General features: G+C 35.1%; 46 protein-coding genes and 1 pseudogene (1 of these 47 running past the window's edge). 16 read left to right on the top strand and 31 right to left on the bottom strand.

All coding sequences use genetic code 11. The features are described 5' to 3' along the window. From Aru01_RS05240 to Aru01_RS05220, 5 genes are all read left to right on the top strand, one after another. Window positions 1-45, top strand: the 3' portion of a protein-coding gene (locus tag Aru01_RS05240) for an AMP-binding protein (protein ID WP_016656241.1). It extends 4,257 nt beyond the left edge of the window; only the last 45 of its 4,302 coding nucleotides appear in the window; its start codon lies off the left edge, out of view; it ends in the stop codon at window positions 43-45. A 277-nt stretch (window positions 46-322) separates the two neighbouring features. Continuing rightward, window positions 323-1,129 (top strand): helix-turn-helix transcriptional regulator, encoded by an 807-nt coding sequence (locus Aru01_RS05235; RefSeq protein ID WP_016656242.1) that lies wholly within the window; start codon window positions 323-325, stop codon window positions 1,127-1,129. Window positions 1,130-1,219: 90 nt separating this feature from the next. Further along, a complete protein-coding gene (gene elbB / locus Aru01_RS05230) occupies window positions 1,220-1,882 on the top strand; it encodes an isoprenoid biosynthesis glyoxalase ElbB (RefSeq protein WP_016656243.1) in 663 nt (220 codons plus the stop codon). A gap of 236 nt (window positions 1,883-2,118) precedes the next feature. Then, a complete protein-coding gene (locus Aru01_RS05225; RefSeq protein WP_051145781.1) occupies window positions 2,119-2,685 on the top strand; it encodes a 4'-phosphopantetheinyl transferase family protein in 567 nt (188 codons plus the stop codon). Between the two features lie 31 nt (window positions 2,686-2,716). Further along, window positions 2,717-3,343, top strand: a complete 627-nt coding sequence (locus tag Aru01_RS05220; RefSeq protein ID WP_016656245.1) for a nitroreductase family protein — start codon at window positions 2,717-2,719, stop codon at window positions 3,341-3,343. A 190-nt stretch (window positions 3,344-3,533) separates the two neighbouring features. Here the strand turns inward: Aru01_RS05220 and Aru01_RS05215 are convergent, their stop codons facing one another. The 6 genes from Aru01_RS05215 to Aru01_RS05190 all read right to left on the bottom strand — a co-directional run bounded on the left by Aru01_RS05215 (window position 3,534) and on the right by Aru01_RS05190 (window position 13,858). Then, window positions 3,534-4,232, bottom strand: coding sequence for a DUF1826 domain-containing protein (locus tag Aru01_RS05215; RefSeq protein ID WP_016656246.1), 699 nt, complete (start codon window positions 4,230-4,232; stop codon window positions 3,534-3,536). Between the two features lie 88 nt (window positions 4,233-4,320). After that, a complete protein-coding gene (locus Aru01_RS05210; protein ID WP_016656247.1) occupies window positions 4,321-5,427 on the bottom strand; it encodes a YheT family hydrolase in 1,107 nt (368 codons plus the stop codon). A gap of 370 nt (window positions 5,428-5,797) precedes the next feature. Beyond that, on the bottom strand, window positions 5,798-7,327 hold the full coding sequence (locus Aru01_RS05205; protein ID WP_016656248.1) for a DHA2 family efflux MFS transporter permease subunit: 1,530 nt from the start codon (window positions 7,325-7,327) through the stop codon (window positions 5,798-5,800). 4 nt (window positions 7,328-7,331) lie between these two features. Next, entirely contained in the window at window positions 7,332-8,471 is a 1,140-nt protein-coding gene (locus tag Aru01_RS05200; protein WP_016656249.1) for an HlyD family secretion protein, read from the bottom strand. Window positions 8,472-8,485: 14 nt separating this feature from the next. Further along, window positions 8,486-9,964, bottom strand: coding sequence for an efflux transporter outer membrane subunit (locus Aru01_RS05195; protein ID WP_016656250.1), 1,479 nt, complete (start codon window positions 9,962-9,964; stop codon window positions 8,486-8,488). 414 nt (window positions 9,965-10,378) lie between these two features. Beyond that, complete coding sequence (locus Aru01_RS05190) at window positions 10,379-13,858, bottom strand: indolepyruvate ferredoxin oxidoreductase family protein (RefSeq protein WP_016656251.1); 3,480 nt, start codon at window positions 13,856-13,858, stop codon at window positions 10,379-10,381. 201 nt (window positions 13,859-14,059) lie between these two features. Here Aru01_RS05190 and Aru01_RS05185 point away from each other — a divergent pair, with 201 nt between their 5' ends. Further along, entirely contained in the window at window positions 14,060-15,022 is a 963-nt protein-coding gene (locus Aru01_RS05185) for a LysR family transcriptional regulator (protein ID WP_040331282.1), read from the top strand. A 49-nt stretch (window positions 15,023-15,071) separates the two neighbouring features. Here the strand turns inward: Aru01_RS05185 and Aru01_RS05180 are convergent, their stop codons facing one another. Continuing rightward, window positions 15,072-15,692 carry a TetR/AcrR family transcriptional regulator gene (locus Aru01_RS05180; RefSeq protein ID WP_016656253.1) on the bottom strand — a complete coding sequence of 207 codons (621 nt, stop codon included), beginning with the start codon at window positions 15,690-15,692 and terminating at the stop codon, window positions 15,072-15,074. A 257-nt stretch (window positions 15,693-15,949) separates the two neighbouring features. Between Aru01_RS05180 and Aru01_RS05175 the strand changes: the two genes are divergently transcribed. Both Aru01_RS05175 and Aru01_RS05170 read left to right on the top strand, forming a co-directional pair. Next, window positions 15,950-16,966, top strand: a complete 1,017-nt coding sequence (locus tag Aru01_RS05175) for an MBL fold metallo-hydrolase (protein WP_016656254.1) — start codon at window positions 15,950-15,952, stop codon at window positions 16,964-16,966. Window positions 16,967-16,983: 17 nt separating this feature from the next. Next, window positions 16,984-17,355, top strand: coding sequence for a hypothetical protein (locus tag Aru01_RS05170; protein WP_016656255.1), 372 nt, complete (start codon window positions 16,984-16,986; stop codon window positions 17,353-17,355). A gap of 453 nt (window positions 17,356-17,808) precedes the next feature. On the opposite strand, the gene Aru01_RS05165 is transcribed toward Aru01_RS05170, so the two are convergent. Next, complete coding sequence (locus Aru01_RS05165; protein WP_016656256.1) at window positions 17,809-18,045, bottom strand: VF530 family protein; 237 nt, start codon at window positions 18,043-18,045, stop codon at window positions 17,809-17,811. Window positions 18,046-18,577: 532 nt separating this feature from the next. On the opposite strand from Aru01_RS05165, the gene Aru01_RS05160 reads away from it, so the two are divergent. The 5 genes and pseudogenes from Aru01_RS05160 (at window position 18,578) to Aru01_RS05135 (ending at window position 31,705) form a co-directional block, all read left to right on the top strand. Beyond that, on the top strand, window positions 18,578-20,794 hold the full coding sequence (locus Aru01_RS05160; protein WP_016656257.1) for an McrB family protein: 2,217 nt from the start codon (window positions 18,578-18,580) through the stop codon (window positions 20,792-20,794). Window positions 20,795-20,796: 2 nt separating this feature from the next. After that, the gene (locus Aru01_RS05155; protein ID WP_228128739.1) at window positions 20,797-23,412 is read left to right on the top strand and encodes a DUF2357 domain-containing protein; all 2,616 of its coding nucleotides are present in this window, start codon (window positions 20,797-20,799) and stop codon (window positions 23,410-23,412) included. Window positions 23,413-23,907: 495 nt separating this feature from the next. Continuing rightward, window positions 23,908-28,848: an AAA domain-containing protein gene (locus Aru01_RS05150; protein WP_016656259.1), complete on the top strand. Its 4,941-nt coding sequence runs from the start codon at window positions 23,908-23,910 to the stop codon at window positions 28,846-28,848. Then, the gene (locus tag Aru01_RS05145; protein WP_016656260.1) at window positions 28,849-30,303 is read left to right on the top strand and encodes a hypothetical protein; all 1,455 of its coding nucleotides are present in this window, start codon (window positions 28,849-28,851) and stop codon (window positions 30,301-30,303) included. 259 nt (window positions 30,304-30,562) lie between these two features. Continuing rightward, window positions 30,563-31,705, top strand: a pseudogene (locus Aru01_RS05135) (IS3 family transposase). Between the two features lie 36 nt (window positions 31,706-31,741). Here Aru01_RS05135 and Aru01_RS05130 read toward each other — a convergent pair. Genes Aru01_RS05130 through Aru01_RS05110 form a run of 5 tightly spaced genes read right to left on the bottom strand, consistent with a single transcriptional unit; the run spans window position 31,742 to window position 36,875 of the window. Continuing rightward, complete coding sequence (locus tag Aru01_RS05130) at window positions 31,742-33,355, bottom strand: SAVED domain-containing protein (protein WP_016656263.1); 1,614 nt, start codon at window positions 33,353-33,355, stop codon at window positions 31,742-31,744. A gap of 2 nt (window positions 33,356-33,357) precedes the next feature. Beyond that, window positions 33,358-33,858 (bottom strand): Mov34/MPN/PAD-1 family protein, encoded by a 501-nt coding sequence (locus tag Aru01_RS05125; protein ID WP_016656264.1) that lies wholly within the window; start codon window positions 33,856-33,858, stop codon window positions 33,358-33,360. Further along, a complete protein-coding gene (locus Aru01_RS05120; protein WP_016656265.1) occupies window positions 33,843-35,501 on the bottom strand; it encodes a ThiF family adenylyltransferase in 1,659 nt (552 codons plus the stop codon). The genes Aru01_RS05125 and Aru01_RS05120 overlap by 16 nt, the downstream gene beginning before the upstream one ends. Before the next feature lie 9 nt (window positions 35,502-35,510). Next, entirely contained in the window at window positions 35,511-36,524 is a 1,014-nt protein-coding gene (locus Aru01_RS05115; protein ID WP_016656266.1) for a nucleotidyltransferase domain-containing protein, read from the bottom strand. Between the two features lie 42 nt (window positions 36,525-36,566). Further along, entirely contained in the window at window positions 36,567-36,875 is a 309-nt protein-coding gene (locus tag Aru01_RS05110; protein ID WP_040331207.1) for a hypothetical protein, read from the bottom strand. Between the two features lie 107 nt (window positions 36,876-36,982). Here Aru01_RS05110 and Aru01_RS05105 point away from each other — a divergent pair, with 107 nt between their 5' ends. Beyond that, window positions 36,983-38,233, top strand: a complete 1,251-nt coding sequence (locus tag Aru01_RS05105) for a hypothetical protein (protein WP_016656267.1) — start codon at window positions 36,983-36,985, stop codon at window positions 38,231-38,233. A 132-nt stretch (window positions 38,234-38,365) separates the two neighbouring features. Here Aru01_RS05105 and Aru01_RS05100 read toward each other — a convergent pair whose 3' ends face one another. Further along, complete coding sequence (locus tag Aru01_RS05100; protein WP_040331208.1) at window positions 38,366-39,136, bottom strand: hypothetical protein; 771 nt, start codon at window positions 39,134-39,136, stop codon at window positions 38,366-38,368. Between the two features lie 281 nt (window positions 39,137-39,417). Here Aru01_RS05100 and relB point away from each other — a divergent pair, with 281 nt between their 5' ends. Next, window positions 39,418-39,603, top strand: a complete 186-nt coding sequence (relB, locus tag Aru01_RS05095; RefSeq protein WP_016656269.1) for a type II toxin-antitoxin system RelB family antitoxin — start codon at window positions 39,418-39,420, stop codon at window positions 39,601-39,603. A gap of 354 nt (window positions 39,604-39,957) precedes the next feature. Here the strand turns inward: relB and Aru01_RS05090 are convergent, their stop codons facing one another. From Aru01_RS05090 to Aru01_RS05050, 9 genes are all read right to left on the bottom strand, one after another. After that, window positions 39,958-40,395: a hypothetical protein gene (locus Aru01_RS05090; RefSeq protein WP_016656270.1), complete on the bottom strand. Its 438-nt coding sequence runs from the start codon at window positions 40,393-40,395 to the stop codon at window positions 39,958-39,960. Between the two features lies 1 nt (window position 40,396). Next, window positions 40,397-42,721: a hypothetical protein gene (locus Aru01_RS05085; protein WP_016656271.1), complete on the bottom strand. Its 2,325-nt coding sequence runs from the start codon at window positions 42,719-42,721 to the stop codon at window positions 40,397-40,399. Continuing rightward, on the bottom strand, window positions 42,711-44,306 hold the full coding sequence (locus tag Aru01_RS05080; RefSeq protein WP_016656272.1) for a site-specific integrase: 1,596 nt from the start codon (window positions 44,304-44,306) through the stop codon (window positions 42,711-42,713). The genes Aru01_RS05085 and Aru01_RS05080 overlap by 11 nt, the downstream gene beginning before the upstream one ends. Continuing rightward, window positions 44,299-45,648, bottom strand: coding sequence for a site-specific integrase (locus tag Aru01_RS05075; protein WP_016656273.1), 1,350 nt, complete (start codon window positions 45,646-45,648; stop codon window positions 44,299-44,301). The genes Aru01_RS05080 and Aru01_RS05075 overlap by 8 nt, the downstream gene beginning before the upstream one ends. A 204-nt stretch (window positions 45,649-45,852) precedes the next feature. Continuing rightward, entirely contained in the window at window positions 45,853-46,524 is a 672-nt protein-coding gene (locus Aru01_RS05070) for an outer membrane protein (RefSeq protein WP_016656274.1), read from the bottom strand. Window positions 46,525-46,799: 275 nt separating this feature from the next. Further along, on the bottom strand, window positions 46,800-47,543 hold the full coding sequence (gene ntrR / locus Aru01_RS05065; RefSeq protein ID WP_016656275.1) for an ADPR responsive transcriptional repressor NtrR: 744 nt from the start codon (window positions 47,541-47,543) through the stop codon (window positions 46,800-46,802). Window positions 47,544-47,604: 61 nt separating this feature from the next. Next, window positions 47,605-49,098 carry a nicotinate phosphoribosyltransferase gene (locus Aru01_RS05060; protein WP_016656276.1) on the bottom strand — a complete coding sequence of 498 codons (1,494 nt, stop codon included), beginning with the start codon at window positions 49,096-49,098 and terminating at the stop codon, window positions 47,605-47,607. Between the two features lie 11 nt (window positions 49,099-49,109). Then, window positions 49,110-49,994, bottom strand: a complete 885-nt coding sequence (locus Aru01_RS05055) for a phosphoribosyltransferase family protein (RefSeq protein WP_016656277.1) — start codon at window positions 49,992-49,994, stop codon at window positions 49,110-49,112. 463 nt (window positions 49,995-50,457) lie between these two features. Beyond that, complete coding sequence (locus tag Aru01_RS05050; RefSeq protein ID WP_016656278.1) at window positions 50,458-51,153, bottom strand: histidine phosphatase family protein; 696 nt, start codon at window positions 51,151-51,153, stop codon at window positions 50,458-50,460. Between the two features lie 300 nt (window positions 51,154-51,453). Here Aru01_RS05050 and Aru01_RS05045 point away from each other — a divergent pair, with 300 nt between their 5' ends. Further along, window positions 51,454-52,104, top strand: a complete 651-nt coding sequence (locus tag Aru01_RS05045; protein ID WP_016656279.1) for a DUF805 domain-containing protein — start codon at window positions 51,454-51,456, stop codon at window positions 52,102-52,104. 76 nt (window positions 52,105-52,180) lie between these two features. On the opposite strand, the gene Aru01_RS05040 is transcribed toward Aru01_RS05045, so the two are convergent. The 8 genes from Aru01_RS05040 to Aru01_RS05005 form a co-directional block, all read right to left on the bottom strand. Continuing rightward, window positions 52,181-52,291 (bottom strand): hypothetical protein, encoded by a 111-nt coding sequence (locus tag Aru01_RS05040; protein ID WP_016656280.1) that lies wholly within the window; start codon window positions 52,289-52,291, stop codon window positions 52,181-52,183. An 11-nt stretch (window positions 52,292-52,302) separates the two neighbouring features. After that, window positions 52,303-53,307 carry a cytochrome d ubiquinol oxidase subunit II gene (gene cydB, locus Aru01_RS05035; protein WP_016656281.1) on the bottom strand — a complete coding sequence of 335 codons (1,005 nt, stop codon included), beginning with the start codon at window positions 53,305-53,307 and terminating at the stop codon, window positions 52,303-52,305. After that, window positions 53,304-54,767 carry a cytochrome ubiquinol oxidase subunit I gene (locus tag Aru01_RS05030; protein WP_016656282.1) on the bottom strand — a complete coding sequence of 488 codons (1,464 nt, stop codon included), beginning with the start codon at window positions 54,765-54,767 and terminating at the stop codon, window positions 53,304-53,306. The genes cydB and Aru01_RS05030 overlap by 4 nt, the downstream gene beginning before the upstream one ends. A 137-nt stretch (window positions 54,768-54,904) precedes the next feature. Continuing rightward, window positions 54,905-55,381, bottom strand: a complete 477-nt coding sequence (locus tag Aru01_RS05025) for a DUF2946 family protein (protein WP_016656283.1) — start codon at window positions 55,379-55,381, stop codon at window positions 54,905-54,907. A 304-nt stretch (window positions 55,382-55,685) separates the two neighbouring features. Beyond that, entirely contained in the window at window positions 55,686-56,177 is a 492-nt protein-coding gene (locus tag Aru01_RS05020; protein ID WP_016656284.1) for a hypothetical protein, read from the bottom strand. Between the two features lie 142 nt (window positions 56,178-56,319). After that, entirely contained in the window at window positions 56,320-56,790 is a 471-nt protein-coding gene (locus tag Aru01_RS05015) for a hypothetical protein (RefSeq protein ID WP_228128740.1), read from the bottom strand. A gap of 41 nt (window positions 56,791-56,831) precedes the next feature. Further along, window positions 56,832-57,338, bottom strand: a complete 507-nt coding sequence (locus Aru01_RS05010) for a lysozyme (RefSeq protein ID WP_016656286.1) — start codon at window positions 57,336-57,338, stop codon at window positions 56,832-56,834. Beyond that, entirely contained in the window at window positions 57,325-57,603 is a 279-nt protein-coding gene (locus Aru01_RS05005) for a phage holin family protein (protein WP_016656287.1), read from the bottom strand. Before Aru01_RS05005 ends, Aru01_RS05010 begins: the two co-directional genes overlap by 14 nt. Window positions 57,604-57,671: the final 68 nt, after the last annotated feature.

Genomic DNA, 57,671 nt, shown 5'->3' with positions numbered 1-57,671 from the left:
AAAGCGTATAATATCGGAGATAATTTTCAGCGTAATCGTATGTGAAGCACGTTTTTATTTAACTGTTTCGCGCTTAAAATAAGTCAGCATAGTTTAAAAGGCTCCTTGCTAAAATAGTGAGGGGTCTTGAGTATCAAATATAATTAAAATTGATCCCGCACAATATTTAAATCAATAGTGTTAAGTTAATTTTTATTCGATTGGATTAAAATAACAATCAGGACAACGGATAATCCCTGCTAGAGTGCTAATTAAATTTAAAAAAGAAGGCGAGTATGCTATAAAACATTCATATACTCTATACTCTTTAGCGGGGGGGATTATGAACGAAATCATTGCGGTAGCAAAGAAAAATATTAACGAGCAATTAAATTTACCATTTTCAATTTACTCTTCGCACAAAGAGCAAATGATTAATAATGTACCAGTGCTAAAACCTTTATTAATCTTTATTCTTAATGGGAAGAAACAGCTTGGAAAATCAAATGCAGTAGAATGTAACTCTGGAACTTTCGTTTTCCTTTCAAATAGCAGTAGAGTCGATATGAGAAATATACCTTCTCAAGAGGAATATTTTGCAGTATTGATTGATTTTGATCATGAGGATTTCTCTGAACTTCCCCAAAATACAGCACCTCATATCGAATATATCAAAGGCGAAATCTGTCCAGTGATTGAAAAGGCGCTATTACAATACATCGAATTTTCATCCGTTGCGCCGTCGAATGTTATTAAACACCGAAAAAGAGAAATATTAGAAATTTTGTATCACTCTGGGTATGTAGACGTTTGCAATATTGATAGTCCACCCAGCCTCAGTGAAAAAGTACATTCAATGATCTCGAGTGATTTATCTTTTGAATGGTCCGTTGACCACATTGCCTCAAACTTATTTATGAGTGCTTCGACGTTAAGACGAAAATTAAAAAATGAAGGCAATAATATTCAAGATATCCGAAATAGATCACGATTAAGCCACGGTCTACACTTATTACAAACTTCCCAGTTTAATATTGGCAATATCGCAGAGCTTTGTGGTTATCAATCACAATCACGATTTACAGAGCAATTCAAACTTCTATTTGGAATGACACCACGGGAGATCCGTAGATCAAAAATGATCGATTAAGGATAATTAATGACAATTTAGGGTGCAAAATTTTTTCTTAATAACTATATGATTATTAAGGATACATTATTTACAACCTAAGGAAAAAACATGAACAAAGTAGCCGTTATTTTATCAGGCTGTGGTTATTTAGATGGTGCAGAAATTCGTGAGTCTGTTCTAACACTTTTGGCATTAGATACAGCAGGCATTGAGTACGCTATATTTGCACCTGATAGAAATCAATTTCATGTTGTAAATCATAAAACTGGTGCAGTAAATGACATAGAAAGTCGTAATGTACTTCATGAAGCAAGTAGAATTGCGCGTGGTAAAATTTCAGCGCTAGAGCAACTTCAGCCGAGCCAGTTTGATGGTTTGGTTATACCTGGCGGTTTTGGTGTAGCTAAAAATCTTTCAACATTTGCATTCAATGGCGCTAGTGCTGATATCGATCCTAAAGTTATTTCTATTTTAAAAGAATTCAAATCAAACCAAAAACCTATTGGTGCTATCTGTATTTCACCATCTTTACTTGCACTCACTTTTGGTGAACTTCAGCCAAAATTGACGATTGGCACACATGCTGCTACTGCAGCAGAAATAGAAAAAACCGGTTCAACTCATCAATGCTGTGAAGTTAAAGATTGTGTTGTAGATGCTGAAAACCTACTGGTTACTACACCAGCGTATATGGCTGACGATGCACAGTTAAGTGAAGTTTTCCAAGGAATTAGTAAACTAGTTAAAGCAATGGTCGACCTTAAAAAATAATGATTTAACGTCTTAGCAAGGGCAGTCGTTTTTGCTCTTGCTGAGCGCTATACAGATTTTGAGGTCATAATGTGCTAAATGATTTGATAAACTCTTTTCTTCGCGTACCACTTCCCAACAACTTCATAGAGAAACATCAACTTTTATATGATCCAGCTACTCATTTGCATCTGATATGCTGTGAGTATAACCAACAAAACTTCGACCTCGATCTCTATGCCAAAATGTCCATAGAGATGCCGTTGTTTTTAAAAAATCTGCCTAAAAAAAGACAGAGTGAATATCTAGCGGGTCGTTATGCAGCGAAAATGGCCTTAAGCCTACTTCGGAAAAAAGAGTGCTTAGAGCAAGTCACTACAGGGCCACATAAAGAACCGGTCTTTCCAAAAGATACCAATGGAGCGCTAACACATAGTCATCGTATTGCCGTGTGCGCTGTAATGCCATCAAACTCGAAAAGTTTCTTAGGTGTAGATATAGAGCCAATCATTACATCTAAAGATCTATGTGTGCTACAACATCGAGTCTATGCTTTAGAAGAGTTAAAACTACTTGTTAACTTAGGGTTGAGTCCAGAACTTGCTGCAACAGTGCTATTTTCAGCCAAGGAAAGTATCTACAAATCTTTATCTAGCTTACTAAATGGTGGTATTTGCTTTGACTTATTTGAATTAAAAATTGCCAAAAAAAATGGTGCATCATTGATCTTATATTTTAATGTGCTCGATGAGCATTTTGCTTCCTACATCATGGTTTCTGCAAAAAATTATAAAAATCACGTGTTAACACTGGCATTAAACTAAAACCAAATATTGAATATCGCTTAGGGATAATATGCAAATTATAGCGAATAATGAGGTCGAAAAGACCATCTTAGAACGCCACTCTGTTCGAGCTTTTTCTTCCAAGCCTATATCAGATAAACTCATCAGAGATATGGTTAATAAAGCCGCAAGAGCGCCTTCGGGTACAAATACGCAGCCGTGGAAAGTTTATGTGGTACAAGGTCAGGTTAAACAACAAATCACCGATAAAGTGATTGAAGCTGCACATCAGCTCTACCTTGGATTGAAGTCTAAATCAGATTTTAAAGCGCCTTATTCTTATTACCCAGCAACATGGTTCGAACCCTATTTGAGTAGACGTCGAGAAAATGGGGCCAAAATGTATCAAATCTTAGATATAGCTAAAGGTAATCGATCTGCAATGCATTTACAGCAGTTAAGAAATTTTAAATTTTTTGATGCGCCTGTGGGTCTGTTTTTTACAACACATCAAGATTTAACAGACGGGGCTAAAATGGCCGTCGCTATGCTGATGCAAAATATTATGCTCATCGCCAAGGCACAGGGATTAGACACTTGCCCTCAAGCCTCATGCAATACTTATCATGAAATCATCATGCCCATATTAAACGCAAAACAAGACGAACGATTTCTATGTGGCATGTCACTTGGATAAGCGCTTAAAGATCAGCCGATTAATCAATTTTATACAGACCGAGAAGATGCTGAGCAGTTTATGGTGTTTTTAAAATAATTGACTGAAATGGTAGGGACTTAGATAGGTCATCAATATCTGTTTAGAGATGGCTCACCAAACAGCTCATCTCTTGATACGTATAAAATTACAGGTGGTATAGCGAGTCGATTTAACAAATCAAAAGCAATCTGTATTCACCCGGTTTTTCATTAGGTGCTCGATGTACACAGCCCAAGACCTGCTGTGTAGGGTGATCTACTGCGAGCCGCCAAAGCTGACCTACGCCTAGATTGATCGGCTGTGCATCTGCTTTAGGTTGATAATGTAGATCAAAGAAATTATCGACTAGAAATGTTTCGAATTCAGCTTCTGAACCCTGATGTAGTTTTTTAAGTTTTTCTCTGATTTCCGGGATCAAAACTTTTTGCTCAACCTGATCGTTGGGCAAGATCTCACTTGCAGCACCATGATAGGTACATAAAAAAGTATCCGTTTCGATTGGTGAACGATCAACATGATATGAATACACATCTGTCGAGATAAAATCGAGCTCTTCATCGCGATGGTAATTTTTCAGTAAATTAAGGCAAGGCAGTGCACCCAAATCAGTTAATCGCTGAATATCATTTAAGATGATTTGCCTTGCTTGATGACCATGCTCAGAAAGTTGTAGCGCCAAGAGATCTTCTATGAGTACTTCTGTCACATTGTCCTTTAACTCAAGCTGAGTCACAATCTCTTTAAAATCACCGACCAAAGATCTAGACCAACAAATAGCGTTGATCTCTCCTTGAAATTTTGTATTGATCAGTTCTGAAAATGTAGCAACTCGCTGAACTTGATGATGATCGGATTGTGCGCTGCTCATAGTTAAATTAAATCGATGTAAAACTTGCCCAATAATATACACTCAACATTATAAAATGAAGAATGCTTGATAACACAGCTATGGTTTTTCATAGATGCGTATGTTTTTTGGCCTCAAGTAAGAAAAAATCAGCTGCGAGTTTTGATGCCCATGAACGGGTTTCTAATAAACCTTGATAAAATCCGCAATGACTTCCTTTTTTTGTCGTCACTACAGCGATATTCGACATGTTTTTCACAGTATCTTTGTATGGTTCAAAGTTTTGAATATTACATACGGGATCATCTTCTGAATTTAGAACCAGTAAAGGGGTTGTAATATTTTCTAGCACATAAATCGGATTGGTCGCATTGGAGTATGTTTCATAATCTTGATAACCCGCCAATTCAAAATAGGTCTGCTCAAAATCGAACAATGATTTACTTTCCAAAACTTTGGAAAGAGATTTTGTGTTTTTCCACGTTGTTTGATACGGCTGAATAAATTTATTAATAATTTTTTTGGTCATCACTTTGCTATAAAAGGGATGTACAGAACTAAATCCTAACTCAGTATTGTATCCAGGACATAAAGCAAATGCTGCTTTTAACGGGGTTTTATCTCCATCTTCTCCTAAATAGCGTACCAGTAATCCAGTCCCTGCAGATGATCCCATTCCATATAAGGTTGAAGAGGGATATTTGTCTTGAATAAATTTTATTTGTTCACGAAGGTCATCCGTTGAACCGAATAAATTGATTTTTGGTACAGGCATAGGTAAGCCCGCATGACCACGTCGTAAACATAATGCAATACGCCACCCAGTATAGCGGTGTAAGTCTTGCACCAATTCGCTCATACTCTCAGGGGTACCTGTAATCGTATGTAAGATCAGTATGGTCGGGGTATCTGGGGCAAGTTCTGCGCCTAACCATGCAATTGCAGTAATGCCACCATCTTGCATGGTTAAATGCTCAAGATGATCATAATCTAAAGATATACTGCGTTTTTTGATCACATCAAAATAAAGCAAATGCATATGTCTGTTGGATAACCACGGCGTAGGACGATATTTTTGATGAAGTTGGCTCAGATTTTCTATGGTCGGACTTAGTTCGCCTTTTTCATTAAAATATAGTTTAGGTTTCTCTATACCCGTGACTTGATCAAATCTCGTTAAGACGTGTTGACTGACTTTATTCAACAAACTTTTCATTAACGTTTCCTTTATGACCTATATGCATAATTTTTATAAATCAAATCATAAATCCTATGAAATTTCAAAAAATAATGTTGACTCAGAACTTACAGAAATCACTTTACTCCTGGTGTTTTTTCACTAAAAAAATTTCTAAGAATATTTGTGATACAACTCAATGTGTTATGTATTTACTCTATCCATGGGTAGAGGAACAACATCGTGCTCACATTTAAAAGGAGGAGATCTAAAGTATTTTTCTTTGTATCTGATGTATTTAAACAGCATTATTTACTGGCCAAAATAAAAGGCTTATACAGAACTGCATAAGCCTTTTATTGCTGATTTCTACAGATGAATTACAGGATGCTTGTCGACTTCATTTTCATCACTTTGCAGAATGTGAGCTTTTTGCAAACCAAATCAGTGCGATGGAGAGTGCAAATGCAATACTTGACCAAAGGAAAAAATCATTTAAAGCCAACATATCTGCTTGAACAATGGTTTCCCTCCAAATAACGGTCCATGATTGTTGAGAATCAAGGCTCTGATTATTTAAATGCGTTAACCCTTGTTGAACCACAGGATGATCATCATGTAAAGAATCAACCAGTACGTTTTGGTAATAACGAGAACGTTGATCCCAATAAGTTTGCGCAAGTGAGGCAATTAGACTCCCTGACATCATACGAATAGAGGTTTGTAAGCCAGAGGCAGCAGCGATCTTCTCAGGTGGAATACCATTTAAGGACAATGAGACCAGAGGCGTTAAGAATAAGCCAATGCCAATACCTTGGGCGAGACAGATCAGTGCGATAGTTTCCATATCGACTTGTGTGGTCATTGATGTTCGCCACCAAGCAACAAGTGACCAAGCGATAAAGGCCAAACTTGCAAAGATACGGGCATCGTTACGCTGTACCCATCGACCCAGTAAGGGAGCCAATAGAATCCCAAAGATCCCCATCGGCGCCGTGGCCATACCCGCCCATGTTGCAGTGTAGTTCAAATCAATTTGAAGCCATAATGGCAAAAGCACTAACGCTGCAAAATAGAAACCAAAGCCAATTGCAACTGCGATCGTCCCAATCGTGAAATTTCGATATTTAAATAGACTTAAATCAATAATCGGATGTTTATCTCCAGATTCCCAAATCACAAAGAAAATAAAGCTTAAAATACAGATAATGGTTGAAGTCACAATAAATGGGGAAGAGAACCAATCTAAAATTCGCCCACGATCAAGTGTTAATTGCAAAGTTCCAATTGCAAGTGCCAATAAAATCAATCCACGTAAATCAATCGGAAGTTTGGTGGTGGTGGTTTCACGTCCTTTGAGCACAAAGCCTGTGATTAAAACAACTAAGATCCCTATAGGTAAGTTAACGTAGAAGATCCATGGCCAGCTATAAGCATCGGTCAGCCATCCGCCCAGTATTGGCCCTGCCACAGGGCCAGCCATATTGGTCATTGCCCACATCGACAAAGCCAGTGTGCGCTTATTTTCAGGGAAGATCGCCACCAATAGTGCTTGGCTCAAGGGGACAATAGGTCCCGAAACCATCCCTTGTAAAATTCGAAAGGCGATTAAGCTCTCAAAACTTTGTGCCAGTCCACATAAGGCTGAAGCAATGGTAAAAGCCACCACAGACATAATAAAAAGCCGTACTTGTCCAAAACGACGAGATAGCCACCCCGTTAAGGGGATACAAATTGAGTTGGCAATCGCAAAAAATGTAATCGCCCATTCGCCAATTTCAGGGCTAACTCCAAGGTTTCCTGAAATACTCGGAATAGAAACGTTTGCAATGGTGATATCCGTAACCGCCATAAAAGAGGCTAAGCTAATGGCAATAGTTGCAATAATTAGAGTAAAGCCAGATAACGGTTGAAGTGGACGTTTTGATAGAGAAGACATTGCACTACTCCTGACGGATGAGAGAATCACCCTTATTCATTTGCGTAACAAGCTTCGAGCCATCGGTTTTTTTCTGTTCAGGAGTATCATTTTTTACATTTTTAACGCAGCTAGACGTATCAACAGTGACTTCAGCAGATAAACCTATGCGTAATGGGTTCTGTTTCAGTTCCTTGGCATCGAGATAAATTCGAACAGGAACACGTTGAACCACTTTAATCCAGTTTCCAGTCGCATTCTGAGAGGGCAATACCGAAAAGGCAGAACCACTACCCGCCATAATATCTTGTACAGTTCCACGATATTTAACTTTACGCCCATAACTGTCGACCGTAATTTCAGCTGGTTGACCAGGGCAAATGCCTTTTAATTGGGTTTCTTTAAAGTTGGCATCAATCCACATTTGATCAAGTGGTATCACAGACATCAACTTTTCACCTACATGAATCTGTTGGCCTGGCTGAACTGTCCTTTGTGCCACCATGCCTGCAACAGGAGAATAGATTGCAGTTCGTTTTAAATTTAACTGTGCTTGTGAAACTCTTTCTTTTGCAACCAGCACACTCGGGTGGGTATCTACCGTACTGCCCGAGGTTTGTACTGTAATTTCTGCTTGATTGGCAATCGCTTGCTCAACTCGACTCTGAGCCAATTTCACGGCATCTTGCGCATGTCGTAATTCTTCTTTTGTTATCAGGTTTTGCTGTGCTAAACCCTGCCGAGCGTTTAGATCAGATAATGCTGCAGCATGCTGTATTTTTTCAGTTTTAATAACTGTATTGCTCTGTTGTTGTTTACTATATAACGCGGCAACTTCACGGCGAACTTGGGCTAAATCGGCCTGTGCCGCTGCAAGCTCAATTTCTGTGTCACTTTGATCAAGTGCAACCAATTCATCGCCAGCACGAACACGGTCGGTATTATCGACTTTAATTTTTACTACTGAGCCCGCGATCCTAGAGTTAATATCGATAATATGGCCATTAACGTAGGCATTATCTGTACTTTGTGTATGATCGTCCGTGAACAGATAATAAGCCCCTGTGCCAGCACCAAGCAACACGATTAGACTTGATACAATGACTAATCTTTTTTTGCGCGTTGCTTGAGGTGAATCTATTTCAGTCTTCTGAACGTCTGTCATGTCTTTGCCCTTTTTTACTTTGTTGAAAATGCCCAATAACCCCCAAGTGAGTGGGTAAGTTCAATTTGAGTCATCGTCATTTGTTGGTTAATCTGAATCAGGTCAACTGCTTTCTCTAACTGATTTAATTCAGCCAGCAATTCATCTTGTTGAGTGCTGAGACCTTTCTTTAGCAACTCACGCTGGATATTCCTGAGTTCTGAACTTGCATTTGCAGACTGCACACTCAACACTCGTTGCTGAGTGGCCGTATTTAATTGTTGTAGATGGTCGGTGGTTTGTTGAATTGCGATGAGGAGGTTTTGGTTGTACTGTGCAATTGCTTCATCATAATCAGCGACTTTGCTTTTTAATTCAGCTCTTAAACGATTTTGCTCAAAGATCGGCAGATTGATTGCAGGCCCAATCGCAGCTGTTCGACTACCGGCTCTGAATAAATAATCCAAGCCTAAGCTTTGCAAACCCACTACAGCAGTTAAATCAATATCAGGATAAAAACTAGCACGAGCAACTTCCGTCATAGATAACATTGCTTCTAGATTTTTCCGTTTCAATTGGATATCAGGACGTTGGCCAATCCAATTGAGCGGTAAAGGCGTAATGACTTTTAACTCTGGTTTAAGCCGTAGTTGAGGAGCAGACCAATTGTCAGCATATGAGGGGGGCTGTCCCAATAGCGTTGCAATCGTATGTCGGTACAAATGCACTTTGCGTTGTAGTTCAGGTAATGCCTTTTGTTGCGTTAATAAGTTTAATTGCGCTTGAATAACCATGCTGTTGGTGGCTAAACCCGCATTTCTTTTTTGTTTAGTTAATTCAACTAAGCGTTTCAAAATAGAAATGTGACGCCGTTGATTATTGACTAATTCATTGGTCATGTACCACTGCAGGTAATTACTGGCAATTGCAGTATGTAAACTGAGCTGTGCATCTTGTATTGCAAATTCAGCAGCATCGATATTTGATGCATTTGCCTGATTGAGGGCTTTCCATTTTCCCCAAAAATCTAAATGCCAACTTAAAGAGAGTAGAAGGTTGCCGGATGATCCCGTTTTGCCCGCATATGTATCAGGATAAGTCGAATGGTCTGGATAGCGATCTGCTGTTGCAGCCGCTGAAACACCACCTTGTACCTGTCGATTGGTTTGACTTAAATCTAATAATGCTAAGGCTCGATCAAATCTAGCTTGTGCAATCTCAAGACTCGGTGGGTTACCATCGATCAATTGCATTAATCTATTGAGCTGTGGATCTTGCCAAGTCGTCCACCAAGCCATGTGGTCATTCGAATGCTGAGTCTGCCTTGCAGTAAAATCTGTACCAACATTCATTTGATCCAAATTCAACACACGTTGTTTAGCAACGATATGATTACCAGTTGCACAACCAGAGAGTAGAACAACCATGAATGAATAGATGGAAATGGATAAAGCGTTTTGAGGGCGTGTAAACAACTGTTTACGGTGGAAGATATAGCGTGTGAAATTAACCATAAATTTAATGTCCCGATGAGAACTGGACAGAATTATGGTGAAAACCTACACTTGCATATATAGAGAAAGTGGTAATGAATACTTTCAAAAAATGCAATCCACAAACTCCATGTAAACGATTACTGTTGATCTATGGCGTTTGATCTATTGATCGATGTAAGAAAAAGCGATCCGATGATAGAAGGAGAGGTTCTAGTTCTGATCATCTTCGTGTCACTCAGTATTATTCACGGATAAGTTACCGTAAGTGGTATTACGACAAACATCCTTTTTTAATCGCTCAAAAATTAAAATCATGGCTATGCACGCTTCAGATGCGTGCAAGCTTATGATGAAATGAGAAAGATTAGGCCGCCGTGACATATCCATACAACTGAAGTTTGACCCTGTCACAGCGGTTATTGAAAGTTTAGTTTACGGATGCTGTTTTTCTAGGTTCAATGCAAGTTGATCCCAACGTTGAGTCGTCGTTTCCATCGCTTGCATTTTAACATGGCCAAAACCTCGTACCTCGGCGGGTAATTGGGCGATTTGCTGAGCGACAGAAAGATCATAACTTTCAGGTGCAGAACTTATGGCTTTGACAAAGGCGATATAACGATCACGCCAAGCACGTTCTTTTTGACGCTCAAGCTGTAAGGCAAATGGATCAAGAAATGTCTCTCGCAACCACCGTAGACGAGCAAAAACCATCAGTGGAATACGCATCCAATATCCAAAAGTACGTTTACGTTTGGCATCATTTGCACCGAATGTTGCAGGTGCTAAGTGATAACTTAAGCGTAGGCCTTTACCAAACTGCGCTTCAATAGATTGTTTAAAGCTTTTTCCTGTGAGTAAGCGGGCAACTTCGTATTCATCTTTATATGCCATGACCCGATATAGCTGCGTAGCGATTGTTTCAGCAAACTCATCTGACAATGTTTTGGCTGCCTGTTCCACAAGCGTTTTATACTGCACTGCATAATCTTGATTCCAATACTCAGCAAGACGATGGGAACGGTCAGCAACTAATTCAGCCAATGTCGTAGGTTTAGTCCAGACGGGTATTGTTGCAATGATGCCTTTCACCAAGTTAGGATCGCTGATCAGATGACAACCAATGCGAAAAGCTTCAAGATTTTTTTCCGCAGCAACGCCATTAAGATGAATGGCTTTCTCCACACTTTCACGCTGTAGTGGGATTTGACCTGATTGCCAAGCCATACCCAGTAATATTTGATTTGCAAAGATGGCATCGCCAAGTACCTGTATGGCAATCCGTGTTACAGGCAAAGATATAAGCTTATCTGGCGTAGTACGACCGCGCAGCCGATTGATTAAATCATTAATCGGAGCATACCAATCACGAGACTCAAGAAAATCAGAAGTAGGAGAGGTGTCCTCATTGACGATTATTACAGCATCTTGTTTTAAACGTGAAAGCGCTGCATTACTCCCTGCGACAATTGCATCTGCACCGATTAAGACATCACATAGACCAGCTGGAATTTTGGTGGATGAAATCTGATCATCTTCTGTGGCAAGTTGGACGTAGGAATATACTGTACCTCCTTTTTGAGCAAGTCCTGCCATATCCATAATACGAGAAGCTTTTCCCTCTAAATGAGCTGCCATCCCGAGTAAAGCACCTGCGGTGACCACACCCGTACCACCAACGCCACCGACCATGATACGGATGGGGTGTTGATGAAGTTCAGCAATCATGGGTTTTTCTGGCCAACCCTCTGCAATACCGTCAAAGCGATCTGGACGTTTCATATCTCGAGTATGGACTGTCACAAAACTTGGGCAGAATCCATTTACACAAGAGAAGTCTTTGTTGCAATTACTTTGATTGATTTGACGCTTGGTCCCTAATGCTGTCTCAACGGGTTCAATAGACAAACAATTAGATTGTTTAGAACAGTCACCGCAGCCTTCACAAATTTCATGATTGATAAAAGCTCGCTCTGCAACATCTGGGTAGGCATTGCGTTTACGGCGACGACGTTTTTCACTGGCACACGTTTGAACATAAATTAAAGCTGTAACACCAGAGATCTCTCGTAATTTACGTTGAACCTCATCCAACTCATTTCTGTGATAAATTTCTACCTGATCAGCAATCCCTTCTTCGGCATGAATCAATTCAGGTTCATCAGTGACGATGACTTGCTTTTGAATACCTTCTGCATCTAGTTGTCGTGTTAACTGTGCTACACTAAGATGACCATCGACATGCTGTCCGCCAGTCATGGCAACGGCATCGTTATACAGAATTTTGTAGGTAATATTCAATTTGGCCGCGATCGCTTGGCGTATTGCTAGATAACCTGAATGAAAATATGTTCCATCACCTAGATTGGCAAAAATATGTTTTTCATGAGTGAAATGAGAAGCACCTGCCCAACTTATGCCTTCGCCCCCCATATGCGAGAAAGTTTCTGTACCACGATCAAGTGAAACAGCAATAAAATGACAGCCAATCCCACCTAATGCACGGCTACCTTCAGGTATAGCTGTGGATGAGTTGTGAGGACAACCGCTACAAAAGAAAGGCTTACGTTCTACAATATCAAGAATACGCCGTGAATCTTGTTCTGCTTTTTGTAATAACTCAACTCTATTTCGAATTTGCACTTTTAACGTCTCTGCAATATCTAATAGCAAGAAGCGAGCTGCCAACATTTTTGCAATAGGTTCAGGTTGAAATTCATAGTGCCCCATTAAAGGCGCCTCATCTATAGCGGTACTCCATTCACCTTTTCCATGACAAGCCTTGCCGATGACACGCGGGCGTTTATCATCTGGAAGTGCGTATAACTCGTCTTTAATTTGAGCTTCAAGGATAGGACGTTTTTCTTCTACAACGATCAACTCCTCTAAACCTTCAGCAAACTCACGCAGACCTTGCGGTTCTAAAGGCCAAATTAAAGTAACTTGATATACTCTCAGTCCAAGTTGTTGAGCTGTTTCTCCTTCAATTCCTAAAATACGAAGAGCTTCGATCGTATCTAAATAACCTTTACCACTCGCAGCAATACCAATACGTGCATCCGAACATTGCCATGTCACTTGGTTTAATTGATTTTCACGTGCATAAGCCAATACTGCAGGTAGGCGATATTGGTAAAGACGTTCTTCCTGTTGAATACCATGATCCGGCCAGCGAATATGTACACCATCTTCGGGCATCTGAACATTTTTCGGTAAAACAGGGACGACTCGATCTAAATTGACATGAACAGAAGCTGAGGTTTCAACAATTTCACTCACCAATTTCATTGAAGTCCATATACCAGCAAAGCGCGACATAGCCACCGCATGAACGCCTAAATCAAGAATTTGCTGAATGGAAGCTGGGTAAAAAATTGCAATACCACATCCGATCATGACGTGTTCTGACTGATGTGGAATACTCGAAGATTTGCAGGAGTGATCATCACCAAAGAATGCAACCACACCACCATGTTCCGATGTTCCAGCAAGATTTGCATGACGTAGAACATCTCCTGAGCGATCTACACCAGGACCTTTGCCATACCACCAAGAAGTCACACCATCATATTTACCCTGACCTGAGAGATTAGCTTGTTGAGTACCCCAAACTGCTGTAGCAGCTAGATCTTCATTTACGCCAGGTTGAAAAACAACATGATGGTCTTTAAGGATGCCTTTAACTTGCCAGAGCAAATTATCGTAATTTCCTAAAGGAGAACCACGATAACCAGAAATAAAACCAGCCGTATGATCACCGTTTATAGTATCTCGCCGTATTTGCGCGAGGGGTAAACGCACCAAGGCCTGAATGCCTGTCATGAAAGCAGTACCAACATCATTGAGGTACTTATCTTCAAGTGAAATTTGTTTTGTTGGAATCTTCTTTGGAGTAAATATTGTAGCTGTATTCATCTCTGTCTCCTTAGATTGTTGTAGTTCGAGCTACTTTCTTGTTTCAACATCCAGTTGAATATTTTTTGTAAATGACATATTAAAAAAGAATCGATCAGTTAATTTAAGATAATAGGATCGCTCAATGTATGTACATTTATGTCATTGTGGTTGATCCAGTCTGGTGCAACAATGCGTAATTTAGAAAAAGATACTTACGTTATGCGCAAAAATCTTGAGGGTGGATTACTACATGCAATGCATGCTTTTCTAAAAGTCATTGACAGCGGAAGTTTTACAGCTGCCGCAGAGCAGATGGAACTGACCACAGCGCAAGTATCACGGCTCATTAGTGAATTAGAAGGGCGGTTAGGAACAAAATTATTACAAAGATCAACAAGACAACACGCATTGACCCATATTGGTGCAACATATGCAGAACAATGTCGTCAAGTTCTTGCAATGGTCGAAGAAGCTGAAACTCAAGCAAGGGGAATGGCCACTAAACCACAGGGGAAGTTACGTGTTTTAAGTATGGCAAGCTTTGGGCATCATTATGTATCTCCGATGATGTCGGAATTCTGTCAAGCTTACCCAGAGCTAACCATTGAATATCGTACTTCGCAGAATGTACCAGACCTTTTAGGTAAAGGTATTGACGTCAGTTTATATCTCACTGAATCTTTAGCTGACTCAAGAATTGTAGCTCGTCAGATTGGAACAATATTTTCACTGCTTTGTGCTTCACCTGCATATCTAGAAAAATATGGTGAACCAAAATCATTAGATGACCTGCAACAACACGCTTGTTTAAGATTGGTGAATCCATCTATAACCCCGAAATGGCATCTCATCGGTGAAAATAATCATTCATATCAAATCGATATCACAGGACCATTGATCGCAGATACACCAGAGCTATTATTAGATATGGTACAGCAAGGCATGGGCATTGCATTACTTCCAACCTTTACTGTGATTGAGGCTATACGTGCAGGAAAATTACGTCGAATCTTAGGAGGGTGGAGATCTCCTGATATTGGTGTTTATGCTTTGCTACCATCACGCCATTTTATTGATGCCAAAACCAGAGCATGGTTAACATGGGTTGAGCAACATATTTCACCTAAAATTCAAAGTGATACAGAGTTTTTTTATAATGCGAATGAGCGATTAAGATTATAATTAATAAAATGATAGCGGGATCGACTGTCCAATCAAATGAAGAAAATCTTTAAAGACGGTCAGGCGTATTTGTTAAATAACTATATATAGATTGAATAATCGCGTTTCTTACTGCCTGAGGCTTTACGTTAGTCGGTGGTTCAAGTACTGCTGCATGAATTAACGATTCTAATAATTGTAAAATCATCCAAACAATGAGGGGCTTGTCTTTTTCTATAATCTCATCTTGATGTAATTCAACTAAACGAAAAATTTCTTGTCGAATCCCAGTCTCATCTTCAACTCTATTAATATCAAAGAAAGGGAGTTTCTTTTCAAGCAACTTGTGTAGCTCAGGTTCAAATGAGTGGGCTGCGATGACACCATCAACCAAAGATTCAATTTTCTGCCTTAAGGTCTGGGCATTTTGTCTATCAAGCACAGTTCGAAGTAGATCTCGGATGTGCTGCGTATGCTTTTTATGTAGCGCTACAATTAGAGCGTCTTTATTGGGAAAGTATTGATATAGCGAACCGATACTAATTCCAGCACGTTCTGCCACTAAATTAGTATTAAATTTTGCATAATCCATTTCTTTCAAGATTTCTGCCGCACTTTGTAAAATTGCATCAACAGTCACTCTTGATCGACCTTGGATAGGTGTTTTTCTTGGCTTGAGAACTAATTTCATGACAATTAATCAGACAATGTCAATGTGAGTATTAACTCATCTTTATACACAACTATCAATAGAGTTACGCAGTTAAAAAATATGAGCAATATCTTCATCATCTTAAAAATATAGAAAATAAGTTTTTTTAATATATTGATTTTATTATATTTAATTTATTTTTTAATAATAATTTAATGCGAGTATCTAATGTGAGTTCTTACTCATATTATGGGTTTCTCATATGAAATCTTCATATTATTGAGGAAACCGAACCAATGAAGATCAAACAATTTCTAACATTTTCTCTCATTACATTAAGTACTTTTAATGCTTATGCGAATAGTCGCCATGTACCAGAGAGCAGTCCTCAATTTCAGCTCACAGCAGCTCCAATTGTCCAAGTAGAAAAGAAACATCAAATTGCATCTGGGGTATGGCTTATTCCAGATCCATATATTAATTATGTTCCTAATATTGGGATCATTGAGGGAAAGAATGCAATCCTAGTGATTGATACGGGTATGGGCATAATAAATGGCCAAAATGTCTATCAGCTTGCCAAAGATATTGCTAAAAACCGAAAGATCTATCTGACAACGACTCATTTTCATCCAGAGCATCAGTTCGGAGCCTCCGCGTTCAAAGACGCAACATATATCATGAACAAGAAGCAAAATGATGAGTTAATCGTCAAAGGGGAAAACTACTTAAAAATGTTTCGTGCTTTTGGACAGATCGAACAAAATGCACTTGAAAATGTGATGATCCGTTTTGCAGATAAAACTTATACAAATCGACAGGTACTTGATTTGGGAGGACGACTAGTCATTTTACAAGAAATACCTGCACATACTCGTGGTGATCAAATTGTTTATGATCAGCATTCTGGTACGGTCTTTATGGGGGATCTATATGAGAGAGATTTCTATCCGATTATGCCTGATGAAGATTCAAAAGGAAGTCAGTGGATCAAGGTTATTCAACAAATAATTGATATGAAGCCAAAGATTGTTGTACCAGGTCATGGAAAGCTCTCAACAGTTAAAGATTTACATGAATTTAAACAACATATGCTTCGAGTAAAAAGCTTGGTCAAACAGCAAATTGATTTAGGGCATAACCAAGATCAGATTATTAAAAACATATCACCTACGATTTATAGAGAATATCCTCAGTGGAATAACCGGGTGTTTCTACCATTTCAAATTGCGAATTTTTATGCTGAGCTTTCAAAAAAAGAAATTGTATTGCCAAGTTTAGTTAATGAACTTCAGTCTAATCCAGATAAATAATTTATTAAGAGTATGGTATGGAATTAAATTTAGAAGACTTCCCCATAGTGGAAGTGAGTCATAACCACCAAGGTAGTTTGACCGAATTTATACAGCAATTAGATCAGTTACTAAAGAGAAATCAACCTTTTGTATTAATCCGAGATCTAAAATCTAAATTTAATGAACCATCTCCATCACAAGAGCTGTGGAAACAAAACATTCAATGGATCAAGGCAAATACGCAAGCATTATCCATGATAAAGGGATGGATTGAAATTGTGGAAGAAAAGGTTGATCAAAAGTTTTTAGATAGGGATCAAAAAATTTGGAAAATATCATTTTACCAAGCACAAACGAAAGAAGAAGCAATAATTTTGAGTCAGAAATTATTATCTTTATCTTTTTAGAATGATTTCTAGGAAAAGACCAATAGAGAATTTAATTCTCTTTTTGGTCTGGGAGTGCATTTTCCCTGCAAACATATCTTATGTATATTCACAGTAAATTAAATCGTTGTTAGCAACTCATTACTAAAAAGCAGGAACAATCATTAGACAACTCAGTCGCTGAATAATTTGAATGAAAAACAGCCTCACTTATAATATGCGAGTTATGGGTTTGCAACAAACCGTGTTGTATGTAAGCCAAAGTTTCAGATATTCTATTTAACTTATTTGGTTTATAAAACCAGCTATGAATACATGGTTTCCTACTAAAAAGTCTTAAGAATAGACTATATTTGTTTAGGGGAGTGGTGGTAGTCCATCACTCACTAACAGGTATCTACAAAATCGATAACCATTCAATAAGATTAGTTTAATACCTAGATAAAATATTATGCTGGAGATGGGCTTTGATAGCTAAGATTTTTGCTTGGCTTTTTGGCGTAAGACATATAAATATAAGCTTTCTACTTTTTCACGAGCCCATGGTGTGGTACGCAAGAATCGCAATGATGATTTAACACTTGGATCTATACAAAAACATCTAATTTCAATTTTACGACTTAAACCTTCAAAGCCACCGTAGTAATCCAATAATTCATCCAAAATGTCAGCAAGTTTTTTGTCATGTAGAGGGTCATTGGAGGTGTTCATAACAGATCAACCATATTTTGGGAGGCCATTATTATAACCCGAGCGAGTTAAAAAATGAGAGGGTTCAATTTTAAAAGTAATTAATATAGAAAATTACAGCTTATTTGCTCGTTAACTTTTTTCTAAATATAAATTAGACAAATTCTAATAATTAGGTATTTATTGCAAACAACAGTGTGTAAGCCACAGTCTTAGATATTTCATTTAACTTATGTTTACCTAAAGTCCACTTCATGTTTTTAAACAATTAAAATGTAATTAAAATCAATTTATTATAAAGTTTATTCTTATATTTAATTTTTTTAGGTTCATGAACCTAACACAAAAAAATCAAAGATTTACTTTTTCTAAGTCAAATTCATACTCCATGTGTCTATTATAAGAGCTAATATTGAAGTAATAAGGTATAAATATTTAATTTATATATTAAAATAAGCTTATGACTAGGATTAGTTGATTTATTGAATAAAAAATAGTTTTGAATCAGAAATTGTGAAATCTATTTTTTAACCATTCTTTTAAAAGATAATTTATGAATGAAAAGATTTATACCAAAGAAGAGCTGAAAGGATTATCTGAAGATGAAATCCTGGCGTTATTAGCCGAATCTTGGGGAGTTCAAGACGGAAAAATTGAAATTTGGGCTGAGTTGCCACCTTTAGGAGAGTCAGCATATGGGTTTATTTTAGAGCCTCATTCAGTCTTAACTGGTGAGCGACTGTACTATCCGTTAAAAGGACTTGATCGAGGGAACTGTAAGATCTTTGTTTCACCCAAAGATGCTGTGCGATTGGGCGATAAACGCAAAAGATGTTATGTCCGTTGTGAGGTTGAACTTTCTCCTGAATCAGAAAGAATCAAACATGATAATCCCTTTGAGTTAACTCTCAAAAAAGGCTCAGGTGAGAACCTACTTTACCTGCCTAAAGAGATTCCACATGAAATTTTGATAAATCCGAGCTTGAATGCTGAACGCAGTCAATTTATCTCGAAAGCGATCTATGACTTTTATCATGAAAAAGCGATGGGGGACATAAATAAAGAGGTCAAACAAAAGCAAAGTGAAATCGAGACTCAAATATCTGCAAGGGAAACTGAGTTTCAGCAATTAAATGAAAAGGGATTAGCTGAACTTGAACTGACGAAAGAGCAGCGAGATAAGGTAAAGAATCTACTTGATGAATTAAATGCTCAAAAAGTGAAGCTTGAATTAGTAAATGAAAAGTTATCTCAGGATAAGCAACTTAGATTAAATGAAATTAAGAGTCTGACCAGAAGATTCGATCAAATAGAGGCTGAAATGAACAATAAAATCCAAAGACTAAAAAGTTATGTAGCTGACAAAGCACACTTTTTGAAAACTTTTGAGTTTGTTGATGAGGATGATATTGATCTGTTTTTAAATCAATCCAAGCCCTTTATTGAGCGTGTTGATGGTTTGTCATTTAATGAAGATCTAAATGGTGATTTTCAGAAAGCGGTATCTTACATCCATGCGCATTTAGTAGACATGGAGTATATGTATCCACGTCATGTAGTTGAAAATTATTTGACACTACTAAGAACAAAAGATTTGATTATTTTGGCTGGCGACTCAGGTTCAGGTAAAACCAATCTTGTTAAATCTTTTGCCAAGGCTGTAGGTGGTAAGTCGATTATTATTCCAGTAAAACCAAACTGGACAAGTTCTGAGGATCTACTTGGTTACTATAACCCGCTAGAAAAAAAGTACTTAGCCACTCCGTTCCTGGAGGCTTTAATTGAAGCTCAGCAAAATCCAGAAATCCCATATTTTATCTGTCTAGATGAGATGAATCTTGCGCGTGTTGAATATTACTTTGCTGATTTTCTATCGCTTCTAGAGACACGCGATGATGAACCCGAAATTTCTCTTTATGCTGAGAGTGAATCAGCACATGTTTTATCAGAGTTGAAAGCTGTTGTAGATGTTATTCAATCGACAAAAGATAAATACAGTGAACACGGTGTTGTAAATTTCATTGAGTTATTAAAAGATGAGCAGCTCAATTCACAGTTGAGGTTGGCCTTTGGATTTAGCGATAAAGATTCACTCATTAAATATCATAGTGAAATTCGTCGAATGCTGTCGGCGGTAATGACTATGCCATCAAGCATAAAAATGCCTGCAAACGTTCATATCATTGGCGCAATTAATATTGATGAAACTACGCACTACTTATCACCTAAAATCTTAGATAGGGCTCATATAATTCGCTTTGAGTCACCTCTATTATCAGATTGGAATGAAATTCTTGAAGAGGTTGTGGATTATGGCTTTGATGATGTTAGTAAACCTCTAATATTTGACATTCAGTCTCTAGGTTATAGAGCGAATTATCCTAAGTTTGATCCTAAGGACCCGTTCTGCGAACTTTTTATTAGTCTCAACAAGGAGTTCTTCCATAAGCTAGGTATTGAGTTTGGTATGAGAACAATACGTCAGGGGTTGAATTATCTGAATTTACTTAAAGATGTGAATGATGATGATGAGATTGCTGTCAATAATTTCTTATTACACAAGGTGCTACCTAAGTTTACCTTTGATGGGAATAAGCAAATTGGTGCTCAAACAAAGCTTGAGCTGGTGGAGCGCGTTTTTGTGGAGCGACTTAAGCAACTTCTGCCAAATCACGAGACTTATAGTGATATTTTTTCATCAGTACATACTCTCGAAAATGTAGTTAGTGATGCTAAGGCGAATGATGGGATTGTGAATTTCTGGTCGTAATGATGGATCTATATTTCGAAATTAAATATTTAGAGCTCAAGTGGTATAACCAGGACATTCTCACAAAAGTGACGGAATCTCTGGTACCGCTTAGTGTTGAATATAATGAGCGTCTTGGTATTCATCAGGTTGAAACTACGATTTATCCCAAAGTTGAAGGGGTAAAACGGGGGGTGTTGGCGGTTAGGTTTTTAAATCAAACCTCAGATAAACCCTATGTGGAATTACCAAACGGTGAGAAGAAATATTTATCTTCGATTAAGGATCCTGAAACGGGCTTGGAGTGGTGGTTTTTAAAAGAACATTGGGTTGAAGATCTTAACCATTGGTCAAGTATTGCGCCAAATATAGCTGGAATGGTTCGTTTAGTGCTTCAAGGAAAAATATGTAAAGTTTTGATTAATGGCTCGGATTTTACGCATGAGCAACTTGAGCGGTATTTGAAAGTTTTCAAAAATGATCTTTGGGAGCTTATTTTAGATGAATCAAGTGTTGTTCAGGGTAAAGCCAAAGGCGGTCAAATTGAAGGTGTTGGTGAGGAAGCGATTAAGTGTATTGAGAGCTTGGTTGCTCACGCTCATAAGGTATTAATAAATCCAAAAGTTGAGCTTCGCGAAATTCAATCTTTGAAGCCTAGAAAAGAGGTGAGGCCTGTTAATCGTACTTTCATGGAGATTTCAACGAAAGCTAACCAGAAGTACTTAACAAGTCGCGCTACAGAGTCGTCATACAACGTTCCTGAAAATAGATATGTATTATTTGCATTAGAACGTTGCTATCGAATTATTAAGCAGATTGTGATACTTGCAGGCAATAAGATGGAGCGATTTAAGCTTCAAGCCGATAAATTGCGAGCCCAGCACGATGCTTTGAAAGACCATTCAAAAGTTGATCGGGATTTAGTGGTTGCTGATTTGAGAAGAATCGGTCAACGAGGCAAAAAAGAATACTGGCAAAGTCACATTGATACTCTAGTTGCTCATTATAAAATCCCGCTTAGTGATGAACCTTTATCTGAAAAATTAAGAATCAAAATTGAGGGTGCGACCCATAGAGGTGATGGGTTCTTTTTTCAAATCTGGAGCAATGATAGATATAAGAAGCCTGTTGATCGATATTATGTTTTGGCATTGGGTGGTGAGTTTGAAGGCTTATTAAAAGTTATTGAAACGGGCATGGAGCTTGAATTTGATTGTGAATATCATACCAATAGACATGAAAAATTTGTAAATCTTCACTTTGATGATATTCATTCAGTTACTTTTATTAATTCTAAAAAAATGGAATATGCGGTAACTCTTTATGAAAAAGAAATAGATATTGGTATAGAGCTTAGCGAAAGAAATTGGATTCGAAAACTAACCGATAAAGAGCTTAGAGAGCAAGAAAAAGAAAAGAGCGCTTTAAGAAACCGTATAGCTTATTACGAGTATCATCAGATGCTTTCAATACAGGTGTATGAGAAATCAGAGCCAAAGCTAAGAGTGCTGAAAACTATAATTAATCAACTCAAAGATACGGGTGTGAAGCCGTCTTCGATTTTCCCAAACTCAATGACATTTGTACAAAACCCTAATTATCAAGCTATTCATAATAATTATAAAAACCTTCTAAAAGCTATGAATTTGCAGGATGAAAACCTTTTAATTAGCCTTGAGAAGATTGAGGAAATTGGATTGGTTAATATGCCATTGCTCTATGAGAGATGGTCATTAATTCAAATTATTATGGTGCTTAAAAATGTATTCCGGTTTGTTCCGCAAGATGATTGGAAATATAGTGTTATTAATGCCATTAAAAGTAATAGTAGTGATATTTCCATTAATTTGGTTAATGAAAATGGTAAGAGAAACATAACCTTATGGTACGAAAAGAGGCTACCCAACAAGAAGAAGCCAGATTTTACTTTGGATCTTACCTGGTTTGAAGAAGACGATCTGAACAATAGTCGAGTTCATCACAAAAAATTTATTATGGATTCAAAATTTTATGATAAGGCTACATTTGGGAGAGATGGTGGTTTAATAGCTAAAATTAATGAGCTGTATGAAGATAAAAATTACAGTGAAGACGGCCAAAATCCAGTCTTTTTGATACATCCTTGCAATAACGTAATTGATAAGCGTGTTACAGCTCAAGATTGGGGCAAGTATAGTTATTTGGGTGAAGTGGACTACCAGGGTAATGGTGAGTACTACGCACACGAAAGGGGTGCGATATATTTAAACCCAATAGATGATAGGTTATATAGTGATGAGCTTCAGCGTTTACTGGGCATGTTTCTTCAATATAAATTAGATAGTGATATGTATCGTTATGGTAGTGATAAAACCTTAGCGGTACCAATGTGCATTCGTTGTGGATCTAATAATTTAGTGAAGATTGAGAAGAATACGTTCTGGTATGACAAGGACAATGTTAAGAGAAGTAAAACTCAACAATCTGTATGGATGACATGCTCGGAATGCGAACAGATGCAAGTATACAATCATTGTTCGAGTCGAAATCATCAAAGTCGAATCATTAAAAACGGACTTTACTGGTCGTATCATTCTGCGCGTGCAATAGAAATGTTTAATATAAAATGTCCAGAATGCGGTAGTTGGGGAGGTTGGTAAGATTTTCAGCACTATATCTTGATTAAACTTGACACGATATAGGATAAAATTTATCCTATATCAATATTAATGAACAAAATGATAGGTGTTATTTATTTAACTTATGTCCACCTCGAATCTATTTTACAATTAAATTTATGACTAATAAGCAATAAATTTAATAGCTTAAAGCATTAAAATTGTAAGTTATAAAACATTTGGTTCATGAACCTGTCTATAAATACATATTTTCTACTAAATAGGTTTTAAGCATAAACTAAATTTGTTTAGGAAATTGGTAGAAATCCAACACTAATTAAAATGTTGAAGCTAGGATTTTAATAGCTACGATTTTTGTATGGCTTTTGGCCTAAGACATAAAAATATAAGTTTTCTACTTTTGAGTTCAATTATCTTGAGGGGGATTATCAAAGGTCAATAGCTCTAGTAAATAAACACAAAACTTTGTATAATCCTTGTTTTTTTACAATAATTTAAATTTATTTGAGGGTGTCAATGGAAATCGAATTTCTTTCTCCTAATGGAATGAAAAAATCAGAAGAAAGAGCAATAAAAGCTTTAGGTGAATTAAGAAATTCTTGGAAGGGCTATGGTTCATTCTTAGTGCGTGATAAGCAAGGGAGTATGGAAATTGATCTTTTGATTATTAGTCATTCAAGAATAATATTGGTCGAGATTAAAGAATGGTCTGGAGAAATTATTTCTGATGGAAAAGTTTGGATTCAAAATATAGGTAATACATCAAGAAGACACACAGCACCAACCCATATTAAACGAGAACACGCAGAAAGATTAAGAAATTTATTTAAGCAAGAACTTGAGCATAAATGGGGTCAATTTTATGTGGTTGAGTATGTAATAGTATTGGCTGGAACTGCAAAGATAGTAAATTTAGCGCAAAGTGAAGAGGGGGTTGTATTCACTTTAGAAGAATTTCTAAAAATTAAAGAACAAAAAGCATATGAAGAAACTTTTCCTATTCGTCCAGAATATGAAAATTTTTTAAAAAGGAACAAAAGACCTAATGAGCCAGAGCAGATTGAAATTTTTGAAAAATGGTTAAAGGGTGCAAAACATATCATTCAAGATCGTCAATTAGAGGCTTCAGGTTATAAATTTAATCATCTAAAGGATATAATATTTAAACATCCAAAAAACTTATATAGAGAGATACAAGGGTATCATAAAGATGATATTTCTGATCGTGCTTTAGCAAGGCATTGGGACTTCTCATCTTTAGGGCTATTTGCACAAACAACTGAGCAAAGAGCCAATATTGCTTTACGAGAGTCCAGATTAATAAAATACTTAGATAAAACAGATAGAAATTTTAAAAAAGACTATTTACTAGAAGCAATCAATGCAATATCAGAAGATGAAGTAACAGAAGAAGTGATCGAAGTATATAACTTATCAAACAGTTTTGTTAAATTGGATAGTTATAGCTTAACTTTAAAAGATGAAAATGATATTCATGATTTAGTAAGAGCGATCTTAGCACCATTATCCAAGCTCCATGAACTAAATATTTGCCATAGAGATATATCGATATATAAGATGTGGTGGGATAAATCAAATAAATGTGTTTTATTTTCATCATTTTCTGTTGCAAAATTTCCTGAAGAGTTAACTAACACTAGTGTGTCAAATTTAAGACAGTTATTGACATCTAATGATATAGCTTTACCTGAAGATGTTTATGGTGATTTACATGCTCTTAGTATAGAAGATTCATATAAGATCGATGTTTTCCAGATTGGTGTTGCAGTTTACAAAGTCTTATTTAAAAAGTTTCCACCAAAAAATGAAGAGAATGTCTTTTATTCTGATTTAAATTCAAGTGATATTTTATACGGTTTCTTTAAAAAGTGCTTAGATATTGAAACTAGTGAAAGATTTACTAATGCCACTGAAATTTTAGAATTTTTTAACAATATAACAGTAAAAGAAACTGATTTGGAGAAAGAAGATTCAACAGATGTTATAAATTCTTTAAACCAATTTAATTCATTAAAGTTACCTTTCTCAGAATGGCAACCAATTCCTCCTGAATCAGTTCAAAATGATTTCCAAAATCAAAAGATAGTATACACAACTTTAATAAATTATAAGAAGTATATAGTTAAAATTTGGTCAGCTATCAGAGTAGAGCAAAATGAGAAGTACAAAGGGGCTAATAGACGGTTTTTAGAGTTTATTAAAAGAGTCGAATTATGCAAGAAAAATGTACTACCTGTACCTAAGATTGAGGATTTTGGATTTGGACAAATGGGACTACACATTGTTTTCTCATTTATAGAGGGAAGTACATTAGATAAATATATAGAAGATAAAAATAAAGATAATAAAATTAAAATCTGTTTAAAACTTATTAATGCAATAAATTTAATGCATGATATAGGTTTATGGCATGGTGACTTAAAGCCAGATAATATTGTGATTGATGATAAGGAAGATATTAAGTTTATAGATTTTTTAGATATTAATTTATGTGGCAATGTTATGCACAATAATGTTTACATGCCTAAAAAGTTTTTAAATAATTTCGAAATAGACAATTACGCTGTTTATTTAATAGTAGAAGAAATTTTAGAAGAGTATAAGCTACCATTTAGAGATATCATGAAAAATGATCTCGGTACTAATTTTGATGAATCACCATCAAACTTAGATAATTTAAAATATTTCTTAAATAATATATTAATACCTAAAAAAACCCTACCAAAATTTTATTTAAATTTAAAAAATAGAAATGGTGAGTATTTGGTTGATGATAATTTTCTTAATGATCAAGGTGAATATTACTTATCTGTTAGCAAAAAAAGTGATTCTGATGAATTAAGAATTTATATAACTGGTAAGAATAAAAAAATATCATTATTTGGTAATATTAGAGATAAAATTATCCTTAAGGATGCATCTATTAAAAGTATCTTGCCTGAGGAATGGCTTAGGGATTCTCAGCAGGCAACAAATTTAAAGGATATAAAAAGCTGTGTAATAGAAGCAGAAATAGAACTTGTGTCTAGTGAGTTAAACAGTGAAGATAATAATGAATTTATATCTTTCTTAGAGAGTCTTTCTCCTATATCTAAACTCCTTGCAACTAAAATAGAATCAGAAGTAATTTTAGAACCGACCTCTAAAAATACTGAATTTAATATTAAAGACCTTTGGCAATCATTATTAGAAGCTGAAAAAGATATGCTTCCGACAATTACTGTAACCGCTAAACCTAAAATTGGTGATAATGGACGTGTTACTATAGATATTGAAGAAAATATTTTAGATTTCCAAATTTCTAGTGATGATACTGTGGCACTTGTAGGGTTAGAGTTAGAATCGCCAAAATACTATGGTGATCTCGTGCTTAGTGATTCAGGAGATGGGTATATTGTTATAGAAAATCCTAAAGGAATAAATAATATACGCGAAAATACGATTTTAAAATTATCTGAACAGCGTTCAGCAATTAGTTGGAATCGTAGAAATAAATCCCTGCAACGTGTATTGGATCAGGAATCTGTAATTCCTAATCTTATAGAATATTTTGAACACAAAAATTTTAATGATGACTATCAACCTTCGTCAATTGAAATGCCTAGTGATGAATTATTTAAAATATATGATTTAGATGATAGTAAAAAGTCTGCTTTTATAAAAGTACTCAATGATCCTATTAATGTTGTAATGGGACCGCCAGGTACAGGGAAAACAACTTTATTAGCAAACCTAATAGACTATGTTTTTAGAACATCACAAATAAAAAATGTATTACTTGTTTCTCAAAGCCATGCTGCTGTTAATGAGGTTGTAATTAGATATAGAGAAGTCGTCCGTAAGATTAAAGAAAATAGCTCACACTTAGCTGTAGATGAAGTGAGCATGGTTAGATTAGGTGATCTAAAACAAGTTCCTGAATCATTACATGATATTCATGTTAATTACATTCAAAATCAGTTTAGAACAAAATTTTTCAGGGAATTCTCTAACAGATTAACGTTATTAGCTAGTGAAATAGGTTTACCAAAAGATTATATTAATGATATCTCAAAATTATTTATTAATTTAGGCACTATAATTTTAAGATATGATGCGTTAAGAAAAGATATATGTAAACTTAAGGAGATAATTCTAAATGATGGAAGAAAACCCAAAATAGAGAGTTTGATTAATCAAAAAAATGATGAAATTAACGATCTTTCGAAAATAATTAGTAATTATATTGCGAAGTTTGATATTGTTGATGAAGAGATTTTTGATGATGAAAGCATATTATTGAACATATGTAATTTATTTGCTCTTAGATACTCTATTAATAATCCTCAATCTATAGTTAAATTGGTTAATTTGTTAAATATTTCTAACGAATGGTACACTAGATTATTAGCAGATGCTGATAACTTTTCTGGTTTTTTATCGAAAAGTCGTCAGCTGGTTGTAGGTACTCTAGTTGGTATTGGTAAAGGTAGTTACAATATAAGTGATGCATCATATGATCTAGTCATCATAGATGAGGCCGCTCGTGCTAGCGCAAGTGAGTTAAGCTTAGCTATGCAGTCTGGACTAAGAATAATACTAGTTGGTGATCACAATCAATTACCACCATTATATATGGATCCACTAATCACATCTGTTGCTCAAAAATTAACAACTACAGAAAAAGAAGTTAGGAAAACTGATTTCGAACGCTTATATGAAAATGTAGAAGGAATAATGCTCAATAAGCAGTATCGTATGGCTCCACCTATTGGTAATATGGTTTCAGAAGTATTTTATAATAAAAAATTGGAAACTGGACGTGGAGTAGCATCCTCTTGGCTAAATAGTTTATCTGTACCTTGGAATAAAACCGTTACATGGATTGATACTTTTGGAAGCAATAGCGCTGAGAGTCAACATGATCATAGGATTAAAGGTAAGTACAATTTAACTGAAGTCAATTTAACTGTAAAAATTATTGATGATTTTATATTAAATAATACCTTAGAAAACTTACTTTCTTGGTATACGAAAGATGGTAAAGTTCCACCTATTGGAATAATCACAGGCTATCGAAAGCAAAAAGAATTACTAGAAATCGCTCTTCAGAACACAACTTGGTTTAATAGTTACAAACATTTGATTCGTATAGATACAATCGATGCATATCAAGGTCAAGAAAGTCGTTTATTAGTATTAAACCTTGTGCGGAGTAGTGACAAAAAGGCAATTGGTTTTATGAATAAAGATTACCGAATAAATGTAGCATTATCACGTGCTAAAGAAAGGCTCATTATAATCGGAAACTCAAATATTTGGTCGGATATAAAACATTCAGACACACCTGTTTATAGATGTTTTAAATATATTGAAAATAAAGACATAAAGAATGATCCTGATTATCAAATTTTGAAGATTAAAGATCTTAATTTTAATATTGAGCAGGTGGCATAAATGGAAAATTTCAATATTGAAAGAGATATACAAAGTATTTCGTTCTTAATCCCTGCTAGAACTTACAACGCTGATTTTGATATAACTAAAAAAACACCTATACCAGCATTATTAGAAAGTTGTATTAAGATAATTAATGAGGTCGATGTCATTTCTCCTAGAAAAATTCAAATATTTTTTGGATTAAATGATTCAGAGAGAGAAATCTTAATTGACCAAATTATTAATACGGGTTGGGTTAAGTTTGATGATGAAGGAAAACTAACATCCACATTAAGATTAAAAGAATGGATTAATGATTCTCAATCATTAGAAATGGTTGAAACGCTTTCCTTTACTGAGAAAGTAGTTATAGATTTATTGACGAATCATGTTCAACCGAGGTCTGAATTCATTCCAATAAAAGGGTTACCTAGAATTACAAATAATTTTAGCGATAATGAAATAGATGTAACCAATATTTTTAGTAACCAGTTTACTAGATTCAAGGATTGCATCAATAACCAACATATTAAAAATCCTCGGAGCAGTTTATATCGTGTTAGAAATATCTCTAGCTTGAGAGTTTCTGAGTTAATTATTGGTATTAATTTACGTATCAAATTTGATGAATTTAAAAACTTTTATATTGAACCTAAATTAATTAGTCATAGTGAGGTAGGTTCTAAACTTATTAGCTCAAGTGGTTTACTATCGCAAGTTGTAAATTTTATTGATAACATCCAAAGAAGTACGGGCCCTAAGTTAAGCTTTCAACATTATTGTGATATTTTTGATGATAAAGTCATTTTCAAATATTATAATTTTGAAGAGAATTATTTTGATTTAGTTGAATATCTTAAGGATAGAGCAAATCATAAAACAGGTTATGGTAATCCTGAAACTCAAGGTTTGATCGGTCCAATTTATCTTGATATAGATTCAAAATTAAAAAGCTATTTTAGATCAATAAAAGATGTTGGTGAGTTACCTATAGGTATTTGGAAGCCATCTTGTGTAGATTTATATGGAGCGAGTGTAAATCTTAGAGAGTTCATCGAAAATGTAAATGAAAATTTAAGAGGGCATAATAGTGAGCTTGTAACATTATTTCCTGAAGTGGATAAAACTCAAAATTATCAGATTAAAGAAAAGTTCTATAATCGTTTAGGTAATGGATATTTTATTAACTCTATTAGAGAGCTTGATGAATCTGAAGTCTTTGTGATTCCTGGTGAAAATGGTTTCGCCTATTGCCAATATCATGTTAACTTGGACCCTAATTTAGGTTTCCAAGGATTGACAATGCCTATTGGATTTTTTACTAGAGATAAAGATAGAATTGATTTGATTTGGAATCATATTAGAAAATTCTACATGACACCAGGTGGATTAAAATTACGCAGTTTTTCTAGAGCTTATAATTCTACACTTGATGAGAATCGAATTTATCATCAATTAGTTACTTCAATATAAAACCTACAGAAAATGGCATCTAAAAGATGCCATTTTAATTTTTTGAGCATGTTCAAATTCTGTGTCCTTACGATCTAAAGTGTGTCAGCGGTTTGGACAGGATAGAGATCGGACTGTTTCCAGCATTCTAGATAAGAGACGTCCTTATTTTAAAGCTTGAATAGCCACCGATTGTGGAGACACCATTTAGTTAGATTTTGGACTGCCACCACTCTCCTAGACAAATATCGTCTATTCTTTTTGCATAGGAGAGAACATTATGAGTGGACAACGCTATACCCCAGAATTTAAAGATGAAGCTGTTAAATTGATTACTGAACGTGGATATTCTGTCACTGATGTCGCAGAACGCTTAGGCGTCTCACAGCACAGCATTTATAAATGGCTAAAGGGCGTACAGCCTTTACGCAATAACCTTGATGAACATGAACTACTTGAGGCAAAGAAAGAAATCCTGCGCCTTAAAAGTCAGCTTAAACAAACTGAAGAGGAACGGGATATCCTAAAAAAGGCCGCAAGGTACTTTGCAAGCCTGCCAGAGTGAAGTATCAGTTTATCCTTGAACACAGCCATCAGTTTAAGATTAAAACGTGTGTCGGGTTCTTAAGATTGCTCGTGCAGGCTATTACGCTTGGTTACATGAACCCGAATCAAGCAGAACCATTGAAGACAAACGGTTATTACAACTTATACGTTCTTCTTATGAAGCCAGTTATGGTATCTATGGGTATCGTCGCATTACTCTGGATCTTAAAGAGTTGGGTGAAAACTGCGGGCCTAATCGTGTGCTGAAGATCATGAAGAACAATAGCATTGCCGCTGTTCGAGGATATAAAAAGCATAAGAGTTATGGCTGTAGTCGTCCTCAAATTGTTCCACCAAATCACTTAAATCGAGAGTTTGTTGTAAACACGCCTGATACCTCTTGGGTGACTGATATTACCTACATCCGTACCTGGCAAGGTTGGTTGTATTTGGCTGTAGTTCTTGATTTATATTCGAGAAAAGTAATTGGTTGGTCAATGAAACCTACTCTTGCGAAGGATATCGTTTTGGATGCTCTTCTTATGGCAGTATGGCGACGCAGGCCAAATGAGTCTGTGATCATACATTCAGATCAAGGCAGCAGTGGAGACTGGCAGAAATTTTGTCAGAAGCATAACTTAATACCCAGCATGAGCCGTAGAGGCCTTGCGCAGTATACTGCTCATGGGATAATGCTGTTGCTGAATCCTTTTTTAGCAGCTTAAAGAAGGAAAGAATTAAAAAGAGGATCTATAAAACACGAGAAATGGCTCGTGCAGATGTGTTTGATTACATCGAGATGTTTTACAATCGAATCAGGCGTCATTCGCATCTCGATGGGATGAGCCCAGAAGCCTTTGAGGCAGCTTCAAAATGAGGCTGTCTCGTGTCTAGGAGAGTGGTGGCAGTCCATTTAGATTATAGAAACTTCATTCTTATTGCCATTATTGTGAATCTGAAGTCTTGGGATCATTGTGTTTTGAGAAAAATCATAAATAACCATTTCGGGGTGATGTAGATCAAATGCTTGCCCAAACCATATGCAAGCAGCATTCGATGCACATGGTAAGACATGAATCTTAGAAATACCCCGATCTTTTAGCCTATGTAATAAAGCATGAATGTCTTGCATGAAGCTGAGGCCTCGTTCAGGGTTTCTTATTGCCCCATTCCCCATATAGTCAGGTTTAGCGGTAATATTGATAATCGGATGCCCCAATTCTTTAGCTTTACTCTTAGAAGACTCTGGTTCAGCAGTTAGATTTAATTTTATAGTTACTTCGGCGCAATTTTCAATCGTTTCGAAGCCCTTTATATCATAGGCTTTTTCATTGCATAAAGGATTTGGCCACATCCAACAGCTCCCATCTCTATACATTAGCATAGGGATAAATTTCCCCTTATTGCCTAACTTACTTCCCAAAGCGATTAGGCAAGGCATAGGGCCAAAGCCAAAAATTGCTATTTTCTTATCATGTGATTTTGCTTGTCTAAGTAATTGATAGATTTGACATTCGAAATCTTCTAAGAAGTGATACTTATAAAAGTCATCAGGAACAGCTCTTAATTGTACTAATGATGGTTCATGAATTAAATCTTTGTCTTTATGAAGGATTGCTTTTAAAGGGCGAAGACAGTTAGCTACATCAAGTCTGGATGGCGAATTGGGGATATTTTGGTTTACAGGCCAGAAAAATAGATAGACCGGCATTGGACTAAAGCTGAGAGAATCTAATAGGTCCTCACATTCAGCTATAAAATTTTGCCTCATTTGAGACAAATATGGGGCTGTATACTCTGCACCGGCGACTTTATCAATGAGTCTATGATGTTTTTCACATAATAATAAAATATTCGTTGGATCATCTGATAGTTGATATGAGAAGAAGGGAATGCCTCGAGTTGAATTTTCTGATGCTGCAACATTATGAGCTAGTACTCCATAAGTACCCATTACTCCTGTTATTTCATCGATGTCTAACTTAAGGCCACAACCTCTAAACATACATCGGCCATGACTGGAGCGATAAACTTGATTTTTATGTTTTTCAAGTAAATCATCACCTCTACCAGTAAGTAGCTCAAAATCAAAAATTCTGTTGATAAAGTATTCTAATTTGTTGACAGCTTCTGATTTTTTTTTTGGAATAAAATTTTCATCTTTAATTTCATCCTCTTGAGAAGAAGCTAAATTCCATATTTCTTCTAACTTTTCAAAATTAAGAAGGACATCAATATCAAATATGGAACCTTGAAGAAAGCGAGTGTAAATGGAACGATTCTTGGCAATTAATGATCGGATAAAAGTTAAAGTATTATCTTGATTGAGAAGTATACGGAAAAAACTCTTAGGGATTTTATCTTGCAATAAGACAAAAATTATATTTTTACATTTCTCATCGATCAATATACCTAGTGAATCTATAGGAATGTGCTTTAAAATTTCTTCTACATATTTTTCTGCATTTGATAAATCATCTATTGCAGGTAAAGAAGTCTGTGTACTTAAGGATTGATCTAGTTGCATTTTTACTTTAACTCAATATGACCTAAAAAATTAATATCAGTATTTTTATTGCTAATCCAAATTCCAGTTTTTACTCTACCAATTATTAAATATAAAATTGGATGATGAAGATTAGTAATACCATTTAGTACAGTATTTATGTCTTTCAAATCAGTTGGTGAGGGGGTGGGTATATCCTCAGGATGTGTATGCCATAAGCCTAAAAAATTATAAATTTTTTCAGAATCGTTCCAAGCTTTTATCAAAGCTTTTTGATGGGATTTTGACCTAAAGAAAGATGTACGTGTTTGGCGATCTCCTTCCATAGGGGAGGTTAAGCTTTCAATTATTTTAGCCTTAGTTTCAATGTCAGTTCTTCCAATTAGAATGCCCCCAGATTCTCGAGAATCTGATTCTGATTGTATAAATTGCTTTAAAGCATTTAAAACAGTTGTTTGAAAAACAAAAACTTGTTCTGTAGGAGCTTCACATTTTAGTCTCCCTTGGGTTATGTATTGCAACATGGACATACTTCTTTGTAAATTTCTTTTATACTCAATATATTGATGCCATTTGAGGAACTTACTACAGCATAAAAGGGAGTTGTCATTACTCCATTTTTGTTTGCATTCTGATGGTTGCCAGAAAGAGAAACAAAACCTAGTTGTTGATTTAAGGCATAGTCAGAAATATAGCTCGCTAGCTTCATACAATTCAAAGAAGAGAAGGGGGTAAATGCTCCAGCACATCCTGTAATATTTTTAGCAATTAGCTGTCCAGATTCTATAAATTTGTATTTAGGTGTCAGACTTTTATTTAAATTTTCATCAAAATATAGGCAGTTTAAACAGCCTAAATTTTTATTATTAAAGGAGATGAAGTGTCCACCTAAATCATAAGGTTCTAGCCAGCCTGTAATTATTTGAATAGTCATATCTAACTCATGAATAGTTTTTATGATAGAAATCTCAGTAGGAGTATGACCGACTGCTAAGATGATAGTATCTACATCTTCAGGAATTTTTGATTTTGTCCATTGCTCACCATAATCTATGAATGGTGAAATGATCAATCCTGGTCTTTCTGCTAAAAGTTTCTTAGCTAAAGAAATCGATTTATAGGTATTAACATACTGCAAACCTAAAGAATGACGATAAATATTATCTGTTTTTAAAAATTCTGGATCGATTAGAGAAAATTGATTTATACCCGTTTGAGCTAATATTTCTGCAATCTTTGAACCTAATGCTCCACATCCGATAATAGCTACATGTCTGGCTTTTTTCTCTTGCCCAGTTCTATTTAATAAATAATCGACCCAAGCTCGTTGAGTTAAAGATGCTTTAAAACCGTTAAATGAAACTTTTTCTTTAAAGGAATACCAAATGGCATAAGAAAGGACCAGATAAGCAAATCCGTGCCCATTGGGAATACCTAATAAGACATAATGGTTACCTTGTTTTAACAAAGATTGTCTGTTTTTATCGAGAAGGCTATTAATAATTTTTAGAAAATCATATTCGGTAAATTGATCTCCTATGTTTGGAATAGGAAAAATATAAGCATCATCTAATAATACCTTATGTACTTTTACCTTTGTCAGTTGTGAACGGTTTGTATAAGCATTATTATCAACATCAATTTGCTCTAATACTTGATGATTTCCTTTTGGTGATTTTTTTAACCAACCAAATAACTGTGATGTCAGAAGAGGATCACAATGTAATATTACATCTTGGGTTATATTTTGAATGTTACCTAAATATCCTTCTAACTCGTTATACAGGCTTGTTCTGTTGTTTAGCTGAAGATTATCAAAAGATTGTTTTAGTATATGTATAGCTTTTTCAAAAAATAAAGAAATAAGTTCTTTATGTTTATTGCCTTCAAAATTTTCACCTTGATGATCAGTAGTACAAATTTGCCCACTTTGACTTACATGGTCTAAAGCGGGCATTGGTCGTGTCAATACGGTAAAAATTGGAGGTGTCGTCCAATTTGCTCTATTTTCGAAAGTTAAACCGAGACAAACTTGTTGAACATCAATGAAGAAATCAAAGTTTAAACTAACCCAATTATTAGAATTTTTTGTAACATGGATATTCTGAGCCCCAAGTTCACTTAATAAACTTTTTATAACTTCTAGCTTTTGGGTGTCGTAAAACATTGAATTTTCCTATGCAGATTTGCCTTCCTGAGTGTAATAAGTTTGTGTCACAGGCTCCGACACTTCATGTATTTCAGGAATAGGAAATTCAGTACCAAAAGTTTTATTTAAAATTTTGCAAGCTTCTAATGTGTCGAGTTCCTCATTTACTGCTTCTAAAGAGGACTTTAAATCTTCAATTTTTGATTTTAAGTACTCCATTTGATTTTTAGTCAATTTTTCGAGCAAGTCTACTCCTTCATGTGCAGGTAAATTAATTACGAGTCTGAAGTAAGGTTCACTAGTTTCTGGATCAATACTAAAGTGAATGAATTCATTTAGTAATTTATTTACTATAGAAAGTAATACCTTATTATCATTGTCATAATCTTCATCTGTTATATGTTCATATACAGCTGAAGTAATGGCAATACTCTTGAAGTAATCTAGACCTTTCTCATTTCGCCATTGTTTCAAGTAACGAGTACATCGTCGAAATTGAAGACGTAAATCTGAATCATCTTCAAATTTGCCCAAAATTGTATTGGTAAGTTCATTAGGATTTGAAATATCCCAAGTCTTAAGGTCTTCTGATGAGAATTCCTTACCTCGCGCTAGATACATATTGCCTTTGTCATCTTCAGTGTAAATGGGCAAATCTACATGATAATCAGGTATACCATTTTTGAGATAAGTGACAGTTACACAAGGTCGTTTAATTGTTACAGTTCGATTTCTATGAGTTAAAGCATCTCTAACAATTTTTTTAATTTCTACTGAACCATATTCTTCTTTGTCACAATCTAATAAAACCCCAACATCAATATCATAATCTCCATTCCTCGGCTTAATCCCTGTACCCAAGGCATAACTACCTTGATTAAAGTATTCTACAAATTGAGGGCCATTAGGATCTTTCTTGAGTTCATCTTTTAAGGCGCTAATCAAAAGGTCACGTTTTTCACGTAAGGTACTTTCTTCATCATAACGTCCTAATCTAATATTTGTGTGGAACTTAGCATAGTGTTTCTGTGGATTCGCCATATTTTGTATATTCCTGTAGTCTTTTTGTATTTATGGAGTTCTCTACAAAGTAATACAAGTCAAAGCTTTAAAAAAATATGAAATTTTTCTAAAGACGCAGAATATGCCTTGTAAGCCAAGGCTAATGATATGATAAGCAATGGCTTGTTGTGCCCCATCTGTCGATGACAAGATGGCTTTACCACGTTTTTGACATGATTTCCTTAATGATTTCAGCTTTGAGCCGCTATATGCATAACTGGCCAAAATGGTAAATTGGGCGTAAGTAGGGATTTTTTCTTCAATGCCTATAGGAGTACGTAATTCTGGATTTTCAGCAGAAGCTTTAATTTTGCTATACGTTATCGTCAATACTACTTATTGAATTGGATTGATGTTTTGCGACAGTTTGTGTCGTCCATGCCTTGTTTTATTAAGCATGCGCTTTATTATTAAAATCTTTTTAGAGATAATTTAATATGAATTTAGGCTTAAAAGAACTTATAGCTAAAATTGCTCTTTCCTCATCAATAAAAGAAGCAGCAGAATTATACAAAATATTTGAGGGTATATTAAAAGACTATGTTTTTATCTTAAGTTTTGACAAATCTTCAGCTGCTATTCCTGGTCTTGCAGTAGATAAAAATTTTTCAAAGACAGGTGCCATAAGAGGTTTATATAAATATAATAATGTATTCGTTTTAAGTGGAAAAACTGTTGATTCCTTATTATCTGGGAAGAAGGAGGAGATTCCAATTGACTATTCTATATCTTTGGATACACAAGCTGTAAGTTATTTATATTCATATTTTTTTGATAGAAATAATAATAGATTGCCAGGAGATCTGGATGAACTTTTTAGGTTTATTATAGAGCCAGATGTAAATGTTGATCCTATCCCTCACTTGACGGAGAACACATATAACTTAAAATCTGGTGGTAATTTAGATGAAATCTACAATGTTAAGCTTGCTTATGAGATGTTTAGAAATTTGGATGTTGAGGCATTTAAGAATGAGAATAAACTAAAATTTAATAAAACTGAATTTGAGATTCAACAAATAGCTCAACAGCAAATGTCTCAAGAAATATTTAGGTTAACTAATGAACAGTTTAATGCTGAGTATGAAAGAATGTTTCATGAGCAATATTTAATTATTTTAATAATTGCTATTATTAGATGGAAATATAGTAAAAAATCAATTTATACAAAGATTTACACGTACTTTGAGATGAATCAAAAGTATCTAGGTTTGATGTCTGTCCGTGATGCAAATCTTGCATATGCTATTTTTTCAAATAAATCTAATTTCTTTGGAAAAATTCAAAAGAATTCTGATGAATTGGTTAGAAAGATGAAAGCTATGGCATGGGATATTTTTCATTTTAGATATTTAGAGAAAGCATCTACATTTTCTCTTAGTGAAAATGCGGATTATTTCTTTCCTGCATTATGTAGCTTTGATAACGAGTTTGTTAAATTAATTGATTTTTATAAACTTAGTGGGTTGGTTTATAATAAGGAAGACTCTGATATTTATCCATTTTATGCTTTTGGTATGGATGATATGATAGAGCTAAGTGATAAACATAAAATGCAAATTCAAGAGGCATTTTTTACATCTGATGCTATTATTGAAAGACAAAATACTTGTGAAAATAAAAGAATGAGATTTAATCAGTCAGTTCTTGAACTAGAAGAAGAGCTTTTTAATCTTAAGAAACAATAATATTTTATTTGTTAATAGGGTTATTAATCTAGCCTTTATTTCTTGGAAGTTCAAAGCTGATTAGAAAGTTATCTACTTTTGAATTAGGTAGCTATTTTAAAATCCTTCTAATTAATTGAATGAAAGTAAACTTTATTTATCTTTAAGTAAGGGGAATTTACGCTTTTTAATCACTTTAAACGACTTTTTATTAATTGGTTGAGTGGTTGCTGTTTTCATAACTTTGGGAACAGCAATCGGAATATCTTGCTTAATCAGTTTAACCTCTCCATTCTTAATTTTGACATAAATTTTATGTACAATAGTATTATGCTCCTTGATTAACTCATTCTTACTCACGCATTCTTTATATAGTTTTCTAAATGATTTCACAAAATCTTTCACTGTAGATAAAAGTTCTTCTTCATCCAAATGTATATCTGTCAATGCTTGAGGTATACTTTCTTTTTTAATTTCAATGTAATGTAGTGGAAATTTTGCAACAATGTTAGGGGTGGCAAGTGTTATAAAATCATAGCCATGATAGGGAATGATTGCATATTTTGTCTGTTTTTTGGAAGGATGTTGGATGTAACCTTGAACAACAACTTCACCTTGATTTAACAGTTTGTTTAAATAGAAATCCTTGGTCTGATTTTCTACAAATCCAGTTTTTCTGTATAATTTAATTAAATCGTTGAGTTCTTGTTTTTTATTTTTGTCATTTTCCGTAATAAGCTCTAATTTTTGGCTCGATTGAATGAATAATGCATGATGATATTGTGCAAGTTTAGATGTCCAAATCAGAATTTGAGCAAGATTTTCAGGCATAGTAATAGGAATATTGCTCAAATCAAGTCTTTTCATAAGAGTAAGTTCCTCTTGATTAAACTCTTTTTGTAACAAACTTGTGTAAGTTAACATGATCGCACCCGTATTTTTGAATAGCCCTTCATCTATAATTTTACCCTAAACAACCATATCCCCAAACTCATCTACAGATCTAACTTAGGACAGAATTTTTGCAATTTCTTAAGCCTTTCTTTTGAATGTAACTAATTTTACTGATAGGCAGATATTGGTATAATGCGGAGGAGAGGCGGAAAATTATTGTTGTTAATGTCTCATAATGAAATTTATGCAATTGACGGGTGTCTTCTTAAAAGCCTGTTAAAGTATGTCTACCTGGTAAATGAGATAAGCACATGAATATCATTTTTGACCCTATTGTGTCTGAATTTGATAGTTCCGAACACGAAGCAGCATACAATGCATGGTTTAGGGCTAAGATAGAAAAAGCATGTGCTGACCAACGGTCAGCGATGCCACACGACCAAGTCGTTGCACGCCTAAAAAAGCGTCGTGAAAAACGAGAAGCAAAAGACTACTAGTTTCAAGAAGTACTCTGATTACCGCAATATTTTCTGTGATTTACTCGATACTGGTGAGTCTTGGTATTAATCGAGTTTATCACTTGATGCGATGCAAGGAATTGAAATCTCAAGGTGGTTCATCAAGGTATTCAATGAACTTCTGACCTGTTGCCCAAGCCAATTTACGGTTAGGTATTATGAACTAACTCCTTTGATTAGCTCTAAAATTAGGAATCAATCAATCGCCAGGAATCGGCATTACTAACAACAATTGATCGAAGCTATTTAGAGCGATTTGAAGAGGGAGAGGTCAATGCTGCTGTTGGAAAATTTTACCAAATCACACAAAGGTTTAATGTTGATCCAAAAATATTACTCCTGTGATAAATATTTTTTGAGAAGATGAGGAGCTAATAGATGATCCACTTTCAAGTTACTTCTAAGCTTTACTTCCTCAATGATATTTATAAGTGTTTCTGTATTCTGATTAAGCTGTGACTCTAAATCATCAATTTGTGTGCGTAGATTTTTATTAGTATCCGTAAGAGCCTGTCTTGTCTTTCTATTCACATAAAGTTGCTGCTCTTTAGTTTTCAGATGCAGTGGAGAAATTTGCTCAGATACATACAGCGATATAAGCTTCTTCCGCTCAACAGAACTCAAAGTACTTAACCCACCTGATATATAGCCCTTAGCTGTTAGACGACTATGAAGAGCTTTATGCGAAATAGGAGATTTTTCAAAACCTTCAACCAACATCATTTGTAATTCTTGTTCAATGACTTCATCTAATTGCTTACCACGTAACATATCAGGCTTCCTTAGACTCAATTTTTTGTTGTTCGATGGCGAACAGTTCACTCAATGTAGTTGGTAACTTAGTAATCGCATCTCCATAAGGAAAAACGGGAATGGGAATTAAACTATTTTGTCTATCAAGTGCTTTTGTCTTTAAATTACTTAAATAAAGTATTTTTTGACGTAAATCCTCAAGCATTTCTCTATATGATAAATCATGAGCTACGATTTGCTCTATTTGTGCAAACTTATCTAGTAATTCATTCAAAGTATGTTGTAAGGCTTCTAATTCACCTTTACGGCCAGTTAAAGCAAAGTTTCCACATTGATCACCAGATTGGCATGCAAGACGTTTAGGGCAATCATGTACAGCGACTTCACGCATGCATCCACCAAAAGGCAAGGGGTGTAAACAAGCATGGCGTTGAACTAATGAGTTGGCTAATGATTGATCTTCGTTAACCAACTCGTTAAATGACTCTGCGATATCTTGAAAATATTCATCAAAGAAAGATTCCTTTACATAACTAGCTACTTCATTTTTGGAATCGAATGTCTGTAAATTCATCTTTAAATTATTTTCTAAATCCAATTGGTCTGAAAAGTACATTAATCCATCAATTTTAATAGAATCAATTGGATAGTCCGGCTTGAGTTCTTGTTTATCATTTTCATAAAGTACCAATTCATGTTTTTCTAGCAAACTAGCTGTGACTTTACGTTGTTTTAATGCCAAGTGTTGATAATATTGATTTTGCTTAATGTCTACACGCCCCATTAGCATTGCTTGAAGGTGTTCAGCTAAACCACTGAGAGCGAGAAAAGTATTGATGTTGTGCCGTGGAATATGACTTGTAAGCTTAGAATGTTCTGTTTCATTCTCAAGTAAATTATATTTTTCAAAAACAGACTTACTTAAGGAATTTCCAAAAAAACTATTTATTAATATCCCATTAAGAGGAATGATGTTTGTTTTATTGATGAAAGCTCTTTGTAAGGTTGCAGATCTAAATTCATGAATAAAAAGTAAATCTTCATAAGCGATTTTTTCCATTTTTCCTTCATAATTAAAAACATGATCTATAGGGTATTCAGAGCCGTAATTAGCTAACCCTTTAATGAAGAAATTTATATCATGTTTTAAATAATATCTTTCAATCCCTTGACCAGATTTAGTCTCCTTGAAAACAGGTATATTTTTAAGAGTTTTAATAACAACGTCACGCTGTCCAGCTCTACCTCTATAAGTATCTTTAACTCCAAAAACATTTCCAATCAAATCATCTACTTCCACATAATCTTCACCAATTTCATCAATTGTTTTTGGCAAAAAATCTGAACAGTTTTTTGACCTGATATAATAAAGATGCTCTCTATATTCTTCCCTAAGACCCAATACCGACTGAAATATTGTCTCAACTAAATTTGCAGATAATGGCTCAACCCAGTGAATTCTAAAGCCAGCTCCTTTCGCACCATGATATTGAATTCCCAAAGTGTATTGCTTTTTGCCATCTAAAGTTAAATGCTCCTTTGTTACTGGATCAAGAATAGGTTGTTTGATTAATGCATCTGTTTTTAAAAGGATTGCTTCTGTTGAACGTAAACCAGTGACAATAAGCAATAACAAAAGATTTAGAACAATCTTTTCACCATTCGTTTCACACAAACTGATAAGCGAAACAATATTTATAAATGTACGAATTGAAATCAGCTTTTCTTTATCAAGATCATTTTCATCTAGTTCCAATTGATCAATCAAAGCTTTTGTTTTCTTGGCATTTGGGGTTCTATTCTGGCGGTTTATATATAAGTATTTTTGAGAAAACTCTAAAGGTTGTTCAGTAAAAGCGTAATGATTTAACATCTCCTGTAATCTAAGGTATGTACCAGCATGATCAGGAAGATTCGTTTTACTCGAATTTTCTGCCAAAATTTCAAAAGACTTATTTAATATTAATGTAGATAAATGGCAGGGATGTATGCTCTCTATTTTTTCAGCATATAGAGCACTATACCAACGCTTCAGGATTAAAAATTCTGCATATAGTTTTTGGGGTGATGCTTTGGAGTTAGATTTACGATAACTAAGAATAAGTACAGATTTAATAAACTCTTGGAAAATGGGTTCAATGATATTGTTTTCGATACCTTTCAATTTTTTAATCGTGCCAAAAGTGAAATGTATTTTACCACTTCTAGACAACAACCATCCTGATCCAATTGTACCACCAGACCAAGATGAATCGCTCCAATTCCATTTAAAATTAGGCTGTAAATTCTGATGAAAGTAATCTTTTTGCTCATTAATAAAAGCATTATATTTTTCAATGTTCATGAATATCATCCTTCTGTAATGCACAACGAGCTATTACAGATTCAATTTCGAATTTTGTTGACTCATGCACACGAATCAATGGATTTCTAGATACTCCAATTCCATCTGATAGCTTAATAAGATCATTGATTTCACTTTGTATACTTTCTAAAACCTGATTATGGTTAGCCTCAATAAAAGGATGAAAGTACATGCAACCATAACAGTTACGAACAGGTTGAAATAAACATTTGTCCTTATAAGAGCAGCCACCAATATCGTAATAAATTTTGCAACCAATATTGCCCAACACTTTTTTCTGATGCCAATCTTGCTTATAAACTAGCCTTCCAGTCAGGAGCATGGCGATCATTTGTCTGTATAGAGAATTTTTACCAAGTGCCTGTGCTCTAATTTGAGCAAGTTCAGGAGTAGAAAAAATATAATGTCTAGCTGTCACAACAGAAGAATGACCCAAGATATAAGCAATCTCTTCAGCTGAAGAACCTGACATTGCCAGGCTATAACCAACATGATGTCTAAAATCAGAAAAAGAATATTTTTGCTTTATCATTTCGCCTGCAAGAACAGCTTCTCTATAGGTCTTAGGAGCAAAATCAAATAATTGGGTATTAATCGCTTTTAAACAAAAACGTGCTGAATATGCTCCCATGTCAAATAGTTTATCTTTAGGATTTAATTTAAATCTTTTGATATAAGCAATGATAATTTCAGCAACTTCTTCTGGTAGCTTTATAGCTATTTTTTCATGTATGTAGCGTGCTTGTTTTGCATAGGGAATTAGTATGCTATAACGATGGAATTGATCTATCGCACGTGTGGTATCTATTTTTATATCTTCGGCAGATAGTTTAGCTAATTGCACAGGCCTAAGACCAGTTATATAAATCAATCCGAGTATAGAAGAATAGAGTAGAGTTTGATTGTCAACGTCTTTATTTGAGCTCACTATATCGTGGTTTAATTTTGAAAAGCCCTGTTGAATCATTGTGATAATAGGATAATCAATCGGATCTTCATACTGTTGATAATATAATTTTGAATTGAAAGACTTAGGGCGTTCAAGGAACTCCAGTTCGTATTCCTGATCAATATTAAAATCAGAAAAACTTTCTAAAAATAATAATTTAGCTAAAAATTTTAAATTATAGTAATATGTGTGATTATCAAGTTTTGCTAGATTGATTAATATAGATTTTAAATTATGGAAGTTGAGTTTTAAATGATTTCTCTTTAAAAATTTAATCGCATATATATAAGCATAGAATATAACATCAAGTGAGGATGGTGTATTAGTTTGAATATAGCTTGCTAGAAAATATTTCACTAATTTTATTTCGGGCGACAATAATTTAGAAAAATTCAGCTGAATTCGTTCTCCTGAGTAAGTAAAAGTCCAAACTTCATTAGATGTTTGAATAAATTTACTATCAAACTTATCTGCTCTATGAAATTTAATAATTGCTGGTGTATACAAAGACTCTATGAGTCTAAGATCAGCATCATGGAAAATAAGAAAATCACTATGACTATTATCATTTTCTTCAAAATCCATACTTAATTTGGGTATATTATTATCAATCATAATTTATGCTGGAATCTATTGTCCTGATTAAGTTCATAAAATTAGCACGTTCTACAATAAAACGTTTGCCATAATACGTGGGCATTGAACTTGTAGGTGACCAACCACCTAAAGCTCTTAGATCATCCTGTGCTTTTAGCAAAGCATCATTTACACTTTGTCGGAGATCAAAGTAAATAGCATTTTCTTTCTTATACTTCTCAAAAGAAAAACTTAACATCATATAAGCCCAAGAATGTCTACATACGTGTGGAGTTAAACGTTCTATTGAATCATAAGCTGAAATATCAAAACACTCAGGTAGCAATGCTTTTAATGACGAATCTACTTGATCAAATATCTTTTTAACGCTGCCATAACTTAAAGCAGAGTAGGGAGGCTTTAGGGATGTAAATAAAATTTGTGAAGGAATTTCTTTCCGGATTTCATTTATATAAATTTGAAGAATTCTATAGTCTCGCTCCTGTAGTTTAATTACTCGATACGAATATTCATTTTTGATTTTTGGCTTTTTTGATCGATCATCGAACTCATCATCTGTATTTGTAATAATTAAACTAAAGTTATGATTCTGAATTGATTTCTTAATAGAATTAGTTGTTAGTAGCATAAGCTCACCAATTCTAAGACCATAATTAAGCATGAGATGTATGATCAGAAAGTTTCTAAGTTGTACGCTTTTTGACTTAAATGGGTTTAAAGTATTGTATTTATTAGAATTGCTTGGTGAGATAATTGAATATAATCCTTTAATCATCTCATCATTCATACTTTTGAACGAATAATTGATTTCACTTTTAATTGTTTTATTAGACTTTGAAAAGTTGTTTATAATTTTTTTCTTTATATTCATATATTTATTTAATTTTTCTTTAATTTTTTGGATTTCCTTTAGTGAGAGTTGTGGCTGAGATTGGATAGTTAGATATTCATCAATCAAAAAGCTGTAAAACTTTAAGAAGGATCTAACTCTATGACCAATTGTCGTGTAATTAACATGCTCTGCGTTTCTTAACCTTATAAGATTACTTTCATTTTTTTTGTTGTTTTCTAAATAAATAATGAAGTTATCAATTTCGCATTGAATAATTTCAAAGTTATAGGACGTCGAATAGAAAGATTCACAAAAGGAAGTGGCAAACTTTTCAAACCAAAATTCGTACCAAAACTTTAATGCTATCAAATCTGCATTCTGTGTAGAGATACTTTGAAATCTAAGAAACTTCATAGTGTACAACATAGGGTACAAACATGGACAAGATGAGGCTAGATCAAATAAAAGAATAATTTGATTTTCGTTTGAGACTTTTTTTTCCAAATGGACTGTTTTTAAAGCAAACATAGTAAAGTTTGTGAAGTATTTTTAAGGTAAACATATCATAATTTATTAGCAAAGTAGAAATCATTTAAGCTATTGAATTTTGGTGTAAGAAAGAAAGATATGAAGTTATAGTCAGGTATAAATCATTTAACATAATATACATTATGCGAAATGAATACACTTAACAAATTCCTGACGATTTTGAGTAACTACAATCTTTTTGTTCTAAAAACCATATCGGATACCCAAATAAAACTCATTTTTTTCTAAATGTGCTTTCATTTGCTCATCTTGCAATCCACGTACATTCGTAAACTTATTTAATCCGCTTTCAACTTTCCCTAAGTCTATATAGCGATATCCTAAATCAACATTCAATTTATTCATTGGCTTATAGCTCATACCTGCTCCAACTGAATATGCCAGCTGAGTATCCGTGTTTGAACTATATAGACGATTTTCAACACCCTGCCATCCACTTGATTTAATTTTAGCCACGCCTATACCCAATGATCCAAATAATGAAACATTGCGATATACATCAAAGTCTCGATATGCATTTAAAAATAAACTTTGAGTTTTCACTTTGTGGTGATTAAAGCTTGTTGGGAAATTTGTAGAACCACTTGTATATTCATAGGCTTTTTCAAAGCTAAATTCCGCTTCTGTCCGCCAATTATTTTTATAATCATAACCTAAAGCTAAAACTGGTGTTATTTTATCTTTTTTATCCTCACCTTCGATAAACTGCCCGATACCTGGCCTAAGACTAGTGTCCATATTATTGGCTTTCTGAGATGAATAAGCTAATTTTACAGCCGCATAATAGTTATCGGTCAGTGCAAATGCTGTTGAAGAAAAAAATAAAATATTTATTAATAAAAATGACTGTTTCATGTTTAATCCAAATTTAAATATCACTAAGTAACTGTTATATAAAACTATTTTTATATTTTTAAAACCCAAAAACTTTGTTATGATTGGTATTGTGTACTAATTAGTGCTGGGTATGATAGTGTTCAAAAATCTAGACGCCTTAAGCCCATAAAATAAAACACAAATTTAAACTTCTTATATCTCCGACTTCAAAATCAAATTCTCAATACTGTTCATTCATGTTATAAACAGAGTGAAATGAAAACCAACTAAAGCTAAATCTTACTCAATAATGACTAATGATCATGCAAAACTTTTTTTGGTAATTCGAGTGATCGCGGAAAAATAAAATCAAAAGAATCTAGTGCATAACGATAAAGCTGTGCTGGCCTTTTTCCAACAACCTTATTATATGTAGTTTCTACAACTGCACCTGCCTCTATCATACGACGTCTAAAAGCTTTTTTTTCTAATGTATGTCCTAATATAATTTCATAAATAGTTTGTAGCTCTGTAATTGTAAAAAGTTCTGGAACTAAGCTTGCGGGCAATGCGGTATACCGAGTTTTATTAATTAATCGCTCTAAGGCTAAAGTAAGTAGCTCATGATGATCAAAAGCTAAAAGAAGATTTTTAGCTTTTGTGACTGGAACCCATTCGCTATATTCAACTAATGTTTGAGGCTCAAAGGCATTAATATCAATTAAAGCAAAATATAAAACTGTAACAGCCCAACCACGAGGGTCGCGTTCAGCATTACCTACTGAGGCAACCTGTTCCAAATATGGTGAAGCAACCCCTGTTTTCTCTACAAGTTTTCGATAAGCCGTAGCCATGAGATCTTTATCACTAACCAGATCAGCAAAACCACCTGGCAAGGCCCACTGATCTTTAAATGGAAAATTTGGGCGTTTAATTAATAAAACTTGTAGTTGCCCATTAGACACAGAAAAAATAGCCATATCTACTGTTAATAATGGTGCATCAAAATTACGATGATCATAATTGGCTAGAAATTCTTGTTCTGTTTGAGCAGTCACTTTAAGTACCTCACAAAAAACGATAAACCGATATTTATAATATCGGTTTATGTATTCTAAGCTAAGTAATCATTAAGCGCTCACGAATTTGATTTAAATTGCACTCATCAATTAGCTTACCATTTTCGAAGACTACTTTTAGTGCACCTTTTTTTTCTTGTTCCTGTGTTTGCTGATCAAACAAAGTAAAGCCTATTTCACTTTCCTCGACACGTAATAGACCTTTTGCAGATTTCTTCACTCCAGAATCAGTAATTGGATCTTTGAATAATTCTCGACCAACACCATTTACCTGTCCCCAAGTTGCTTTAACTGCAAAGCCAAAGTTATCTCTTGTTAAATAATTATAGGTAAAACTACCAATTCCAAATACTAAATTATTTGAAGCAAAACCTTTGCTTTCCAAATTCTGAAGTATATCTTGTGCTCGTTCTAAAGTAATAGAGTCACCATAAATAAGGCCTATGCGCTCATTTAAAACTTTATAACCTTTATCAGTAGTTGTTCCACCAAATATTTCCCACAAACATTGAACTGCGCCTTTATAAGCAGGACTATCAAATTGTGCGTCTGGATCTCCACATATGATTTTGACTGGATCACCAGAGTCTGGACGAAATACTAATTTAGCTAAACCCAATGCATTCGGTTTTCTGGTCAAAATTTCAGATTTCAGTGCGACTGTAAATTGTGTTATTACACGCCAGAAATCCCAAGTATCTGACACAATGCTAATAACACCTGAAGGATACAAATCACAAATTAAACGTCTGAATGTCTCCAGTTCATTATCTTCTGCCCCCATACACATTACACTATGTTCTGTTGCTGGCACTGAAACTCCAATTATTCCAGTTGCATTATAATAATTTTCTGCATAATCAATCGATGCGACAGAGTCAGTACCAATAAAACTGGTTAAATGTCCCACTCCAGATTGAGCGGCATCATATATTCCACTCATCCCTCGGCTACTAAAATCATGACCTTGTAGAGGTAAAAAATCTAATGGAGCGCCAGTTTTTTGCGCAAATTGAGTCAATAATCGCTTATATTCATATGCAATTGTCGCAGTTGTACAGCTTTTCCAAAGCTCGGCACTAAGTATAGTCTCGATATAATTCGTTAACCAAAAGAAGCGTGGATCAGTATTGACTAAAGTTAGTACTGGTACACGCATATTGACACGACTGCCTTCTGGCAATGCCTTTATACGTAATGGCAAATAACCTAAATCATGTAACATCTCAATGTGATCAACGGGTATTGCCCCTTCTCCCAGCGCACTATCCATACGATGTTTATATGCAGCTACCACTTTATTTTTCGGTTGCTGAAAAAAGCCTTCATTCCAAGTATCAATCAAGAAATGCTTAATAAAACCCTGAAGGCCAAAAAATATAACTTTATCATCAAAATCTGCAAGCATTCTGGCTAATCGAGATGAACGAGGTGTAAAGTTTGCATAGACATACTCTGTACCATCTGGATACTGACGTCTGTGATCTGCTTTGTAAAAATCAATAGCATTCAATGGATTAATTTTCATACTCATGTTTATTTTCCTTATCTTGCTACAAAATTAATAATCGAAACTTTATTTTGAGGTGGCTGTGGAAGACTATTTGATGCAAAGATTCGATCAATCAAACCATCAAATACATGAGTACCTTTACTAAAGATACCGTGGGTGACATAGAGTATGATCTTGCTACAATTTAGGCGACGTAGCTCTTGAGCAATACCGATAAACGTTGCCCCACCATCACAAATATCATCAGTAATTACTGCAGTTAACCCTGTTAAATCCGATGTATTCACCTGTATACCCAATATTTTCCCAGTTTCTGGATTACGTTTTTTATCGCATTGAACGACTATTATTGGTTGCTGACGCTGATCATTGAAATCATGGGCTATGATCTGTGTGCGAGATTTTGCACCCTGATCAGGACAAATCAACACAGTTTTTTCTTCTTTAAGTAACGCAACTAATTCAGGACTTTGTTTGATGATTTCTAGTGAGCTGATATTTATAATTTCTGTAAATGAAGTATTAGAAGCAAGTAGCGCTTCTGTCACTTCACTATGACAATCCCACACGGTCACCCGCCCTTGCTTTCCCTTCTGGTGAACAGCATTGATGTTAAGTAATCTTGTCATTACATCTAGGGAAAATGCTTGACCAAAAGCACAAATACGATCTTGCCGTGCATATGGAAAATATGGAATTTCAAGATTGATCGTTAGACCCTGATTTAATAATATATTTTCCAATAATAAGTAATCCATAACATCATGGCTGCAGCGTAAATTTGCCTGTACTGATACCACTCCACTCAGCTCTTTTAGTATTAATTCATCCAACTGAACATGACGTTCTCCACCAGAAAACTGTTTAAAATTTACTGGAACATGATTATTTATTGCATCTAAGAGCTGAATAGACATGTCATTTTCCTTAGTTTGGTCACTGTAGATCTATATAGTGGCACACAGCCATTATATTTTGCAAGAAAAAAATGGAGGACTTTTCTCCATTGCTATAACAAATGATATGTTTCTCAGATAAAACAAGAAGTTAGAATTTCATTATCTCAAAACTATTTTTTACTTGAAAACAAAATATATTTAGTTGTATTTGTAGGTTAAATCGTTTCTTTGATCTAATGTTTCCATATCAAATTGATCGACTCTATTTATTTATGCAAAAGTAAAAACATTTCTGTTTAAATATTAAACAATGCAGATTATTTTCCTAAATAAATGCATTAATGTTATTATATATCAGCAACTTAAGTTGGTATCTTTGTTTTTTATATCTTGTGAGTAATCCACAAATTCTGCGGACAACTCTAGGGATAACCATCGTATAAGTCATTTTGGCCATCATAAACTGGGCTTATTCTTTTACTTAAACCCAAGTCGCTAACTGATTTTCCTCTGATTCTAAGTAATGATATTCATTCATACGTAATAAATGAAAACTTTGATCTTTAAAATTTAGTGTTGTAATGCTGGCATTACTAATCTTCCAAATCAATTCTGCTGTCCCTTCAAAATCCAATCCTAATAATTTAGCAATAACCAGAGAAATTACGCCACCAGAGCTAAATACAACAGCATGCTTAGGCGTGTATTGATTAAGCTGCTGAGCTAGGTTGACTAATGCTCGCTCCACACGTTGATTAAATTCAATCCATGATTCTGTATATTGATGATCATACTGAGCATCAATCCAACGTTTCATAGCAGCATTAAATATCTCTGTCATGAATTCTGTCGGATTTTCGGCGTTGCTCATATCTTGTTTGACCAACTCTGGATTTGCAAATCGTGCATTATAAAGTGCGAATATTTGTTGATGATCAAATTCATTCCATGCTGTATCGGTATGAATAGATGGTTGTGAAAAATATTGCATCGCTAAATGTGCAGTCTGTTGATGGCGCTGCATAGATCCAGCAATAACAAACGGTGTCTCATTGATAATTTGACCTAAATACTGCCCTAAAACTTGAGCTTGGATTTCACCCTTAGAAGACAATTGATCATAATTTTTATGGCCAAAAGAAGCCTGTCCGTGACGAATAAGATGAATGATAGTCAATCTAAACTCCCTAAAATTATTAAATCTTACAAAATCTTTTTCTAGTTATAGTCTTTAAGCAGCAGTATCTGCAATACTTTTATACATAGATCAGTTTTGTGCCCGATTATAGATATCCTTGAAACAGCCCTTAAAGTATTAGGCCTTATCTTTACCAATAAAGTAATTTAAGCGAAATCGATCAAATATCATTAAACTTTAAACTATCCAATAATTACACTTTTGTTTAAAATACCTTATCTATACGACAAGTTATATTTATTTCAATCAAAAATATTTATCCAATAACGGACAAAAACTATGATCCAAAATACGAGTCATTTTTCAGAACCTGCAAATAAAGATTTCCCATATTCTGCAAAAGGCCGATTTGGTCGCCTATCTTATTTAGCATGGTTGTTCATTACGAGTGTACTTTATAGCTGTGCATTACTTATCGTCATGTTGCTAGGAATAATTACCTATGCAACTTATGGCGCAACCATGACAGATATTGGTGATTTCCTATCCACAGCCCTTGGTATTATTACAGCAGTACTATTCGTTGTGGTTATCATTAGTGCCGCAGTACTTAGTATTATTGTCAGTATTCGACGCATCCATGATCTTAATAAAAGTGGCTGGTTATGCTTACTATTTTTAATCCCCATTGTGAACATTATTTTTGGTATCTATATGATGCTAGCACCAGGTACTCAAGGTGAAAATAACTATGGTCCACCACGTATTACTGAACAAACTGAAAAATTGATTGGTATTCTTTACTGTGTTTTTCTTGCAACTACTTTTATGTTCTATGCAGGTTTTATGACTTTTGCAACTGCTTTTTCAAGTCAATTTGCAGAGCTACAACAGCACACCTTGATAGAAGACTCTACTCAATCAGACTCAACTCAGTATCAAATTAATGAAGAAGAAACTGAGCATGCGGCAAGCCAACCTACAGTTTAATCACCTCATGACCAGCTAATTTAAAAAATGGCCTAAATATTGATTTAGGCCATTTTTACTTATAAGTTCTACTTAGTTATCGGTATGCAAACTGCACCATTAAACGGAAGGCTCCAGCAATTAAAAAAAGAACCAGAACACCTGCGAGCCACAGCATTGCAAACCACTTTAATTCTGAAATTTTCATCACTCCCTCCCTTAATGATAGCCTTCATCACCAATACGAACTTTATCTCTAAATACCCAATACGATAAACCAGTGTAAATCAAAATAATTGGAATTAAGAGCAAGGCACCAATTAAGGCAAAAAGTTGACTACTTAATGGTGATGCAGCATCCCAAATTGTTATCGATGGTGGAATAATATATGGCCATAAACTAATGATGAATCCTGTATAAGCCAAGAATACCAATGCTAATGTATAAATAAATGGACTAAGCTCTTGACGCAGTTTGCATGCACGTAATGCAAGTCCGGTAAAAAGTAAGACCAATATAGGTACTGGACTAAAATACATTAATTGTGGCTGACTAAACCAACGTTCTGCAATTTGTGGTTGTAAGATTGGAGTATAAATGCTGACACAACCAAAAATAACCAATAATGCAAGGATTAGTTTTGGCATCAATTTATACATAGTCTCTTGAATAGAAGCCTCTGTCTTGAAGATCAACCAACCACATCCTAATGCAGCATATAGCACCACTACACCAACACCAGTAAATAAACTAAATGCACTCAACCAATCGAGTCCACTCCCTGCATACATTCCATTTTCGACTTTAATACCCTGAATATAAGCGCCTAAAATGACCCCTTGGAAAAAACTTGCCAAAATTGAGCCACAAATAAATGCTTTATCCCACCAATGCTTAGATTTGTTTGCTTTAAAGCGAAATTCAAATGCGACTCCACGAAAGATCAAAGCAATCAACATCAAGATAATTGGCATATACAATGCAGATAGCACAGTCGCATAGACTAAAGGAAATGCTGCATATAAAGCTGCACCCCCAAGAACCATCCAAGTTTCATTACCATCCCAAACAGGAGCAACAGTATTCATCATCACATCACGTTCTTGTTGACCTTTAACAAAAGGGAATAAAATTCCAATCCCAAGATCAAAGCCGTCAAGAATGACATAAATCAATACGCCGATCGCGATGATTATTACCCAAATCAATGATAAATCAATCATTTGTCATGCTCCTGCGAATTAGATGCTGTTGTAGTTGATTGTGAGTTAGAAGAATCTAATTCATCTTCAACACTACTTAATGGACGTTTAGATGCTTGAATAACCTCACTATCAGCATGTAATTCAGGCTGTGAATAAACAAACTCAGGACCTTTGTGCATGATTTTGAACATGTAGTAAATCCCGATTCCAAATACAACACAGTAGACCACTACAAATATAATTAGACTTAAACCTACTTGTTCAGCAGAAACAGGAGATAATCCATCTTTGGTTTTTAAAACACCATAAACTAACCAAGGCTGACGTCCAACCTCAGTCGTAAACCACCCTGCAAGCAAGGCAATAAACCCTGATGGCCCCATAACCACTGCAAAACGCTGTAGCCATTTATTCTCATAAAGTTTTTGATTTTTACGTAATACTAATCCTGCAAGTGCCAATAAAATCATGAGCATTCCAAGGCCTGCCATGATACGAAAACTCCAGAACACAACTGTTGAATTTGGGCGCTCTTCAGGTACAAACTCTTTTAGGCCTTTAACTTCACCATCCATGGTATGAGTCATAATTAAGCTACCAAGATTAGGAATCCCAATCGCATATTTAGTCTCTTCAGCCTCCATATCTGGAATGCCAAATAAATATAATGGCATACCACCTTCTTTATTGGTTTCCCAGTGGCCTTCCATTGCAGCAAGTTTAGCTGGCTGATGCTTTAAAGTATTTAAACCGTGCATATCACCGATAAAAATTTGCAATGGCGCAAGTATCAGTAATAACCACATTGCCATTGAAAATGAAGTCTTAACCAAAGTATCTCGACGACCTTTCAACAAATGCCATGCAGATGTAGCTAAAACCAATAATGCTGAAACTAAAAATGCCGCCGCAGCCATATGGGCAAGTCGGTATGGGAAAGATGGGTTAAATACAATAGCAAACCAATCTTCTGGCACAATGATGCCATTCTCATAGCTAAAACCTTGTGGTGTTTGCATCCAGCTATTTGAAGATAAAATCCAGAACATGGAAATACACGTACCGACAGCGACCATTAATGTTGCAAAAAAATGCGCTCTAGGACCAACTCTTCCCCAGCCAAATAACATGACACCTAAAAATCCTGCCTCTAAGAAGAAAGCACTTAAAACTTCATAGGTAAGTAAAGGGCCTGTCACACTACCTGCTATGCGAGAAAACTCACTCCAGTTCGTTCCAAATTGGTAGCTCATGACTACACCTGAAACAACCCCCATACCAAAAGCGATAGCAAAAATTTTGGCCCAATATTTAAATAGATCTCGATAAACTGGATCGTTAGTTTTTAACCAACGCCATTCAATCACTGCTAAAAAACTTGCTAAACCAATTGAAATCGCTGGAAAAACAATATGAAACGATACAGTAAATGCAAATTGAATACGTGCTAATTCAAGTGCGGTCATTCCTAAATTCATTGGCAGACCTCACTAAATTGAAGCAAAACATATTGGTTCATACTATTTTTAACGTGAATAGCTCCACGGTATTGCATCTGGCAATACTGAAAATAATTTTGCATGTGTTCACTCTACAATGTGAAATTAATCGAAACTTAAACGATAGATAGTTGTAGAGTGCTTGGTGGTGCACGACCTTGTGGTAGTAAATAAAGTCTCTGAAGCTCAAAGTAAACATGCTTAAAGCTTTCGCTATAAGCCAACAGACGCACCTGTATTCGAACTAAAACTTCTTTTAAGTCAAGTTCTGGTGGTAAATGTAAGTTGCCATAGATTGTACAATACTGACATTGATGGGTCAGATCATGATGATTATGACCCGCCGTTGAATGTGCATGGTCTGAAGCCGAGACTGTATGTTCAAGTTGATGATTAGCATGTTGTGCAACAGAGGCTTGATGAGAAGACTGATTTTGGTTGTCTTGTAATATTTGTTTTGAGCTAAAAGCTTGAGAAATTAACTCACATACCGGTGCGATTTGATATTGCTCCGGTAGCAAAGGCTGTAAGAATACAGCGAACTGTAATAGAACTGTCGCAAATGCGAGCAGTATTCCACTTGTTCTTAGCAAGACAACGATCTCAACTTAAAGTGAATCTGTATAACTAACTAAAGGTTTATACAAATTGAACACCTGATTGGCCTAAATACGATGTAGATAACCAAGCTCTATTGTAGGATTAATTTATAATATTTTGCCAGCCTTTAAGCTTTAAAAATGAACGTTTTTTACAGTAAATATGAATAAAGGAGCCCTTTTGTCTGAAAATACAGCATTTACAATATATTGAAATAAAAAAGACCAGTCATGACTGGTCTTTACTAATATCTATAAGATCAATTATTTAACTCAAACATGAGCAGATAAATGATAACTAAAATTTAGCATAGAGGACTTTTTCAGAAACAAGATCCTGCCAAATATTACGTAATACCGGTAAATAGAATTTTTCACCAAGATCAACGAGATCCGCATCAATTAGACCATGCACCTCATGCATAAATAAATAGTCTAATTCGACAGTTGATAGATTACTCTGTGACTTTTTCAATAAATGACGTTTTGCATTTGCTTTTTTAACCAGAGCATCTGCATATGCGCGATCTTTATATTGACTGAGTGCATTTAAACGTAATTCGATAACACCCCAACCCTGCAATAGCTTTTGAAATACTTCAAAATCATGAGTTGTAGATTCCCAACTCATTTGCTCTAGGTTTTCATCTTCTGGTAATACTGGAAGCAATAGTTCCATTACACTAGGAAAAATCTTTTTAAAACTTAAAATAAATTTAACTGGATGCTCGCCAGGATAATCATCAAATTGCACTGTATTTTGAACATCTGTTAAATATATATCGAGCATTGAAAAAAGCCTTGTGTAACTAACTGTATTATAAGGATTTTATTTTTACCTCGCAAAATAAATGCAAAATAAATGCAAAACCCTAAAAAAATTGAAGATGCATTTTAGCAATTATGACATTTTATTCAATGTAAAAAACCTCTTATTTAGAGGGCCATGCTTCAATCAGTTTTTCTTTATCAATTCGCTCTGCATCACAGCTTCTTGCCATTTTTGTATATTCTGCTGTGCACTGCTCGAATACGTCTGACTGGACTGTGATGTATTTAATAATGGTTTCTCTGGGAGCGTTGGACAAATTCCGCTTTGCTTCACTGAGTTGCTTTGACAGGCTGTTAGCAGCACGATCGGCAGCAACAGCATCATCGTTAGCAGTTTTGATTTTTTGATTCGCATTTTGTTCTGCCTTTAATAAATTATCCTGATATGTTTTTTCCTTGGCCAAGGCTTCGGATTGTGCTTTGGACATGGCTTGTTCGTATGGTTTTACTGCTTTGGCCACTTCGGTTTTTACTTTGGTTTGGCATTCAATTTTTAGCTTGGCCAAATCACCGGTTAAACGATTCGATTGCCAAGTTTGAAAAACTGAATACAGCAGCAAAACAATAATCATGGTCCAACGTTTGTTATTTAAAATGAAAGCGAGTATCTGCATTAGTTTTCCCCCATACACTTTTCATAACGCGCTTGTTGACGAGTCCATACACCATAGCAATTGCTTGAACGCACACTGCAGTCTTTCTTACCTACATACTTCCATTTAAGTAGCGACTTACATGCTTGGACGTGTTGGCCAGACTTCAAGTTACGAAGCATTGAAGATCCAGACCAAGCACCTGTACCAAACTGATATGTAAAATCCATGTATAGGTCATATTCAGCTTGGGATAGCTTCACGCCCTGCAGCGACTTGTTAAATCGTTGTGCATCCTTGGTCATGTGAATCTGCAGATATTCCATACCGGTCTTTTTATCGATCGGCTTATCTGTGATTTTCACCTTTTGGCCATTTGGGTGCACTGTAGATCCATAGCCGATAGTGGCCACTTTTCCAGAGTCGTAATAAGGCTTAGAGCTAAAGCCCTCATAATTGGAAGTGAATAGAACACCGGCTGCAGATATAACAGTGGCTGCAGTTACAGCATACTTAGTCTTTGACATTGCATTGGGCCTCCAATTCTTTAAGTTTAAGTTGGTGAATTTGATCAGCACGTTTATTTTCTTGACGCTTGTAATACACGTTGATTAGAAAACTAAATAGACTAATAACTAGACCACCAATACCTATCATCAAGCCCATAGCAGTGACTGGATCTATACCAGCGAACTTACCAGCTACAGATGCAGCACCGCCTATCACTGTTGTTTTTGCTGCTGCAGAAGTGGCTACACTTGACGCTTCAATAATTGTTTGTGAATCAGACATTTTTTATGTCCCCATTAAAAAACCCTGCAGTAATTAAGCCGCAGGGTTTAGTGGGGTTTGTTGGGTGA

It is taken from the genome of Acinetobacter rudis, assembly GCF_000829675.1.
GTDB classification, from domain to species: Bacteria; Pseudomonadota; Gammaproteobacteria; order Pseudomonadales; family Moraxellaceae; genus Acinetobacter; species Acinetobacter rudis.
Note: the sequence above shows the minus strand (reverse complement) of the source record. Positions and strands in the feature narration are given on the sequence as shown.

What these genes read in the sequence shown, in the direction of transcription:
- Aru01_RS05205 (WP_016656248.1), bottom strand. Translation starts at nt 7,327, where the DNA reads ATGTCTTCTCTATCAAAACGTCCACTTCAACCGTTATCTGGCTTTACT.
- Aru01_RS05190 (WP_016656251.1), bottom strand. Translation starts at nt 13,858, where the DNA reads ATGAATACAGCTACAATATTTACTCCAAAGAAGATTCCAACAAAACAA.
- Aru01_RS05200 (WP_016656249.1), bottom strand. Translation starts at nt 8,471, where the DNA reads ATGACAGACGTTCAGAAGACTGAAATAGATTCACCTCAAGCAACGCGC.
- relB (WP_016656269.1), top strand. Translation starts at nt 39,418, where the DNA reads ATGAATATCATTTTTGACCCTATTGTGTCTGAATTTGATAGTTCCGAA.
- Aru01_RS05005 (WP_016656287.1), bottom strand. Translation starts at nt 57,603, where the DNA reads ATGTCTGATTCACAAACAATTATTGAAGCGTCAAGTGTAGCCACTTCT.
- Aru01_RS05210 (WP_016656247.1), bottom strand. Translation starts at nt 5,427, where the DNA reads ATGAAAAGTTTGTTGAATAAAGTCAGTCAACACGTCTTAACGAGATTT.
- Aru01_RS05120 (WP_016656265.1), bottom strand. Translation starts at nt 35,501, where the DNA reads ATGTTTTACGACACCCAAAAGCTAGAAGTTATAAAAAGTTTATTAAGT.
- Aru01_RS05175 (WP_016656254.1), top strand. Translation starts at nt 15,950, where the DNA reads ATGAAGATCAAACAATTTCTAACATTTTCTCTCATTACATTAAGTACT.
- Aru01_RS05080 (WP_016656272.1), bottom strand. Translation starts at nt 44,306, where the DNA reads ATGATTGATAATAATATACCCAAATTAAGTATGGATTTTGAAGAAAAT.
- Aru01_RS05070 (WP_016656274.1), bottom strand. Translation starts at nt 46,524, where the DNA reads ATGAAACAGTCATTTTTATTAATAAATATTTTATTTTTTTCTTCAACA.
- Aru01_RS05115 (WP_016656266.1), bottom strand. Translation starts at nt 36,524, where the DNA reads ATGGCGAATCCACAGAAACACTATGCTAAGTTCCACACAAATATTAGA.
- Aru01_RS05160 (WP_016656257.1), top strand. Translation starts at nt 18,578, where the DNA reads ATGAATGAAAAGATTTATACCAAAGAAGAGCTGAAAGGATTATCTGAA.
- elbB (WP_016656243.1), top strand. Translation starts at nt 1,220, where the DNA reads ATGAACAAAGTAGCCGTTATTTTATCAGGCTGTGGTTATTTAGATGGT.
- Aru01_RS05100 (WP_040331208.1), bottom strand. Translation starts at nt 39,136, where the DNA reads ATGTTAACTTACACAAGTTTGTTACAAAAAGAGTTTAATCAAGAGGAA.
- Aru01_RS05180 (WP_016656253.1), bottom strand. Translation starts at nt 15,692, where the DNA reads ATGAAATTAGTTCTCAAGCCAAGAAAAACACCTATCCAAGGTCGATCA.
- Aru01_RS05060 (WP_016656276.1), bottom strand. Translation starts at nt 49,098, where the DNA reads ATGAGTATGAAAATTAATCCATTGAATGCTATTGATTTTTACAAAGCA.
- Aru01_RS05130 (WP_016656263.1), bottom strand. Translation starts at nt 33,355, where the DNA reads ATGCAACTAGATCAATCCTTAAGTACACAGACTTCTTTACCTGCAATA.
- Aru01_RS05020 (WP_016656284.1), bottom strand. Translation starts at nt 56,177, where the DNA reads ATGCTCGATATATATTTAACAGATGTTCAAAATACAGTGCAATTTGAT.
- Aru01_RS05225 (WP_051145781.1), top strand. Translation starts at nt 2,119, where the DNA reads ATGCCGTTGTTTTTAAAAAATCTGCCTAAAAAAAGACAGAGTGAATAT.
- Aru01_RS05085 (WP_016656271.1), bottom strand. Translation starts at nt 42,721, where the DNA reads ATGAACATTGAAAAATATAATGCTTTTATTAATGAGCAAAAAGATTAC.
- Aru01_RS05195 (WP_016656250.1), bottom strand. Translation starts at nt 9,964, where the DNA reads ATGGTTAATTTCACACGCTATATCTTCCACCGTAAACAGTTGTTTACA.
- Aru01_RS05015 (WP_228128740.1), bottom strand. Translation starts at nt 56,790, where the DNA reads ATGATTATTGTTTTGCTGCTGTATTCAGTTTTTCAAACTTGGCAATCG.
- Aru01_RS05055 (WP_016656277.1), bottom strand. Translation starts at nt 49,994, where the DNA reads ATGTCTATTCAGCTCTTAGATGCAATAAATAATCATGTTCCAGTAAAT.
- Aru01_RS05105 (WP_016656267.1), top strand. Translation starts at nt 36,983, where the DNA reads ATGAATTTAGGCTTAAAAGAACTTATAGCTAAAATTGCTCTTTCCTCA.
- Aru01_RS05215 (WP_016656246.1), bottom strand. Translation starts at nt 4,232, where the DNA reads ATGAGCAGCGCACAATCCGATCATCATCAAGTTCAGCGAGTTGCTACA.
- Aru01_RS05185 (WP_040331282.1), top strand. Translation starts at nt 14,060, where the DNA reads ATGCGCAAAAATCTTGAGGGTGGATTACTACATGCAATGCATGCTTTT.
- Aru01_RS05090 (WP_016656270.1), bottom strand. Translation starts at nt 40,395, where the DNA reads ATGTTACGTGGTAAGCAATTAGATGAAGTCATTGAACAAGAATTACAA.
- Aru01_RS05030 (WP_016656282.1), bottom strand. Translation starts at nt 54,767, where the DNA reads ATGAATTTAGGAATGACCGCACTTGAATTAGCACGTATTCAATTTGCA.
- cydB (WP_016656281.1), bottom strand. Translation starts at nt 53,307, where the DNA reads ATGATTGATTTATCATTGATTTGGGTAATAATCATCGCGATCGGCGTA.
- Aru01_RS05235 (WP_016656242.1), top strand. Translation starts at nt 323, where the DNA reads ATGAACGAAATCATTGCGGTAGCAAAGAAAAATATTAACGAGCAATTA.
- Aru01_RS05125 (WP_016656264.1), bottom strand. Translation starts at nt 33,858, where the DNA reads ATGTTGCAATACATAACCCAAGGGAGACTAAAATGTGAAGCTCCTACA.
- Aru01_RS05045 (WP_016656279.1), top strand. Translation starts at nt 51,454, where the DNA reads ATGATCCAAAATACGAGTCATTTTTCAGAACCTGCAAATAAAGATTTC.
- Aru01_RS05165 (WP_016656256.1), bottom strand. Translation starts at nt 18,045, where the DNA reads ATGAACACCTCCAATGACCCTCTACATGACAAAAAACTTGCTGACATT.
- Aru01_RS05170 (WP_016656255.1), top strand. Translation starts at nt 16,984, where the DNA reads ATGGAATTAAATTTAGAAGACTTCCCCATAGTGGAAGTGAGTCATAAC.
- Aru01_RS05010 (WP_016656286.1), bottom strand. Translation starts at nt 57,338, where the DNA reads ATGTCAAAGACTAAGTATGCTGTAACTGCAGCCACTGTTATATCTGCA.
- Aru01_RS05155 (WP_228128739.1), top strand. Translation starts at nt 20,797, where the DNA reads ATGGATCTATATTTCGAAATTAAATATTTAGAGCTCAAGTGGTATAAC.
- Aru01_RS05150 (WP_016656259.1), top strand. Translation starts at nt 23,908, where the DNA reads ATGGAAATCGAATTTCTTTCTCCTAATGGAATGAAAAAATCAGAAGAA.
- Aru01_RS05040 (WP_016656280.1), bottom strand. Translation starts at nt 52,291, where the DNA reads ATGAAAATTTCAGAATTAAAGTGGTTTGCAATGCTGTGGCTCGCAGGT.
- Aru01_RS05145 (WP_016656260.1), top strand. Translation starts at nt 28,849, where the DNA reads ATGGAAAATTTCAATATTGAAAGAGATATACAAAGTATTTCGTTCTTA.
- Aru01_RS05075 (WP_016656273.1), bottom strand. Translation starts at nt 45,648, where the DNA reads ATGTTTGCTTTAAAAACAGTCCATTTGGAAAAAAAAGTCTCAAACGAA.
- Aru01_RS05220 (WP_016656245.1), top strand. Translation starts at nt 2,717, where the DNA reads ATGCAAATTATAGCGAATAATGAGGTCGAAAAGACCATCTTAGAACGC.